Genomic DNA, 55,140 nt, shown 5'->3' with positions numbered 1-55,140 from the left:
GCCGAACGACGCGCAGCCTCTACTTTTGCGTTACCAGGCGAGCGGCTATCGTTTGACTCCGCACATGGTGCTCGTCGTGAGCAATACGCTGCAATATTCGTTCGGCCAGGGTATAGCCTATTTCTCGCGCCGGCGTACTGGCCCAGATAATCGGCAGGTCGTCGAGGGCGTTCTCCGCCACATCAGCAAACGCCGCCAGCGACACCTGCTGCTCGAAATAACGATCGACACCGCTCTCGCCACTCTGTCGTCCGGCTCTCAGTAGGCCAAACCACGCCCCCATCGCAATGGTTTCGTTGTAACAAACGACAGCGCTAATGGTCGGATTGTATCGCAACAGCGCGGTAATGCTTTCTGCTGCCTGTTTCTGACTGGAAGCGCATTCCACGACCCACTCGCTGTGAAACGGTAGACCGTATTTTAACAACGTCGCGCAATAGCCGCCCACGCGCTCCGCACGGGTTAAAGATGCGCTTTGTCCTCCCAGCCAGGCGATGCGCTGATGGCCCTGACGAATAAGGTACTCCGTCAGGAGCTGCGCCGCCTGCATGTTGTCAGGCCGAACGGTATCCGCATCATCAAGATAGCTGGCGCGTGACGCAAACACGACCGGAATTCCTTGTGCGTCGGCCTGCGCTCTCAGCGCTTCGCTACTGCCCGCCGCACCGGCGATCACCATGCCATCCACGCCCTGATTAAGCAGCATGGTAAAACGCTGATTTAGCTGTTCGCCATCTTTCCCCCCATGCAGGAGAAAAACCATACGGCCTTGCGCTTCCAGCGCTTCCGTTAACCCGGCGGTCAATTCGGCATAAAAGGGTGCCGATAAATCACGCACGATCAAACCGATAACGCCGCTTTGCCCGCCACGCAGCGCGGACGCCTGGCGGTTACGCACAAAACCCAGTTGTTCAATTGCCGCGTTTACGCGCTCGCCGGTCGCGGCCGATATTCGCCCCTTGCCGCTCAGCACTAAGGAAACGGTGCTCACCGACACGCCAGCCGCCAGCGCAACATCGTGGATAGTGATTTTTTTGGCGATAGCCATGTCAACAAATCGCTCCAGAATCTGACAGATAAAACGTTTTACCTATCTGTTATCTTTATACGCGTTATTATCGGTCAGTAATGTGATTAATGCCGCACTAAAATTTGATAAAACGTTTTATCTTTTCGCCATCATAACCTGACACCGGCCTTTATTAACAAGGAGTCGTTAGATGACGACGAAAACCACGCCAAAAATAACGCTATGGGAATTTTTCCAGCAACTGGGCAAAACGTTTATGTTGCCCGTCGCCTTGCTCTCGTTCTGCGGCATTATGCTCGGTATCGGCAGCTCGCTCAGTAGCCACGACGTAATCACCCTGCTCCCCGTGCTGGGTAATCCCTTGCTACAGGCTATCTTCACCTGGATGAGTAAAGTAGGTTCTTTTGCCTTTAGCTTCCTGCCGGTGATGTTTTGTATCGCGATTCCGCTCGGTCTGGCGCGGGAAAACAAAGGCGTCGCCGCATTTGCCGGGTTCGTCGGTTATGCGGTCATGAACCTTGCAGTCAACTTCTGGCTCACGGCAAAAGGCATTCTGCCGACCACCGATGCGGCGGTGCTGAAAGCCAATAACGTACAAAATATTCTGGGCATCCCCTCTATCGATACCGGCATCCTCGGCGCCGTTATCGCTGGTATTATTGTCTGGATGCTGCATGAACGGTTTCATACCATTCGTTTGCCGGATGCGCTGGCCTTTTTCGGCGGTACGCGTTTTGTACCTATCGTTTCCGCCGTTGTGATGGGGCTTGTCGGCCTGGTTATCCCGCTCGTCTGGCCGGTTTTTGCGATGGGAATTAGTGGACTGGGTCATATCATCAATAGCGCCGGCGACTTTGGACCGATGATTTTCGGCACCGGCGAGCGCCTGCTGTTGCCTTTTGGTCTGCACCATATTCTGGTAGCGCTGATTCGCTTCACCGAGGCGGGCGGTACGCAAGAGGTATGCGGGCATACCGTGAGCGGCGCATTGACTATTTTCCAGGCCCAACTCAGTTGCCCAACGACGCACGGCTTCTCTGAAAGCGCCACTCGCTTCTTATCGCAAGGCAAAATGCCGGCGTTTCTCGGTGGGTTGCCGGGCGCCGCGCTGGCAATGTACCACTGTGCCCGTCCAGAAAACCGCCCTAAAATTAAAGGATTATTGATTTCCGGTTTAATCGCCTGCGTTGTCGGCGGTACAACGGAACCGCTGGAATTCCTGTTCCTGTTCGTAGCGCCGGTGCTGTACGTTATTCATGCTCTGCTGACCGGGCTGGGTTTTACCATCATGGCTATTCTCGGCGTCACTATCGGCAATACGGATGGCAATATTATTGACTTTGTGGTGTTTGGCATCCTGCATGGTCTGTCAACAAAATGGTATCTGGTGCCGGTAGTGGCGGCGATTTGGTTTGCGGTTTACTACCTCATTTTCCGCTTCGCCATTACACGCTTTAACCTCAAAACACCGGGGCGCGAAGCGGAGATCGCCACCAGCATTGAAAAAGCGATCGCTGGCGCGCCAGGAAAATCCGGCTACAACGTGCCTGCTATCCTGGCGGCATTAGGCGGCACGGAAAACATCGTGAGTCTGGACAACTGCATCACCCGCCTACGTCTGTCCGTGAAAGATATGTCGCTTGTCGATGTCCAGGCATTGAAGGACAATCGTGCGATAGGCGTCGTACAGCTCAATCAGCATAATTTGCAGGTGGTTATCGGCCCGCAGGTTCAGTCGGTAAAAGATGAAATGGTTGGTCTGATGAATACCGTTCAGGCATAAGGAAGAGATATGTTCGATTTTTCACAGGAAGTTGACCGTCGCGGGACATGGTGTACGCAGTGGGATTATGTCGCCGATCGTTTTGGCGAGGCTGATCTGCTCCCCTTTACGATCTCGGATATGGATTTTGCCACCGCGCCGTGTATCCTGGAGGCGCTAAACCAGCGCCTTTCCCACGGTGTGCTGGGCTATAGCCGCTGGAAAAATGAGGCGTTTTTAGGGGCGATTACCCACTGGTTTGCGACACGCCATCAGACCACGATAGATGCCCACTCCCTCGTATACGGCCCCTCCGTTATCTATATGGCGTCCGAGCTTATCCGCCAGTGGTCCAACGAAGGCGATAGCGTGGTAGTTCATACCCCCGCTTACGATGCTTTTTATAAAGCGATTGAAGGCAACCATCGCATCGTCACTCCCGTCCCGCTGGAGAAAGAAGGCAACGCCTGGTATTGCGATATGGCCAAACTGGAGGCGGCGCTGGCGCGTCCGGAAAGCAAAATCCTGCTGCTGTGCAGTCCGCAAAATCCCACCGGTAAAGTGTGGACGCGTGACGAGCTGGAAACGATGTCAACGCTGTGCGAGCGCCATGGCGTACGGGTGATTTCCGATGAAATTCACATGGATATGGTATGGGGAAACCAGCCGCATATTCCCTGGAGCAATGTCGCGCGCGGAGACTGGGCGCTGCTCTCCTCCGGCTCGAAAAGCTTCAACATTCCGGCATTAACCGGCGCTTATGGAATCATTGAAAATAGTGAAAGCCGTGAACGCTACCTGGCCGCCTTAAAAGGGCGCGACGGCCTCTCTTCGCCAGCGGTGCTCTCGCTCACGGCGCATATTGCCGCGTATCAGCACGGCGCGCCGTGGCTGGATGCGTTACGCGCCTCGCTGGCGGCTAATATGCGCTATATCGCGCAGGCGCTGAATAGTGCCTTTCCGACGCTGAACTGGCAAGCGCCGCCATCGACCTATCTGGCCTGGATTGATCTCCGTCCGCTCGGCATTGACGATCAAAAATTACAGCACACGCTCATTCATCAGGAGAAAGTCGCCATTATGCCCGGCGATACCTATGGCGCCGAAGGCCGGGGATTTGTGCGTCTGAATGCCGGATGCCCTCGCCTGAAACTTGAAAAAGGCGTCAATGGATTAATTAACGCTATCCGCACCGTTCGCTGATACTGTCTACAAGCGGTGGGCTGACCCTTTATCCTAAGATGCGATAACAGAGACAACCCCCGTGAGCTGACTGGGGGCGCGTTAAAGAGAATGATACAAAATTTCTCCCGCGCTCTCGCGAAGTTGCAACGTAATGACTCCGTTTTTGCAAAATTTCCAGAGGATTATCAATCTGTAGTATAATGGTGCGCACTTTTATTAAAAATTGAGTGCGCCCATGATTGATATTACGCTTCCTTTGACTGACATCCACCGCCACCTTGATGGCAACATTCGCGCCCAAACAATTCTGGATCTTGGTCGGCAGTTCAACATCGCCCTTCCCGCCCAAACGCTGGAAACGTTGATTCCGCATGTCCAGGTCACCTCAACCGAACCCGATTTAGTGAGCTTTCTCACGAAGCTCGATTGGGGGGTAAAAGTCCTGGCATCGCTTGACGCCTGCCGCCGTGTGGCCTTTGAAAATATTGAAGATGCCGCACGTAACGGCCTGCATTACGTCGAGCTTCGCTTTTCGCCCGGCTATATGGCGATGGCGCATCAGTTACCGATCGCAGGCGTGGTTGAAGCCGTTATCGACGGCGTACGCGACGGCTGTAACACGTTTGGCGTCGAGGCGCGACTCATTGGCATTATGAGCCGTACCTTCGGCGAGGCGGCATGTTTACAGGAGCTTGATGCGCTGCTGGCGCACAGAGAGAAAATCACCGCGCTGGATTTAGCCGGTGATGAGCTGGGCTTTCCCGGCAGTCTGTTTTTGTCGCACTTTAATCGGGCGCGCGATGCGGGCTGGCATATTACCGTTCACGCTGGCGAAGCCGCAGGGCCGGAAAGTATCTGGCAGGCGATTCGCGAACTGGGGGCCGAACGTATCGGACATGGCGTAAAAGCTGTCGAAGATCGCGCGTTAATGGATTTTCTTGCACAGCAGCGTATCGGTATTGAATCCTGTCTGACCTCGAATATTCAGACCAGTACCGTCGCATCGCTGGCAGACCATCCGCTCAAAACCTTCCTTGAGCATGGCGTTCTCGCCAGTCTTAATACGGACGATCCGGCTGTTCAGGGCGTAGATATTATCCATGAATATCACGTCGCCGCGCCAGCGGCAGGATTGAGCCGCGAACAGATTCGCCAGGCGCAGATTAACGGTCTGGAAATCGCCTTTCTGAGCGATGGCGAAAAACGTGCGCTGCGCGAAAAAGTGGCCGCGGCGTAAAATTGCTTTATTGATGCTAACGCCCTCTCTCCGCCTGCGGTTTAATGCTATCACAGGCGGAGAAATGCGACATCTCAGGCAAGACACAGCGTCGCGCGATGTTTTGCCGATTCCATGCCCAGTTCAATCAACTCCATAATTTGAATCGCCTGGCTTGCCGGCACGGGATTTTCACCGTTACCGTTTAACGCATCGCGGATGGCGGCATAATATGCCGGATAGTTACCCGGCAACGTAAGCCAGTTCTCTTCTTTGCGCGTCTCTCCCTCAACCAGGGTCAATACGCCGTCACGCATGTCGTATCCCCAGTCTTCCTGCGGTAAACGCTCGCCGTTTTTTAACCGTTCTTCCTGGGGATCGAGGCCATATTTAACATAGCTACCGCGCGAACCATGAACGATGTATCGCGCGGATTCCGCCGCGGCCAGCATCGTACCGTGCAAAATCACGCGGCGCTGGGGGTAGGATAAAATCGCGTGGAAATAATCTGTAGATTGCGCGCCCGGACGCAGCTGCGCTAAATCCACCGTCATGCTGACCGGCAGGCCAAAAAGTTGAATGGCCTGATCCAACAAGTGCGGCGCCAGATCGTACCAGATACCACTTCCCGGCCCGCCTTGCTCGCGCCAGCGGTCGCGCACCTGGGGACGGAAGCGATCAAAGTGGGATTCAAACAAGGACACCTCGCCGAGCACGCCATCCGCCAGCAAGGCCTTCAGCGTCAAAAAATCGCTGTCCCAGCGTCGGTTGTGGAAGACGGAAAGTACCCGGCCAGTACTCCGCGCAAGCGCATCCAATTCTCGCGCCTGTGACAGTGTCACGGTAAAGGGTTTATCAACCACCACATGCTTACCGGCTTCCAGCGCAGCTTTCGCCAGCGGGAAATGGGTATCGTTGGGCGTCGGGATCACGATCAGGTCGATATGCGGATCGTTAAATAAGTGTCGGGGCTCAGAGACCACGGAGACCGCCGGCCAGTCTGCTTTCACTTTTGTTTCATCGCTGCTGGATACCGTCGCAAGCTCTAGCCCTGGCGTTCCCATAATTAAGGGCGCATGAAAGGTTTTACTGGCGTAGCCATAACCGATTAACCCAACGCGGATTTTGTCATTCATCTCACTGCCTCCGGTTTTAGATATCGCTATTCCACACCATCGTGCGATTAGCCGCAATAGCGTCCTGACCATCAACGTAGCATCAAATGATTAACTTGTTACAGAACAGAGGCTGAAATCGTTTCCCTCCCTCTTGCCGACCGCTCGCCAGGAAAGTAACATTTACCCCCTGTGTTTATGGATAAATCAAAGCAAATGTCGTCAATAATGAATCGTCTTATTGAATTAACTGGGTGGATAGTTCTCGTTATCTCAGTCATTCTTTTAGGTATTGCCAACCATATTGACAATTACCAACCACCAGAGCCCACGGCTTCCGTCCAGAAGAAGTAAGCGTCAGATAATGTAAAGGCATTTTCGCGTGGTACGGTAAGCGGCGCCCCGGGGGGTGCAAAGAAAAGTCAAAAACCGGCAAAAAAAACGAAATATGTCCTATCTGGTCTGACGTTTATTGCCTGTTGTAGGAAAGCGCGTTAACCTTTCGCCCCAGGCGCCATGTGGCGCCTGACTCTTTACCGGTAAGAATATTCCCTTTTTACCTGCACCCCTGACCTCTCACTGGTGCGGTTTTGTTTATTTTTTATCAGTGACTACTCCGTTGGCATTATATTTAATATGGATCAACTTTATATGACTGTTCAGGATTATCTATTAAAATTCCGCAAAATTAGTTCGCTCGAAAGTCTGGAAAAACTGTTCGACCACCTTAACTATACCCTTACTGATGACATGGACATTGTTAATATGTATCGCGCTGCAGATCACCGCCGTGCCGAACTGGTTTCCGGAGGACGCCTGTTTGATGTAGGTCAGGTTCCGCAATCCGTCTGGCGCTATGTGCAATAAAGAAAGTAGCGTTTAACATCAAAAACCTTATAATATTTGCCCCAAAATGAGCGGCATGACCGTTAATGCGCGTAACCCCGGAGAAGATATGACTACAACACCGCCACAACGAATTGGAGGCTGGCTTCTTGGCCCGTTAGCCTGGCTGTTAGTCGCGTTGTTGAGCACCTCGCTGGCGTTATTACTCTACGTTATGGCGCTTGCCACACCGCAAACGTTCAAGACGCTTAGCGGACAGGAAACCGGTAATTTACTGCTATGGGGCATTTCATTTATTACCGCTATCGCCATGTGGTACTATACCCTGTGGTTGACGATCGCATTCTTCAAGCGCAGACGCTGCGTGCCGAAGCATTACATTATCTGGCTGCTGGTGTCGGTGTTACTGGCGGTTAAAGCATTTGCCTTTTCGCCCGTCTCAGATGCCTTTGCCGTGCGTCAGTTACTCTTCCCACTGTTGGCGACGGCGCTCATTGTGCCTTATCTCAAACGTTCAGCGCGCGTCAAAACAACGTTTGTTAATCCGTAATAACCCTACAGTTAACCTGTTGTCGCCTGTGGTAGTTTGACAGATAATAGGCGGCTTTTTTATTTCAGGCCGAAACATGACTGATTACCTGCTGCTCTTTGTCGGAACTGTACTGGTCAATAACTTTGTACTGGTCAAATTCCTGGGCCTTTGTCCCTTTATGGGCGTATCCAAAAAACTGGAAACCGCCATGGGGATGGGCCTCGCGACGACCTTTGTCATGACGCTGGCGTCGATATGCGCCTGGCTTATCGACACCTGGATACTTATTCCGCTGGATCTGATTTATCTGCGGACGCTGGCCTTTATCCTCGTCATTGCTGTGGTCGTGCAATTTACCGAAATGGTTGTACGGAAAACCAGCCCGGCGTTATACCGCTTGTTAGGCATCTTCTTACCACTGATTACCACTAACTGTGCGGTTCTGGGCGTAGCGTTACTGAATATTAATCTCGGTCATCACTTCCTTCAGTCGGCGCTGTACGGATTTTCCGCCGCCGTCGGTTTTTCATTAGTGATGGTTCTGTTCGCCGCCATCCGCGAACGCCTTGCCGTGGCGGATGTGCCCGCCCCTTTTCGTGGTAACGCGATAGCATTGATTACCGCAGGATTAATGTCTTTGGCCTTTATGGGCTTTAGTGGTTTGGTGAAGTTGTAATGAATACTATCTGGATTGCCGTTGGCGCCCTGACCCTTCTGGGCCTGGTGTTCGGCGCCATTCTGGGTTATGCCTCCCGCCGATTCGCGGTTGAAGATGATCCGGTTGTTGAAAAAATCGATGCGATTTTGCCGCAGAGCCAGTGTGGTCAGTGCGGCTATCCCGGCTGCCGCCCCTACGCCGAAGCCGTGGGCCTCCAGGGCGAGAAAATCAATCGTTGCGCGCCCGGCGGCGAAGCCGTCATGCTGAAAATGGCAGAGCTGCTAAACGTAGAGCCGCAACCATGCGATGGTGAAGAACAGCAGGTCGCGCCAGTACGTATGCTGGCAGTTATTGATGAAAATAACTGCATTGGCTGCACAAAATGCATTCAGGCCTGCCCGGTTGACGCCATCGTTGGCGCAACGCGCGCCATGCACACGGTCATGAGCGATCTCTGTACTGGCTGTAATCTGTGCGTCGATCCGTGTCCGACGCACTGCATCGAATTACGTCCGGTGAATGAGACGCCCGACAGTTGGAAATGGGATTTGAACACCATTCCCGTTCGCATCATTCCCGTGGAACAACATGCTTAAACTATTTTCCGCTTTCAGAAAAGATAAAATCTGGGATTTCGACGGTGGTATTCATCCGCCCGAAATGAAGACCCAGTCAAACGGCACGCCGCTGCGCCAGGTGCCTTTAGCGCCGTGCTTCGTTATCCCTTTAAAACAGCACATTGGCGCTGAGGGCGAGCTGTGCGTTAGCGTCGGCGATCGCGTGCTACGCGGCCAGGCGCTTACCCGTGGACGTGGGAGAATGCTGCCGGTACACGCGCCCACCTCCGGGACGGTTATCGCTATTGCCCCCCACTCGACGGCACATCCTTCGGCGCTGGCGGAGTTAAGCGTCATCATTGATGCCGACGGCGAGGACCGCTGGATTGAACGCGAGGGCTGGTCTGATTACCGCGCCCACAGCCGTGAAACGCTCATTGAACGCATTCATCAGTATGGCGTTGCCGGGCTTGGCGGCGCAGGCTTTCCCACCGGCGTTAAATTGCAGGGCGGCGGCGATAAAATCACCACGCTTATTATCAATGCCGCAGAGTGCGAACCTTACATTACGGCGGACGATCGTCTGATGCAGGACTGCGCCGCGCAGATTGTGGAAGGTATTCGCATCCTGGCGCATATTCTGCAACCGCGTGAGGTATTAATCGGCATTGAAGATAACAAACCGCAGGCTATTTCCATGCTGCGCGCCGTACTGGCTGACGCCCACGATATTTCGTTACGTGTGATCCCAACCAAATACCCTTCCGGCGGCGCAAAACAGCTCACCCAAATACTGACGGGAAAACAGGTTCCCCACGGCGGGCGCTCCTCTGATATTGGCGTGCTGATGCAAAACGTCGGTACGGCTTATGCCGTTAAACGCGCCGTGGTTGACGGCGAACCGATCACAGAACGCGTTGTCACCTTAACGGGTGAAGCGGTAAGCCGTCCGGGTAACGTCTGGGCGCGGCTCGGCACTCCCGTTCGTCATTTGCTTAACGATGCCGGGTTCTGCCCTTCCGCTGACCAGATGGTCATCATGGGCGGCCCGTTGATGGGATTCACCCTTCCCTGGCTTGACGTACCGGTCGTAAAAATCACCAACTGCTTGCTGGCGCCATCCGTGACTGAAATGGGAGCGCCTCAGGAAGAGAAAAGCTGTATTCGTTGCAGTGCTTGCGCTGACGCTTGCCCTGCCGACCTTTTACCGCAGCAGCTTTATTGGTTCAGCAAAGGGCAGCAGCATGACAAGGCTACCGCTCACCATATTGCTGATTGTATAGAATGCGGCGCCTGCGCCTGGGTCTGCCCGAGTAATATTCCGCTCGTCCAATATTTCCGTCAGGAAAAAGCGGAGATTAATGCGATCAGGCTTGAAGAAAAACGCGCCGCCGAAGCCAAAGCACGTTTTGAGGCTCGTCAGGCAAGACTGGAGCGCGAAAAAGCCGCCCGCCTTGCACGTCACAAGAGCGCAGCGGTACAACCAGCGGCAAAAGATCAGGATGCCATTGCCGCTGCGCTGGCGCGGGTAAAAGAGAAACAGGCGCAGGCCACGCAACCGGTGGTTATTCAGGCGGGTAGTCTGCCAGACAATAGCGCCGTCATCGCGGCCCGTGAAGCGCGTAAAGCGCAAGCGCGCGCTAAACAAGCCACTCATCCGATGGCTGACAGCGCGATACCCGGCGACGACCCGCGTAAAGCTGCAGTGGAGGCAGCCATCGCCCGCGCCAAAGCCCGTAAGCAGGCCGGAAGCGAACCTGCCGAACCGGTCGACCCGCGTAAAGCCGCGGTGGAAGCGGCCATCGCCCGCGCCAAAGCCCGCAAGCAGGAGCAGCAGGCCGGAAGCGAACCTGCCGAAGCGGTCGACCCGCGCAAAGCCGCGGTGGAAGCGGCTATCGCCCGCGCCAAAGCCCGTAAGCAGGAGCAGCAGGCCGGAAGCGAACCTGCCGAACCTGCCGAACCGGCCGAACCGCGCAAAGCCGCGGTGGAAGCGGCTATCGCCCGCGCCAAAGCCCGTAAGCAGGAGCAGCAGGCCGGAAGCGAACCTGCCGAACCTGCCGAACCGGCCGAACCGCGCAAAGCCGCGGTGGAAGCGGCTATCGCCCGCGCCAAAGCCCGTAAGCAGGAGCAGCAGGCCGGAAGCGAACCAGCCGAACCGGTCGACCCGCGCAAAGCCGCGGTTGCTGCGGCGATCGCCCGCGTTCAGGCAAAAAAAGCAGCACAGCAGCAGGTTGTTAACGAGGATTAAATGGTATTCAGAATCGCAAGCTCGCCTTATACCCATAACCAGCGCCAGACATCGCGAATCATGTTGCTGGTATTAGTCGCCGCTCTGCCGGGTATTGCCGCGCAGACGTGGTTTTTTGGTTGGGGAACGCTTTTCCAGATCGTTCTGGCTGCTATCACGGCGCTCGTCGCGGAAGCCATTGTCCTCAGGCTACGCAAACAATCGGTCGCCAGTCACCTGCAGGATTATTCCGCGTTATTGACGGGGCTTTTGCTGGCGGTCAGCATCCCTCCGCTCGCGCCCTGGTGGATGGTCGTGCTGGGAACCGGATTCGCCATTATTATCGCCAAACAGTTATATGGCGGGCTGGGACAAAACCCCTTTAATCCGGCCATGATCGGCTACGTGGTGCTATTAATTTCCTTTCCGGTGCAAATGACAAGCTGGTTGCCGCCTTATGAAATAGCCGCAACAACGCCCGATATGCTGGACACGTTGCGGATGATTTTTACCGGGCATACCGCCAGCGGCGGCGATATGACGCTGCTACGTATCGGTATTGACGGTATCAGCCAGGCGACGCCGCTGGATACGTTTAAAACGTCCTTGCGCGCCGGGCACTCCGTTGAGCAAATCATGCAGTACCCGATATACAGCGGCGCGCTGGCTGGCGTGGGCTGGCAGTGGGTTAACCTCGCCTGGCTTGTCGGCGGCGTATTCCTGCTGTGGCAAAAAGCTATCCGCTGGCATATCCCGGTCAGTTTTCTGCTGACGCTGGCGCTATGCGCCGCGTTAGGTTGGTTTTTCTCGCCCGCTACGCTGGCCTCGCCGCAGCTTCATCTGCTGTCAGGCGCCACCATGCTGGGCGCATTTTTTATCTTGACGGATCCGGTTACCGCCTCCACGACCAACCGTGGACGTTTAATTTTCGGCGCGCTGGCTGGGGTATTAGTGTGGCTGATTCGTAGCTTCGGCGGCTATCCGGACGGCGTTGCTTTTGCTGTCCTGTTGGCGAATATCACGGTTCCTCTGATCGACTACTACACGCGCCCCCGCGTCTATGGACATCGCAAAGGATAAACCATGCTGAAAACGATTCGTAAACACGGTATTACGCTGGCGCTTTTTGCCGCAGGCTCTACGGGATTGACCGCGGTGATTAATCAGATGACAAAATCAACCATCTACGAACAAGCGCTGCAACAACAACATGCCCTGTTCGATCAGGTATTGCCGCCAGATCGTTACAATAATAATCTGCAAGAGAGCTGTTATCTGGTCGATGCGCCCGCCCTCGGCAAAGGCACACACCGTGTTTTTATCGCTCGCAAGGATGATAAACCCGTAGCGGCCATCATTGAGGCCACCGCGCCAGATGGCTATTCCGGCGCTATCCAGCTTATTGTTGGCGCAGATTTCAACGGTACCGTCCTGGGGACGCGCGTAACGGAACATCATGAGACGCCAGGGTTAGGTGATAAAATTGAGCGCCGTTTGTCTGACTGGATTACCCACTTTAGCGGTAAAACCATCAGCGGTGAAAATGATACGCACTGGGCGGTGAAAAAAGATGGCGGTGATTTTGATCAATTTACCGGGGCGACAATAACGCCGCGCGCCGTGGTGAATGCGGTTAAACGCGCCGGGCTGTACGCCGAATCACTGCCCGCTCAGCTCCCCCATTTAACCGCCTGTGGAGAATAACCATGAGCGAAATAAAAGACATTGTTGTTCAGGGGTTATGGAAAAATAACTCTGCTCTGGTGCAGCTACTTGGCCTGTGCCCTTTACTGGCGGTGACGTCTACGGCAACCAACGCTCTGGGGCTGGGTCTGGCCACAACGCTGGTATTAACGCTGACCAACCTTACGGTGTCCGCACTACGTCGCTGGACGCCGGCAGAAATCCGTATCCCGATTTACGTTATGATCATTGCCTCGGTGGTAAGCGCAGTACAGATGCTGATCAATGCGTATGCGTTCGGTTTGTATCAGTCTTTAGGGATTTTTATTCCGCTGATTGTAACGAACTGCATTGTTGTCGGTCGCGCCGAAGCGTTTGCCGCGAAAAAAGGACCGTGGCTTTCCGCGTTGGACGGTTTTTCCATCGGCATGGGCGCGACAGGCGCGATGTTCGTGCTGGGCTCGCTGCGTGAGATCCTCGGGAATGGTACGCTTTTCGATGGCGCGGATAGCCTGCTGGGAGGCTGGGCAAAAGTATTACGGGTCGAGATATTTCACACCGACTCGCCTTTCCTGCTGGCGATGCTGCCGCCAGGCGCGTTTATCGGCCTGGGACTCATGCTGGCGGTAAAATATCTTATTGATGAAAAAATGAAGAAACGCCGCGCCGAAACCGCGCCTTCCGCTGTTCCGGCAGGTGAAACAGGGAAAGTCTGATGAACAAAGCAAAAAGGCTGGAAATTCTGACGCGCCTGCGCGACAGCAATCCGCACCCCACAACGGAACTCAATTTCACGTCGCCGTTTGAATTACTGATTGCCGTGTTGCTTTCCGCACAGGCAACCGACGTCAGCGTGAACAAGGCGACCGCCAAACTTTACCCGGTCGCCAATACGCCAGCCGCGATGCTGGAACTGGGCGTAGAGGGCGTGAAATCCTATATCAAAACCATCGGTTTGTTTAACAGTAAAGCGGAAAACGTGATTAAGACCTGCCGTATTTTACTGGACAAGCATAATGGCGAAGTGCCGGAGGATCGGGCGGCGCTGGAAGCGCTTCCCGGCGTGGGGCGTAAAACCGCTAACGTGGTGCTAAATACCGCCTTCGGCTGGCCGACCATCGCCGTTGATACACATATATTTCGTGTATGCAACCGAACGCAGTTCGCGCCGGGTAAAAATGTCGAGCAGGTAGAAGAGAAGTTACTGAAAGTGGTGCCAAATGAGTTCAAAGTGGACTGCCATCACTGGTTAATTTTGCATGGCCGCTATACCTGTATCGCCCGAAAACCCCGCTGCGGCTCCTGCCTCATTGAAGATCTTTGCGAATACAAAGAAAAAGTCGATATTTAATATGGTCGGAGTGCGTCCGTCACGCCAGCGCGCTCCTACCTTCTGCCTGGATCTATTTTAGCCATCAATCATTCCAGTCTCTGTCCTTTTTCTGATGTAATGTGCTTTCGTTTTCCCTCCACGTCAGGTTAATCATTTTTTTAATCGCAAAAATTTCTATCTATCCGTGATCAGGATCACTTTGATAACTTCATGTAAAATTTAATGACATCTAAGGTTACATTTACAACCAGATAGACTGACGCCCCGTTTTCACTACAAAATATTACTCTGTCATTTTTTCAGATAATGGCCTATATCACTGCTTTTCACCTTAAATAGCAGAAGATATCGCCTTTCACCCAAACTAATGGCCTTTTTGCAGTGTAAAAATCTGCCATTCTTCAAATGAAGAAATTTAACGCTGGATAACATTTCTGACATCGGACGATTCAACCAGAAGAGTTATATGTAACAGATTATTACAAAGGTCTTGTCTGGAGAGGAAAGATAGTGAACATTACCTGCCGTTTCCCCTCCAATATAACAATCGGACGGATGAGTCTGACTCATCACGCGCCAGACAATCCCTGTTAATACGGGGCGTAAAAAAGAGGTAAAAGTGTCTACTGCAAACAATAAACCAACTGAAAGCGTCAGTTTGAACGCTTTCAAACAACCGAAGGCGTTCTATCTCATCTTCTCGATAGAGTTATGGGAGCGTTTTGGTTATTACGGCCTGCAAGGCATTATGGCCGTCTACCTGGTAAAACAACTGGGTATGTCAGAAGCGGATTCCATCACCCTTTTCTCTTCCTTCAGTGCGCTGGTGTACGGCCTGGTCGCCATTGGCGGTTGGTTAGGTGATAAAATTCTGGGCACCAAACGCGTTATTATGCTGGGTGCCGTGGTGCTGGCTATCGGTTATGCGCTGGTCGCATGGTCTGGTCATGACGCTGGCATCGTCTATATGGGCATGGCGGCTATCGCTGTGGGTAACGGTCTGTTTAAAGCTAACCCGTCTTCCCTGCTGTCTACCTGTTACGCGAAGGACGATCCGCGTCTCGACGGCGCATTTACGATGTATTATATGTCCGTCAACATCGGCTCCTTCTTCTCTATGCTGGCGACGCCGTGGCTGGCGGCGCGTTATGGCTGGAGCACCGCGTTTGCGCTTAGCGTCGTCGGTATGCTGATAACCGTCGTTAACTTTGCTTTCTGCCAGCGCTGGGTGAAAAGCTACGGTTCCAAACCCGACTTTGAACCGATCAACTTCCGTAATCTGCTGCTGACAATCGTGGGTATTGTCGTTCTGATTGCGGTCGCCACCTGGCTGCTGCACAACCAGGACATCGCGCGTATGGTGCTGGGCGTAATCGCTCTTGGCATCGTCATTATCTTCGGTAAAGAAGCGTTTTCCATGCACGGCGCGGCTCGCCGTAAAATGATCGTCGCCTTTATTTTGATGCTGCAGGCGATTATCTTCTTCGTACTGTACAGCCAGATGCCGACGTCGCTGAACTTCTTTGCCATTCGTAACGTCGAGCACTCTATTCTCGGTATCGCGTTCGAACCGGAACAGTATCAGGCGCTGAACCCATTCTGGATCATTATCGGCAGCCCGATTCTGGCCGCTATCTATAACAGGATGGGCGATACGCTGCCAATGCCGATGAAATTCGCCATTGGTATGGTGCTGTGCTCCGGCGCGTTCCTGATTCTGCCGCTGGGCACCAAATTTGCGAACGATGCCGGCATCGTATCCGTAAACTGGCTGATCGCGAGCTACGGCCTGCAAAGTATCGGTGAGCTGATGATCTCCGGTCTGGGACTGGCAATGGTCGCACAGTTGGTTCCGCAGCGTCTGATGGGCTTCATCATGGGTAGCTGGTTCCTGACAACGGCAGGCGCTAACATCATCGGCGGTTATGTCGCCAACCTGATGGCTGTGCCGAGCGACGTGACTGACCCACTGATGTCCCTGGAAGTCTATGGTCGCGTATTTATGCAGATTGGCATAGCAACCGCCGTTATCGCCGTCCTGATGCTGCTGACAGCACCTAAGCTGAACCGTATGACCCAGGACGATGATAACGCTGAAAAAGGCTCTAAAGCCGCTACAGTTTAATTTTCCGGGAAACAACATTCAGGCCGCTAACTGTGCGTTAGCGGCTTTTTTTTTGCTCGTCCCCGCACTACCATACTTTAAACCTCAGCAAAAAGGAGTTACCGATGAAACTGTTCTACAAACCGGGTGCCTGCTCTCTTGCTTCCCACATTACCCTGCGCGAAATTGGCAAAGACTTTACGCTTGATGGCGTCGATCTCGCAAAAAAACGCCTGGAAAATGGTGATGATTACCTGGCAGTCAACCCTAAAGGACAGGTTCCGGCTCTGCTGCTGGATGACGGCACACTGTTGACTGAAGGCGTCGCCATTATGCAGTACCTCGCAGACAGCGTTCCCGACCGCCAGCTTCTGGCGCCGGTAAGTAGCCTTGCTCGCTATCATACGCTGGAATGGCTCAACTATATTGCAACGGAACTGCATAAAGGCTTTACCCCGCTGTTCCGCCCTGACACGCCGGAAACACTTAAACCCGCCGTTCGCGCCGGTCTGGAAAAGAAATTGCAGTATGTGGATGAGTCGCTTTCAGACGACCAGTGGATTTGCGGCCAGCGTTTTACCATTGCAGACGCTTATCTGTTTACCGTATTGCGTTGGGCCTATGGCGTAAAACTGAATATGGACGGGTTAACGCATATTGAAAGTTATATGCAGCGTGTCGCAAAAAGACCGACCGTTGCGGCAGCGCTTAAAGCGGAAGGACTGAATTAATGTCATGTTGCCGGATAGCTCGCTGTACCGCCATCCGGCCTCTTTTTAGCAGCAATAATTACAGCCGCGTTGCGCTGAAGTAATGTTCAGGGTTAGCGATCCTGTCCTGGGCCGCCACGACCTGCAGTTCGTACTCCTGCATCGTTTTGGTGGCGATCATAATCTCATAGACTGCCGCCGTAACGTGCTCCAGCGCCTGCTGCAACGTCGCGTCCTGCAAAAGTTTGACCAGCAATAAACCACTGGTGACATCGCCAACGCCAACCGGCTGACGTGAACCGAAATCCACCAGCGGACGGCTAATATGCCAGGCTTCCTGCGCTGTCACCAGCAGCATTTCAAAGCGTTCTGAACTGTAACCGGCGCGGGCGAGATGTTTTACCAGTACAATTTCTGGCCCCTGAGCAATCAGTTCTCGCGCCGCCTGCACGGCGTCATTCACATTATTCACGCTATGTTTGCTGAGAATTTCCAGTTCAATCAGGTTAGGCGCGATCATATCGCTGGCGGGTAGCGCATAACGCACATGGAACTCTGCGACGCCAGGCGCCACAATACAGCCCTTTTCCGGATGCCCCATCACGGGGTCGCAGAAATATTTTGCCTGCGGATTTGCTGCTTTAACCTGGCGCACAATACCGAGAATGTGTTCTCCCTGCTCGGCAGATCCCAGGTAACCGCTAAGTACGGCGTCGCAGTGCGCTAACTGGCCAATGTCCGCAATCCCCTGGACAATCTCAGTCAGATGGCTGGGCGGCATGACACAGCCGGTCCATTTACCATATTGCGTGTGGTTAGAAAACTGAACGGTATTCAGCGGCCAAACATTCGCGCCAAGACGGCGCATGGGAAATTCGGCGGCGCTGTTGCCCGCATGTCCGAAAACAACATGGGACTGGATAGCGAGGATATTCTTCATTTTTTTACCTGAACATCAAAAATAAGGGAGTGATTTCTCACTCCCTGTTACTTAATGCCTTATTTCCAGCAAATCAGACAATAGTTCTTTTTGCCGCGACGTAATAAGGTATAGCGGCCAAACAGACGGTCCTCATCGTTAAAGATGTATTCAGGATCGGATTGTTTCTCACCATTGATAGTGACAGCGTTGGAGGCGATAGTCTTACGCGCCTGACCACGCGACGGCTGGAGTTCGGCGTCTACCAACGCCTGCATCAGGTCGGCGCCTTTTTCCATTTCAACCATCGGTACGCCGTCCTGCGCCAACTGCTCAAAGTCAGCTTCGCTCAGCGCGCTCAGTGAACCGCTGAACAGGCATTCAGTGATCCGTTTCGCCGCAACCAGCCCCTCTTCACCATGAACCAGGCGCGTCACCTGCTCGGCCAGCACATACTGCGCGCGCGGCGCTTTACCGCTGTTTTTATCTTCTTCTTCCAGGGCATTAATCTCTTCAATGTCCATAAAAGTGAAGAATTTCAGGAAGCGATAAACATCGGCATCTGCGGTGTTAATCCAGAACTGGTAGAATTTGTACGGACTGGTTTTCTTCGGATCCAGCCAGACAGCGCCGCCTTCGGTTTTACCGAATTTCGTGCCGTCAGCTTTGGTGATCAGTGGAACGGTCAAACCAAATACCTGATTCTGGTGCAGACGACGGGTCAGGTCGATACCGGAAGTGATGTTCCCCCACTGGTCAGAACCGCCAATCTGTAAGGCAACGCCGTGCAGTTTATTCAGACAAGCGAAGTCGTACCCCTGTAGCAGGTTATAAGAGAACTCCGTGAAAGAGATACCCTGATCGTCACGGTTCAGACGCTGCTTCACCGCTTCTTTGTTGATCATCTGATTAACGGAAAAATGTTTACCGATATCGCGCAGGAAAGTCAGCACATTCATGCTGCCGAACCAGTCATAGTTATTGGCCGCGATGGCGGAGTTTTCGCCGCAATCAAAGTCCAGGAATGGGGCAACCTGTTTACGAATTTTCGCCACCCACTCCTGAACGGTCTCTTCAGTGTTCAGTTTACGCTCGGCGGCTTTGAAGCTCGGGTCGCCAATCAGACCGGTCGCGCCGCCTACCAGCGCAACAGGTTTGTGCCCTGCCTGCTGGAAGCGTTTCAGGCATAACAATGGAACCAGATGCCCCAAATGCAAGCTGTCAGCGGTAGGATCGAAGCCGCAATAGAGCGCGATCGGGCCTTGCGCCAGTCGCTCTGCCAACGCGTCTTCGTCCGTCACCTGGGCTACCAGCCCCCGCTCTTGCAATTGTTTAATCAAGTTACTGCTTGCCATCAAAATCTCCATGTATAAAACGACTGCACCTTTGCCGGTACACGACTTTTCGCCAGACGCGAAAGAGACATAGCATAAAACGGCGGATTCATCCGCACCAGTGCTTAAAACAAGATTTTTGCATCTTTAGGGCGCAAGACGGTCGATTTTCCATGCGCCGTCGTCGCGTTGGTACAAAAAGCGATCGTGCAGACGATGTTCGCCGCCCTGCCAGAACTCCATCTGTTCGATACTCACGCGAAAACCGCCCCAGAAGCTGGGTAACGGCACTTCGCCCTGTTGAAATTTCTGCTTGAGCTCCAGGAATTTGCTTTCGAGGATACCGCGCGCGGAAATGCGGCTGGATTGTTTAGAGACCCATGCGCCGATCTGGCTGTCGCGCGGACGGCTGTGGAAATACCTCACCACCTCAAGAGTGGAGAGACGCTCGGCTTTGCCTGTCACCATCACCTGGCGTTCAAGCATATGCCAGGGAAATAACAGGCTGATACGCGGATTGTGCTCAATTTGATGCGCCTTGCGGCTTCCCAGGTTGGTATAAAAGACCAGGCCTTTTTCATCATAATGCTTGAGCAATACAATACGCTGGTACGGTTGCCCCTTGTCATCTACGGTCGCCACGACCATTGCCGTCGGATCGGCCAGTCTGGCGTCGCACGCTTGCCCAAGCCAGCGCTCAAATAAGGTTAACGGTTCAGCGGGTAAATCGCGGCGACGCAAGCCGCCTTTCGTGTATTCACGGCGCAGATGCGCGATCTGCTGCAATTGGTCGTTATCAGACATGGCGTTGATCAGAAATAATCAGTGGGTGGCGCTATTGTGCGCCCCCATACTGAAAATCTCAACGCTTCGGATTTTGTAACTGACAGTTATTAAGCACAATTCTGTCTCGTTTATAGACCGTGGCGCTCTCGCCTTGCGACCAGAAAACATAAATCCCGTCGGTATAACGCGCGCCCGAGGCCGAGATTCCTTGCTTCAGGGTCAGCAGCTTATTGTCATAAACAAAACTGACCTCTTCACGCGGGTTATTGACTTTAACGGTAAGCGGCTTCTCATCACACTGGTATTCCAGCGTATCCGTTTGCATACGTTCAACAAATTGTTGATAAACGCTACAGCCGGTCAGCAGCACAGGTAAACACATTATTGCGATCTTTTTCATAGGCATATCCCGAAAGCTCTCCTGCTTCTGGAAGGGCAAACGCCCCTTCCTGACCTTGCCAGTTTACCGATATAGAGTCCGGGAAAAATTCAGTTAACTCTGAGTTATTGGGTTAGCCGGGTAAATAGCGCCTAAAACACTGGCTTCTGTAGCCCCCGTCACGGAAGGTAAATTTCCCGGCAGGCCCGCGAGCGTTCGCCAGGCAAGCCATGCAAAGGCCAGCGCTTCCATATCATCGCCGCTAATCCCCGCCTTATCGGTGGTCGAAACCTCGATACCGGGCAACAGCGCCGCCAGACGGGCCATCACTAACGGATTCCGGCTTCCGCCGCCACAGACCATCAGCCGCTCGCAGCCGCCATTGAGCAGCACCTGTTGGGCGATGGAGACCGCCGTCAGCTCCGCCAGCGTGGCCTGTACATCGCGCGCGTCTGCGCCAAGGAAAGCCGTAAGATGACGCTCTAACCAGCCATAGTTGAAATATTCGCGTCCTGTACTTTTGGGCGCCGACGCAGCAAAGTACGGATCGCGCAACATCTTTTGCAGCAAGGGAAGAATAACCTGACCTTCTTTCGCCCATGCCGCGTCTTTGTCGTAGGGCTGCGCGCATTGTCGCCAAATCCACGCATCCATCAACATATTACCCGGCCCCGTGTCGTACCCGCGCACCGCCTGCCCGGGGAAAAGCAGAGATAAATTGGCGATGCCGCCGATATTCAGGACCATACGTTTTTCCGTCGGATGTCCCAACAGCGCGTGATGGAAAGCGGGCACCAGCGGCGCGCCTTGTCCGCCCAGCGCAATATCCCGCCGCCGAAAATCGCCGACCACTGTAATCCCCGTATGGGCGACGATGTGATTATTATCGCCAATTTGCAGCGTATGCGGGGCCTCGCCGGTCGGCTCATGCCAGACCGTTTGCCCATGACAACCAATGGCGACGATATCCCGCGGCTGCAAACGTTGTTGCGCTAACAGCGCATTAACCGCCTGTGCAAAAAGCCGGCCTAACTGGGTATCCAGCTGGCCGAGTTGCGAGAGCGTAAGCGGCTGTCCCTGGCAAATATCGAGAATGCCTTTTTTCAGATGAACGGGAATGGGCCAGGTGAGACTTGCCTGTTGCGCTACCATTGTTTCATCAATTGCCGCCAGTACAACATCCACGCCATCAAGGCTGGTTCCGGACATAACGCCAATAAAACGGCCCGATTTCATACCTCTTCCTTATTAAGCTGGGTTAAGCCTTAACACTCGGCATAACGTATTTTGCAATGCTATGCCCGCGTCACGTTTTTTGCCGTGCCGTCCACGGATATCAATGACCTATCTTTTCTTGCTTCCCACTTCGTTTAAGATTAGTTAATTAACTTCTGATTATGATTTTTACATTCTTTTGGCAGAAGATATGACCTTAACTGCATAAATGCCATATAATTTAGCTATAGGGATGCTGAAATAGCGTTTCGTGAAGAACAGGAGATGGGTAAATGATTAAACGTGTACTGGCCGTTTCACTGATGGGGTTATCCTTAGCGGGGTGTGTTAACAATGATAGCCTTTCGGGTGATGTTTATACCGCATCCGAGGCTAAACAAGTTCAGAATGTAACGTACGGTACTATCGTTAACGTTCGTCCGGTTCAAATTCAGGGCGGTGATGATTCTAACGTGATTGGCGCTATCGGCGGCGCGGTGTTGGGCGGATTCCTCGGCAACACTATCGGCGGCGGTACGGGTCGTTCACTGGCGACCGCGGCAGGCGCGGTGGCTGGCGGCGTAGCGGGCCAGGGCGTCCAGAGCGCAATGAATAAAACCCAGGGTGTGGAACTGGAAATTCGTAAAGACGATGGCAACACCATTATGGTTGTGCAGAAACAAGGAAATACGCGTTTCTCGGCAGGTCAGCGTGTCGTGCTGGCCAGCAATGGCAGCCAGGTTACTGTCTCTCCACGCTAAACCAGGCTTTACGTGTGGTCACATGGCCACACGTATGCCCCTGCACCTCAATCGTGAGAGTGCAATTCCATAATGTTGTGTTCAAGTTTGGCGATAAGTTTAATCAGAAGCTCAATCTCCTCTGAAGAAATCCCAGCCAAAATTTCACCGCGCGTTTTATGAATGACCGCTTCCATCTCAGCGATCAGCGGCTCCGCTTTTTCGGTCAGTTTAATGCGCTTAGCGCGACGATCGCTGGCGCAGGTTTGCCGCGAAATTAGCCCCTTATCTTCAAGTTGATCCAACGTGCGTACCAGCGATGGCTGCTCAATGCCTATCGCTTTAGCCAATTGAATCTGCGACTGGTCAGGCGGCAATTGATGAATATTGTGCAACGTGACCCAATGTGTCTGCGTCAATTCCAGAGGCTTGAGGCGATGGTCAATCAGAGCACGCCAAATGCGCACCAACCGTGCCAGATCAGAACCTAGTGGCGATTCCAATTTCATCTCCTTATAATTAGCTTGCTAAGTTATTATGCTGATTTTAGAATAGTGTGCAGTATTTGTATTCTCAAAACAAATGTATTGCTAAATTTGCTTACCAATAGACATTTTTTCAGACATAGTGCGCACCTGGCACCTGTAGCTTCAGTTTTGGCTAAAACTAAAGCATCGATGTCTGACGCAAAGGAACATTGCTTGTGAAGTGTATACTCAACGCCACAGGATTGCCCTTACAAGATCTCATGTTGGGAGCATCTGTTTACTTTCCGCCATTCTTTAAAGCCTTTGCGCTTGGGTTCGTTATCTGGTTGTTTATTCACCGACTCCTGCGTGACCGGATATACTCTGATGAAATCTGGCATCCCCTGTTAATGGATCTCTCCCTCTTTACGCTTTGCGTATGTCTGGGCCTCGTTTTACTGATCGCGTGGTAAATATGTCGTTAAAAACAATAAAATATTTTTCTACTCTCATTGTCGCCGTTGTCGCCGTTCTGGCCGCGTGGTGGTTATGGAATTACTATATGCAGTCACCGTGGACGCGCGATGGTAAAATCCGCGCGGAACAGGTCAGCGTAACGCCGCAGGTTTCTGGCAGCATTATCCAACTCAATATCAAAGATAATCAGTTCGTCAACGCCGGGGACGTTCTCTTTGTCATTGATAAAACGCCCTTCCATATTGCAGAACTTAACGCGCAGGCGCAGTTGGCCAAAGCGCAGTCCGATCTGGCAAAAGCGAATAATGAAGCCGATCGACGTCGACATTTATCGCGTAACTACATCTCTGCTGAAGATCTGGATAGCGCCAATCTGAATGTTAAAGCGATGCAGGCCAGCGTAGATGTCGCACTGGCGACGTTAAAACAGGCGCAGTGGCAGCTTAGCCAGACGGAAGTAAAAGCGCCGGTATCCGGCTGGGTGACCAACCTTTCCACACGTACCGGTGATTATGCCAGTACCGGTAAGCCGCTTTTCGCCCTGGTAGATAGCCATTCATTTTATGTAATGGGATATTTCGAAGAAACCAAACTACGCCATATCCGCGAAGGTGAGCCTGCATTAATAACACTGTATAGTGGCAATATTAAGTTACAGGGTCACGTTGGCAGCATCGGGCGCGCTATTTACGACCAAAGCGTGGAAAGCGACTCCGGTTTAGTGCCCGATATCAAACCCAACGTACCGTGGGTACGTCTGGCACAACGCGTACCGGTACGTATCGAATTTGACGCTTTGCCGCAGGATATCACGCTCGTCTCCGGCACTACCTGCAGCGTAGCCATTGGACAGCGGTAATGAAACTCTCCCTGCCGGCACTGCGAAATACGCCCTGGTTTAAAGCGACCTCCGGCCAGTGGCGTTACGCGTTGCGCAATACCATTGCTATGTGTCTCGCGCTGACATTCGCTTATTATCTCAATCTGGATGAGCCCTACTGGGCGATGACTTCGGCCGCAGTGGTGAGCTTTCCGACCGTAGGCGGCGTAATCAGTAAAAGTCTGGGGCGTATTGCCGGGAGTTTACTCGGCGCGACCGCCGCGCTGATTATTGCCGGCCATACGCTGAATGAACCCTGGTTGTTCTTGTTTAGCATGGCCGCCTGGATCGGTTTTTGTACCTGGGCCTGCGCGCATTTTACCAATAACGCCGCTTATGCTTTCCAGTTGTCCGGCTACACGGCGGCGATCATCGCGTTCCCGATGGTTAATATTGTAGAAATCACGCAGTTGTGGGATATCGCCCAAACGCGCGTATGTGAAGTTATCGTCGGCATCCTCTGTGGCGGCATGATGATGATGATCCTGCCCAGCACATCGGATGGCACTGCCCTGCTCACCGCGTTGAAAAACATGCATGCGCGCTTGCTGGAACATGCCAGTCTACTGTGGCAGCCGGAGACTACCGACGCTATCCGCTCCGCGCATGAGGGCGTCATTGGGCAAATCCTGACCATGAACCTGCTGCGTATTCAGGCCTTCTGGAGTCACTACCGTTTTCGCCGCCAGAATGCATTGCTAAATGCATTGTTACACCAGCAATTACGGCTAACCAGCGTGATCTCCAGTCTGCGTAGAATGCTTTTAAACTGGCCGACGCCGCCGGAAAACAGCCGCGAAGTCATTGAACAACTCTTAGCTGCACTGGCGAAACCGCGCGCGGACAGCTACACCGTGGCGCGGATTATTGCGCCGCTACGCCCGCAGGATGAACAGGATTATCGTCACCTCGCGTTCTGGCAGCGATTACGCTATTTTTGCCAGCTATATCTGCGCAGCAGCCGTCAGTTATATCTGATCGAAAGCGGCGCGCCGGTGGATCAAATCCATATCCGCCGCACTCCCGGCCTTGCGCGGCATACGGATAACGCAGAGGCCATCTGGAGCGGCGTACGTACCTTTTGCACGCTCACGGTAATTGGTGCCTGGAGTATTGGCGCGCAATGGGAATCAGGGCCCGGCGCATTAACCCTGGCGGCGATCAGTTGCGTTCTCTACTCCATCGTCGCCACGCCGTTTAAGTCGCTCACCTTATTGATGCGTACTTTAGTGCTGCTGTCCTTATTCAGCTTCGTGGTGAAATTTGGCCTGATGGTGCAAATCACCGATCTGTGGCAATTCTTACTTTTCCTTTTTCCGCTGTTCGTCACGATGCAACTGCTTAAACTGCAGATGCCTAAGCTGGCGGGACTGTGGGGGCAGCTTATCGTTTTTATGGGCTCATTCATCGCCGTGACCAACCCGCCGGTGTACGACTTCGCCGACTTCCTTAACGATAATACCGCCAAGATCGTCGGCGTCGCGATTTCCTGGCTGGCGTTTGCGATTTTGCGCCCCGGTTCCGATGCCGTAAAAAGCCGCCGCCATATCCGCGCGCTACGCCGGGATTTCGTCGATCAGCTTAGCCGTCACCCTTCCCATAGCGAAAGCGAGTTTGAATCGCTGACCTATCATCACGTCAGTCAGCTCAGCAATAGCCAGGATGCGCTGGCGCGCCGGTGGTTATTACGTTGGGGAGTGGTACTGCTGAACTGCTCGCATGTGGTGTGGCAGCTGCGCGCCTGGGAGTCGCGTTCCGATCCGCTTTCCCGGGTGCGGGATATTTGTATATCCCTGCTGCGCGATGTGATGAGCGAGCGCGGCGTGCAGCAACGCCCGCTTGCCGTCACGCTACAGGAACTACAGCGTATCTGCGACACGCTCGCACATCATCATCAACCCGCCGCGCATGAGCTGGCGGCGATTATCTGGCGTTTACACTGTTCGCTGTCGCAGTTGGAACAGGCTCCAGCGCAGGGAACGCTGTCTCCGGGTTATTTGATGACGCCGCAGGCGTAACGCGTTCCGCCGCCGCCGAGCGGTTTCGGCTGATCGGACATGTTATCGCCGCCCACATGGATCATGAGCGCTTTATCTTTCACTTCATCAAGAGACTTCAGACGCGGCGCAGTAACCGGTTCGGTGGCGATACCATCATTATTAACGACTAACACCGGGAGATCGCCCAGATGCCCCTGGCCTTCCGGTCCTTCATGCTTGCCGGTATTTTGTGGGTCCAGATGACCACCAGCGGCTTCTGCGGCAACCGCTTTGCCGTCTTTAATCGCGGGCTGGCAGCTATCTTTGGCATGAATGTGAAAACCATGCTCGCCCGGCGGTAACGCTTTAAGGTGTGGGGTAAATTTTAAGCCGCCTTCGGTTTCATCGATGACGACGGTGCCGATAGACTGTCCTACGCCTTGCGCCGTCACCAGATTCATCTCTACTTTCTCGCTGGCGGCCTGCGCACCCGCACAGGCCAACAGCGTCACCATCGCTAAACTTAATCGCTTCATAAAACCTCCGTTACATGTGGTCGCCTGTTAAGTGTAAACCACTGGCGAAAACATGAACGGAAAGTCAACGAGTTGGCGATTACGGCACGTCATAACCCAGTGCCGCCTTGCGGATTCGGAACCACTGTTGACGCGACAATGACAGCGTTTCCGCTTCTAGTGCGGCGCGTACGCGTTCGATTTTACCCGAGCCAATAATCGGCAGCGGCTGCGATGGCAAACGTAAAATCCAGGCATAGACCACCTGTTCAATAGAACTGGCGTTGAGTTCTTGCGCGATAACGGAAAGTTCCTGGCGCAACGGCTGATAAGCCTCATCATTAAACAGCCGACCGCCGCCAAGACATGACCAGGCCATCGGACGAATACGCAGTTGCTGTAATTGATCTAATGTGCCGTCCAGCAACAAAGGCTGGTGAACCGGCGAGATCTCCACCTGGTTGGTCGCCAGGGTGAACGGCAGGCGCGATTGCAGCAACGTAAATTGCGCTGGCGTAAAATTAGAAACGCCAAAATGGCGCACTTTGCCGCTTTGGTGCAGATGTTGAAACGCCTCGGCGACGTCATCCGCATCCATTAACGGATCGGGACGGTGAATTAACAACATATCCAGATAATCTGTCGCCAGATTTTTTAATGACTGTTCGGCGCTCAGAATAATATGGCGGCGATCGGTAATATAATGACCGAGCCTATTTTCCGCTCTGGCGGTGGTCGCAATACCGCATTTGGTAACGATTTGCAGTTTTTCCCGCAAATGCGGCGCCAGCGTTAGCGCCTCGCCAAACGCCGCTTCGCACTGATATCCGCCATAAATGTCCGCATGATCAACGGTAGTGACGCCCAAATCCAGATGCTCTTCGATAAAACTCACTAACTGACGCGCGGACATATTCCAGTCCATCAAACGCCAGTAACCCATGACAAAACGCGAAAACTCCGGGCCTTGTGGAGCGATGGTGACACGCTGAACCATAACAGATTCCTCATAGAGAATAATGAGGTTGAGTATACGCAATTCCGCGTTTAAAAGAGTGAAGGTTGTTGAGGATCTTCCGATGGGAGAGGCTTATTTGCGCGTATTTTACGCAAGTAACGCTGGCGACAAAGCCGCAGTACATTTTGTTTCTCAGCATCGCTCATTTTTTGCCAGTTAAACCGTTCGTCGCGGCTGCGCATACAACCCCGACAAAAGCCACGCTCATCAGACTGGCAGATACCGCGACATGGGCTTGCTACAGGAAAAAACTCCAACTGCTCGGCCACATCCCCTCCTCAACGTTTGACGCTTATGACTATTGAAGACGCTAACTGACATTATGGCAACTCTGCTTGCAGTAGACCGACTGGTCTACTATACTGCCTGCTATGAATAAGCAAACCGAACACGATACCCGCGAACATCTGCTGGCCACCGGCGAGCAGCTTTGTATGCAACGGGGTTTTACCGGCATGGGGCTTAGCGAGTTGCTCAAAACCGCCCAGGTGCCTAAAGGGTCGTTTTATCACTACTTTCGCTCGAAAGAAGCCTTCGGCGTCGCCATGCTTGAGCGACATTACGCCTGCTATCATCAGCGTCTTACGGCGCACTTCACCTCCGCTCCCGGTAATCATCGCGATCGTCTTCTCGCCTGGTATCAGGAAACGTTAAAGCAGTTTTGCCAGCAAGGCGCCATCAGCGGTTGCCTGACGGTGAAACTGTCAGCGGAGGTCTGCGATCTGTCGGAGGATATGCGCTCTACGATGGATAAAGGGGCGCAGGAGATCATGGCACTGCTTGCACGCGCGCTGGAGGATGGCCGTAATAGCCACTGTTTACATTTCACCGGCCAGCCGTTGCCACAGGCGCAGGTACTTTATGCCCTGTGGCTGGGCGCCAATTTGCAGGCCAAAATATCCCGTAGCGCCGCGCCGCTGGAAAATGCGTTGGCGCATGTTAAGACCATTATTGCAACGCCTGAGCAGTAACAGGCGTTTTTATTTCCTTTATTACAAGACGACCGGTCTACTTATATCAGGAGCCACTATGTCATCAGCAAAACTGTTTACCCCCCTCAAGGTGGGTGCCATCACGGCAACAAATCGCGTATTTATGGCGCCTTTGACGCGTTTGCGGAGTATTGAACCGGGCGACATTCCTACGCCGTTAATGGCGGAATATTACCGTCAACGCGCCAGCGCCGGATTGATCATCAGCGAAGCCACACAAATCTCCGCACAGGCGAAAGGCTATGCCGGCGCACCGGGATTACACAGCGATGAGCAGATCGCCGCCTGGAAAAAAATCACTCAGGGAGTTCATGCTCAGGGCGGCCATATAGCGGTGCAACTGTGGCATACGGGCCGTATTTCACACGCCAGCCTGCAACCAGGCGGACAAGCGCCCGTCGCGCCATCCGCTATCAATGCGGGAACCCGCACCTCTTTGCGTGATGAAAACGGCCAGGCCATCCGCGTAGAGACTTCCACGCCGCGCGCGCTGGATACTCATGAGATCCCCGGGATCGTCAACGATTTCCGCCAGGCTATCGCCAATGCCCGAGAGGCAGGCTTCGATCTGGTCGAGCTGCACTCCGCGCACGGTTATCTGCTGCACCAGTTCCTCTCACCGTCTTCTAATCACCGTACCGATCAGTACGGCGGCAGCGTAGAGAATCGCGCCCGTCTGGTGCTGGAGGTGGTTGATGCTGGCATTAAAGAATGGGGCGCGGACCGTATCGGCATTCGCCTTTCTCCTGTCGGCACTTTCCAGAATGTCGATAACGGCCCGAATGAAGAAGCTGACGCCCTTTATCTGATTGATGCGTTAGGCAAACGCGGCATTGCTTATCTGCATATGTCTGAACCAGACTGGGCGGGCGGCGAACCGTACAGCGACGCGTTCCGTGAAAAAGTGCGCGCATATTTCCACGGTCCCATCATCGGCGCTGGCGCCTATACGCCAGAAAAAGCGGAAGATCTGATCGAAAAAGGGCTGATTGACGCCGTGGCGTTTGGTCGCGATTACATCGCTAACCCGGATCTGGTGGCGCGTCTGCAATGTAAAGCGAAACTCAATCCACAGCGTCCCGAAAGTTTTTATGGCGGCGGCGCGGAAGGCTACACGGACTACCCTACTCTGTAATTTCATTGATAGCGGCCTCACATCGCCGCTATACTTTGAATATCTTGACTATTTTAAGGACAACGAAAATGCGTTTATTGCATACTATGCTGCGCGTCGGCGATTTGCAGCGTTCCATCGCTTTTTACACTAACGTTCTGGGCATGAAATTGCTGCGTACCAGTGAGAATCCGGAATACAAATACTCGCTGGCCTTTGTGGGATATGGTCCGGAAACGGAAGAAGCGGTCATCGAACTCACCTATAACTGGGGCGTTGAGAGCTACGACATGGGCAATGCGTACGGGCATATCGCGCTGAGCGTTGACAATGCCGCTGAAGCCTGTGAACGTATTCGTCAGAACGGCGGCAACGTGACCCGTGAAGCGGGGCCGGTAAAAGGCGGTTCGACCATCATCGCCTTCGTTGAAGATCCGGATGGCTATAAAATCGAATTGATTGAAGCTAAAGACGCAGGCCGCGGTCTGGGTAACTGATCCCCTGCCGGGCGCAGGTCACTGTGCCCGTTGTTTTACTGCATCCCGGCGTAAAATTTGCCATAATACGCGCTGCATTTTTTCGTATTAAGAGACTCAGATGTCCGATAACGCTCAACTTTCCGGTCTGTGCGACCGTTTTCGTGGTTTTTATCCTGTCGTCATCGACGTTGAAACTGCAGGATTTAACGCTAAAACCGATGCGCTGCTCGAAATCGCCGCCATCACGCTGAAAATGGATGAACAAGGCTGGCTGATGCCGGACATGACGCTGCATTTCCATGTGGAACCGTTCGCTGGAGCCAACTTACAGCCGGAAGCGCTCGCGTTTAACGGTATCGATCCCTCTAACCCGCTACGCGGCGCGGTGAGTGAATATGAGGCCCTACACGCTATTTTCAAAATGGTGCGTAAAGGTATCAAAGAAAGTGGTTGTAGCCGCGCCATTATGGTCGCGCATAACGCCACTTTTGATCACAGTTTTATGATGGCCGCCGCAGAGCGCGCCTCGCTGAAACGTAACCCGTTTCATCCGTTCGTCACCTTTGATACTGCGGCATTGAGCGGACTGGCGCTGGGACAAACGGTGTTGTCAAAAGCGTGCCTGGCGGCAGGTATGGAGTTTGACGGCGAAAAGGCCCATTCCGCTTTGTATGATACCGAGCGGACAGCGGTGCTGTTTTGTGAAATCGTCAATCGCTGGAAGCGCCTGGGCGGCTGGCCATTACCTTTGCCGACGGACAAATAACGAGGCTAACAACGCCGCTCTTGCTCACGATGACGGTAAAAAAAGCGACCTTTACAGGTCGCTTTCCCCTTTCACAGATTACTCTGCGTCCGGCTCCTGAGTTTTATATTTTGCCGCAGTTTCTTTAATAAGCTGCTGCAACTCGCCACGCTGATACATTTCAATCACAATATCACACCCGCCGACCAGCTCGCCATCCACCCACAGTTGTGGAAATGTCGGCCAGTTGGCGTATTTCGGTAATTCAGCACGAATATCCGGGTTTTGCAGGATATCAACATAGGCAAAACGTTCCCCGCAGGCTGAAAGCGCCTGAACGGCCTGCGCAGAGAAACCACAGCTTGGCAATTTCGGTGAACCTTTCATATACAGGAGAATCGGGTTTTCAGCGATCTGGCGCTGAATTTTTTCGATAGTGGTGCTCATTGTCTCGCTTCCTTAAACTACTTTTACGACCGAAGCCTGTCATTGTAACGGGTCAGGCTGGCAACGGAAAATAACATTTTCATCATGCCTTATTATTTTACCGTCTGCGGGAATAAGTTGTATACAAAATATCTTTTAAGCGGGTTACCGCACAGTGATTTGTAGATAACGCGTTCGTGTTTAGCATTAATTGCTATTTTTTTTACATCTGTTAACGAAACACAGCTTCAGAAACCAAAAGCAATTACCAATCTGTGCTTTTGTAGATTAGAATTATCAGGTTTTGTAAATCATACGCAGGCATGATCGCCTGCCTTTAACAGAGGATTGCTCAGTGGCGCGGATAAACAAAATCTCGATCACGCTCTGTGCTTTACTTTTTACTACTCTCCCTTTTACGCCAATGGCCCATGCTTCCAGGCAAGCCAAAGCGACGCCTGCTGTTTCTCATGTCACGAAAACGGCAGATAAAAAGAAAAGCACAACGCCCAAAAAGATCAGTAAAACCAGCAAAAAAAACGTAAAAAAAACCTCAAAAACCAGCCGTTCTTCTTCCGCTTCTACGCCAAAACGTACCATCGCCTCCACAAAATCTCGTCATACGACGCATCGCCGGAACAGAACCGCGCCCACGACAATCGCCGCCCTCAACGTAACGGAAAAATGCACGACGCGTAAAGGCCGTAAGCCGCACTGCGTGAAGGGGAAAAGAACATTGCCGGTCTCTATTGCCGATGCGCATCGTGCAAAAGTACAAAAAGCGACGAAAACCGCGATGTCCAAACTCATGAATCAGATTGGTAAACCGTATCACTGGGGAGGCGCGTCGCCGCGCACCGGTTTTGATTGCAGCGGTCTGGTTTATTATGCCTATAAAGATTTAGTGAAGATCCGTATCCCCCGAACGGCGAATGAGATGTATCACCTGCGTGACGCGGCGCCCATTGAGCGTAGCGAGTTGAAAAACGGCGATCTGGTGTTCTTCCGTACGCAGGGGCGCGGCACCGCCGATCACGTTGGCGTCTATGTCGGCAACGGTAAGTTTATCCAGTCTCCGCGCAGCGGCCAGGAAATTAAGATCACCTCACTGAACGAAGAGTACTGGCAACGACATTATGTGGGCGCCCGCCGGGTGATGACACCTAAAACAATTCGCTAATATTTTATCCTGTCGTTTAACGACAGGATAACTTCTTCTTTTGCGCCACCTCTCAATTTGCTACCCTATCCTTACGCGCACCAGGGTTATTGTGCGTGCGCAATATTAATAATAAGGAGAGAAGCAATGTCGTTCGAATTACCTGCATTACCGTATGCCAAAGATGCTCTGGCGCCGCATATTTCTGCTGAGACGCTGGAATATCACTATGGCAAACATCATCAGACTTACGTGACCAATCTTAACAATTTGATCAAAGGCACGGCGTTTGAAGGCAAATCGCTGGAAGAGATCGTGCGCGCCTCCGAAGGCGGTATCTTTAATAACGCCGCTCAGGTGTGGAACCACACCTTCTACTGGAACTGCCTGGCGCCAAACGCTGGCGGCGAACCGACCGGGAAACTGGCTGATGCTATTGCGGCATCTTTTGGCAGCTTCGCGGAATTTAAAGCGCAGTTCACCGATGCCGCTATCAAAAACTTTGGTTCCGGATGGACATGGCTGGTAAAAAGCGCTGATGGCAAACTGGCTATCGTTTCTACCTCAAATGCCGGTACGCCGCTGACCACAGATGCGACGCCGTTGCTGACGGTTGATGTGTGGGAACACGCGTATTACATCGACTACCGCAACGCCCGTCCAAACTATCTGGAGCATTTCTGGGCGCTGGTTAACTGGGAATTTGTTGCGAAAAATCTCGCCGCATAAGTCTGAGTACGCAGAAGGTACGCCTTCTGCGTTTTAGAGAGGATAAAATAGAGGAGACGCCCACCCTCAGAAGAGAGGAAATCAGTGCAGAGCGGCCGTTAATCCACCTGCGACAATCACGCCCAGAACAATCAGCGTAGTAATCAACGAAAATTTCAGGTCGGTACTCATCAAGTTTTCTCCTTTTTATTCCCACACAAAAAGTGATATAGCGCATTTTTGCACATTCCCGCACAAAAATCTCTCATGTTTTATATTGATAACTGTTTTTAACGCTTCCCCTTTTCCTCAAGATCAGACAAAATTCCAGGCTTACTGAATTAGCGTAACGGCCATTGACCCCTTCCTGACGTTCCGTGTCGTTTTTCCGGCGTGCCGCAACCCTGATGTTGCGATTAGGGTGTGTGTAGGCAAACGTTTACCTGGCGTTTCTCAGGAGCTTAGCGAGGGTCTGGAGTGAAATGTAATGGCAACAATTAAAGATGTAGCGAAACGAGCAAACGTTTCCACTACAACTGTATCACACGTAATCAACAAAACGCGTTTTGTCGCTGAAGAAACGCGTAACGCGGTCTGGGCGGCAATTAAAGAGCTGCACTACTCTCCCAGCGCCGTCGCGCGTAGCCTGAAGGTTAACCATACCAAGTCGATAGGCTTACTGGCGACCAGCAGCGAAGCGGCCTATTTTGCCGAAATTATCGAGGCAGTTGAAAAAAACTGTTTCCAGAAAGGCTATACGCTGATTTTAGGCAACGCCTGGAATAACCTGGAAAAACAGCGCGCCTACCTGTCCATGATGGCGCAAAAGCGCGTGGATGGCCTGCTGGTGATGTGTTCTGAGTATCCAGAACCTCTGCTTTCCATGCTGGAAGAGTATCGCCATATTCCGATGGTGGTGATGGACTGGGGTGAGGCGAAGGCCGATTTTACCGACACGGTGATTGATAACGCCTTTGCAGGCGGCTATATGGCGGGTCGTTATCTGGTTGAGCGCGGCCACCGGGATATCGGCGTTATTCCCGGCCCGCTGGAGCGCAACACCGGCGCGGGCCGGCTGGCAGGCTTTATGAAAGCCATGGAGGAGGCGCTGATCAACGTGCCGGACAACTGGATTGTTCAGGGCGACTTCGAGCCGGAATCCGGTTACCACGCGATGCAGCAAATTTTATCGCAGTCACATCGCCCTACCGCCGTTTTCTGCGGCGGCGATATTATGGCGATGGGCGCGCTTTGCGCGGCTGACGAAATGGGGCTTCGCGTACCGCAGGACGTTTCGGTGATCGGTTATGACAATGTGCGTAACGCCCGTTTCTTTACCCCGGCGCTGACGACGATTCACCAGCCCAAAGACTCTTTAGGTGAAACCGCATTTAATATGCTATTGGATCGCATCGTCAATAAGCGTGAAGAGTCACAGTCTATTGAAGTTCATCCACGCCTGGTTGAGCGTCGCTCGGTCGCTGACGGCCCGTTCCGCGACTATCGGCGTTAATCCCCGCTGTCGGGAGCCTCTTCTGGCTCCCGCAGCCACTCCCGATTCAACGTTTCGCTATCGCCCAAATAGTCCAGCAGCCATGCCAGCGCGGGCGAGGCTTCGTTTTGCTGCCACGTCACGCAACAGGCCGCATCGGGAAACGGATTCTCTAACGTCAGCGCCACCCATTTTCCGCTGTCTATCCACTGGCGGGCAAAATGCGTCGGCACCATTCCCACGCATAGTCCTGCCGACAGGCAGGTTGCCGATGACTCCCAGTCCGGTACGACGACCCTTTTTTGGTTATCCAGCAGCCAGGTAATCCGTTTTGGTAAGGTTCGCGAAGTGTCTTCCCTGACCAGCGACGGCCAGTTGCGCAGGGTATCATCGCTTAACGGCCCAGGCATCGACGCCAGCGGGTGATCGCTTGCCACTACGCAGCTCCAGCTCAGGGTCCCCATATCCCGAAAAGCGTAACGCCCCCCTACCGGAATCGCCTGCGTCGCCCCAATCGCCAGTTCGACACGCCCGTCGGAGAGCGCGTCCCAGACGCCGTTAAACACCTCCTGAAAAACCAGCAGTTCCACATCGTCAAAATGGCGATAGAAATCGACGATCATCTGCCGGGTACGTTCTGGTCTGACGATATTGTCCACCGCAATAGCTAACTGCCCACGCCAGCCATTAGCAATTTGCTGACACTGCTGGCGAGTGATCTGCATTTTTTTGATAACAGAACGCCCTTCTTTTAAAAACCAGACGCCAGCAGGCGTCAGTTCAACATCACGGTGACGTCGTACAAAAAGCGGTACGGCCAGCCACTCCTCTAGCTGACGAACGGTATAACTGACTGCTGAAGGCACACGGTGCAGTTCCTGCGCCGCCGCGCTAAAACTGCCATTGCGCGCCACGGCGTCAACCACTTCAAGCGAGTATTCCGACCACATAATTTGCCTACAAAAATTTTGAATTCACTGGACAAATATTAACGTTTCACAACCGTAATTTCACTCCCTACACTCTGCGACAATGTCTGTCTGATAAGAAAGAGAAACAAATATGCAACCTGGAAAAGGTTTTTTAGTCTGGTTAGCCGGCCTTAGCGTGCTGGGATTTCTGGCTACGGACATGTACCTGCCCGCGTTTGCCGCCATACAGGCGGATTTACAAACGCCTGCCGCCGCTGTCAGCGCCAGCCTCAGCCTGTTTTTAGCTGGCTTTGCCGTCGCGCAACTCCTCTGGGGACCGCTATCGGATCGTTATGGCCGTAAACCGATTTTACTGCTGGGGTTATCTATCTTTGCACTCGGAAGTCTGGGGATGCTGTGGGTAGAAAGCGCGGCAGCACTGCTGACGCTGCGCTTCGTGCAGGCCGTCGGCGTTTGCGCGGCAACGGTAATCTGGCAAGCGCTGGTGACCGATTATTATCCTTCGCAAAAAATTAACCGTATCTTCGCCACGATCATGCCACTGGTGGGATTATCCCCGGCGCTTGCGCCCTTACTGGGAAGCTGGATACTGACGCATTTCTCATGGCAGGCGATTTTCGCCACCCTGTTCGTGATTACGTTGTTGCTGATGTTGCCGGCGCTGCGCTTAAAACCATCGGTAAAAGCGCGTACCGAGGGACAGGATAAACTCACTTTCGCGACGTTGTTACGCTCTAAAACCTATCGCGGTAATGTGCTGATTTATGCCGCCTGTTCCGCCAGCTTTTTTGCGTGGCTAACAGGGTCGCCGTTTATTCTCAGCGCGATGGGTTACAGCCCGGCAGTGATTGGCCTGAGCTATGTTCCGCAAACCATCGCTTTTCTGATTGGCGGATATGGTTGCCGCGCGGCGCTACAAAAATGGCAGGGCTACCAATTGCTTCCGTGGCTGTTAGGGCTGTATGCGCTGAGCGTTATCGCCACCTGGGGAGCGGGCCTTCTGAATAATGCCTCACTGGTGGAGATCCTGATTCCTTTCTGCGTAATGGCGATTGCTAATGGCGCCATCTACCCTATCGTCGTCGCGCAAGCGTTACGCCCTTTCCCTCAAGCCACGGGACGTGCTGCGGCGCTACAAAATACGCTGCAACTGGGGTTATGTTTCCTGGCAAGTCTGGTAGTTTCATGGCTCATCAGCACGCCGCTGCTGACCACTACCAGCGTAATGCTCTCTACCGTTGTTCTGGCGGCGTTAGGTTACAAAATGCAGTCTCATGCAGATTGCGCTGAGACCTGATTTCCCCATGCCAATGTCGCCCACGACAAGTCCCACTAAAGACTTGTTAACCGCCGGTAATTAGCACGCTAACAATTTTCGGTTGAATCATCAAAAATTGCGGCCTATACTGATTCACGGTTGTTTATATTACGATAATTATTAGGCATTAACGGGAACCGGAGCGTTCCCGATTCACCATGGATGGCCTTTTCGGCAAGGGTTTCTCCCTTCCTCTGTTCTACGTCGGATAACTGGCTCACGGAATTGCCCGTGGGATTTCTCACAAAGCCAAAAAAGCGTCTACGCTGTTTTAAGGTTCTGATCACCGTCCAGTGATGGAGAAGCTATGAGTTCATCGTGTATAGAAGAAGTCAGCGTACCGGATGATAACTGGTACCGAATCGCCAACGAATTGTTAAGTCGTGCGGATATTACAATTAATGGTTCCGCCCCGTCTGACATTCGTGTTAAGAATCCCGATTTTTTTAAACGCGTCCTCCAGGAAGGATCGTTGGGGTTAGGTGAGAGTTACATGGATGGCTGGTGGGAATGCGAGCGTCTGGATATTTTCTTCAGCAAAGTCTTACGTGCAGGTCTTGAAAATCAACTCCCCCACCATGTTAAAGATACGCTCCGTATCCTCGGCGCGCGTCTGATTAATCTACAAAGTAAAAAACGCGCCTGGATTGTCGGCAAGGAACATTACGATCTTGGTAATGACCTTTTTTCCCGTATGCTCGATCCCTATATGCAATATTCTTGCGCCTACTGGAAAGATGCCGATACGCTGGAAGCGGCACAGCAAGCCAAGCTGAAATTAATTTGCGAAAAGCTACAGCTACAACCGGGGATGCGTGTGCTGGATATCGGCTGCGGCTGGGGCGGCCTGTCGCAATATATGGCGACCCATTATGGCGTTAGCGTGGTGGGCGTAACGATCTCCGCTGAACAACAAAAAATGGCGCAGACGCGTTGCGACGGTCTGGATGTCTCCATTCTCCTGGAAGATTATCGCGACCTTAACGATCAGTTTGACCGAATCGTCTCCGTCGGCATGTTCGAACATGTCGGGCCAAAAAACTACAACACCTATTTTGAAGTTGTTGACAGGAATTTAAAACCGGATGGTCTTTTCCTGCTCCATACTATTGGTTCTAAAAAAACCGATCATAATGTCGATCCGTGGATCAATAAGTATATTTTCCCCAACGGTTGCTTGCCGTCTGTTCGTCAAATCGCCGAGGCCAGCGAATCACACTTTGTAATGGAAGACTGGCATAACTTTGGTGCCGACTATGACACGACTCTGATGGCGTGGCACGAGCGCTTTATCAATGCCTGGCCAGAGATTGCGGGCAATTATAACGAGCGCTTTAAACGTATGTTCAGCTATTATCTCAATGCCTGCGCGGGTGCGTTTCGCGCGCGTGATATCCAGCTTTGGCAGGTAGTATTCACGCGTGGCGTTGAAAACGGTCTGCGCGTTCCTCGCTAATCATCTCCCCCGCATTTCATGCGGGGGAATCTTATTTTCCGTTAGCTAATGTCGGCCTGATTTCTGACCGCATTTTCTCGTGCAGCCAGTACGCGTTCTACGGTATCGACAACCGCTTGCGTTTGCGGATCGATCTCGATATTCACACGCTCACCCAGTTTTTTTCTGCCAAGCGTAGTACGTTCCAGCGTTTCCGGAATAAGATGCACGCAGAAGCGCGTTGGCGTTACCTCGCCGACGGTCAAACTGATGCCGTCAACGCCGATAAAGCCTTTGTACAGGATATACTTCATCAGGGACGCATCCTGCACTTTAAACCACACCTGATGGTTATTTTCGGAGGTCAGGATTTTCGCGATCTCCGCCGTCGTAATAATATGCCCCGACATCAGATGACCACCGATTTCATCGCTGAATTTGGCGGCGCGCTCTACGTTGACCTCATCACCTACCCTCAACGTGCCCAGATTGGTGATGCGCAACGTTTCTTTCATCAGATCAAAACTTATCTGATTGCCGTTTATTTCAGTCACCGTCAAACAGCATCCGTTATGCGCTACCGACGCCCCCGTCTCCAGCCCCTCCAGCATGTAGTCCGGTAACGTCACCACATGGGTGCGAAAGTTGGGTTTTTCATCAATCGATACCAGTTTCGCGGTACCCTGTACGATCCCCGTAAACATATCTTCAACTCCTGAAATAAATAAAAGCAGAACTGTTCAGCACAATAGCAGGTGGAAAAACAGCTTGCCAGCAATGCGCCGTTAACAACTGTTTTTTCACTGGAGAAATAGTAATACCCCGCTACAATAGACTGAAATTTCCCCTGCTATTTCTTTTGGCTGCCACTACGGCGGCTTTTTAGTCTTTCATATAACAACAAAATAAAAGGTGAATACGTGCAGAAGTATACCAGTGAAGCGCGTCAGTTATTAGCGTTAGCGATACCGGTGATCCTTGCGCAAGTGGCACAGACCGCAATGGGATTCGTCGATACCGTCATGGCGGGAGGCTATAGCGCTACGGACATGGCTGCCGTCGCTATCGGCACCTCTATCTGGCTTCCCGCCATTTTGTTTGGTCACGGCTTACTGCTGGCCTTGACGCCGGTGATTGCGCAACTCAATGGCTCCGGCCGTCGCGAGCGTATCGCGCATCAGGTTCGACAAGGATTCTGGCTGGCGGGCTTTGTCTCCGTGCTGGTGATGATCGTCCTGTGGAATGCCGGATACATTATCCGCTCCATGCATAATATTGATCCGGCGCTGGCCGATAAAGCCGTGGGTTACCTTCGCGCGCTGCTGTGGGGCGCGCCAGGATACCTTTTCTTTCAGGTAGCGCGAAACCAGTGCGAAGGTCTGGCCAAAACCAAACCGGGTATGGTGATGGGATTTTTGGGCCTGCTGGTGAATATTCCGGTGAACTATATTTTTATCTATGGCCATTTTGGTATGCCGGAGCTCGGCGGTATCGGCTGCGGCATTGCGACTGCGGCGGTCTATTGGGTGATGTTTATCGCCATGCTTTCTTACATTAAACACGCGCGTTCAATGCGTGATATTCGTAATGAAACAGGCTTTGGCAAACCCGATAGCGTCGTCATGAAGCGCCTGATTCAACTGGGGTTGCCGATTGCGCTGGCGCTGTTCTTTGAAGTAACGTTGTTTGCGGTCGTCGCGCTGCTGGTTTCGCCATTAGGTATTGTGGATGTCGCGGGTCATCAGATTGCGCTTAACTTTAGCTCGCTGATGTTCGTACTGCCGATGTCGCTGGCTGCGGCGGTAACGATTCGAGTGGGATATCGTCTGGGCCAGGGCTCGACGCTGGATGCGCAAACCGCAGCGCGTACCGGTTTAGGCGTCGGCATTTGTATGGCTGTGGTTACCGCGATCTTTACCGTTACTCTGCGTAAGCATATTGCTTTGCTCTACAATGACAACCCTGAGGTCGTGGCGCTTGCTGCGCAATTAATGCTGCTCGCTGCGGTTTATCAGATTTCCGACTCTATACAGGTTATCGGCAGCGGTATTCTGCGCGGTTATAAAGATACGCGTTCCATCTTTTTTATCACCTTTACCGCCTACTGGGTGTTAGGCTTACCCAGCGGTTATATCCTGGCGTTAACGGATCTGGTGGTTGATCGTATGGGACCGGCGGGGTTCTGGATGGGGTTCATCATCGGCCTGACCTCGGCGGCGGTGTTAATGATGTTACGGATGCGCTATCTGCAACGTCAGCCGTCCGCCATCATTTTGCAACGCGCTGCGCGATAATACGACGATAGCCGTCGCATGGCGGCTATTTTCTCGACATGTTGCATATTTCCACCGCAATCAGGTGATTTCAGGAAGAAAATTGCGATTTCCCTCTTGCCTCATTGCGGTTGTGACGCTAATATTCGTCCCCGTTGTCACCTACAACGTTGCGTTCATAGCTCAGTTGGTTAGAGCACCACCTTGACATGGTGGGGGTCGTTGGTTCGAGTCCAATTGAACGCACCATCATTTTAATGCGTCTGTAGCTCAGTTGGTTAGAGCACCACCTTGACATGGTGGGGGTCGATGGTTCGAGTCCATTCAGACGCACCAATCTATTATCTTGTTTAATTTTATAATACGCTATCTGGTGCTTGTACCAGGCTAAAAGCGATTATTTTCAGTCTCTCACCCTTATCGTCAAACAAATCAACGCGCTGCTCTATACTGTATTACCCCTCTTAACCTTCGCAGTGGCTTGAAGAAGCATACCAAAGGCATTTATGGTGTTTCGGTAGAATGCGCATAATCTATCTTCATCACCATACGCAACAAGGCTGCAACGGGTTCAAATAACGTTTCAGGAATTTTATCTCCGCGTTCCACTTCAAAAAATAATGAGCGAGCCAGCTCAACATTTTCAACAACGGGAATGCAGTTGCGTTCAGCGATGTTAACGATATAGTTAGCTTGAGCATCACTGCCTTTTTCCAGAACGCGTGGTATTGGCATATCGGTGGGATGATAGCCAAGACAAACCGCAATATGCGTTGGATTACGAACTACCGCAACAGATTGTTTAACAGATTGAGCTAAACTCCCACTTTGTATTTCACTCTGCATTTCCCGACGTCGTGTCTTCATTTGAGGGTCGCCCTCCAGATCTTTATGCTCCTGTTTTACGTCATCTTTACTCATTTTTAGATCTTTTCTAATCTTATAATATTGGAAAGAATAGTCCAGTATGCCAACGACGATATAAAAAGCCATCACCCCTACCCATAACCATTTTATTAAAGAAGAAACCACAAGCAGGCCACAGGCTAACCCACAGTACGGTAGCGCCCGAAAAGTACTGGCATAATAATAAAAGAAAAAGGCAAAGATAAGAGATAAGATGATAACTTTTAAGCTGGATTTACATAATTCTATTACGCTATGTAAAGAGAATATCTGCTTAAAATTACTTACCGGATTTATATGCTCGCTTTTAAAACCAATGGCTTTGCTGGCAATAACCACCCCCACCTGAAGAAACACGCTACCCACAGTAGCAACTATTACCCCAGCGCCCAGAAACAGCAGTGCAGAAGTCAATGAATCTATTAAAGCATGACTCAATTGCGTTAATGCATAAGTAAATGGTTTATTTACTAATTGTAATGCGAAAGTTATTGACTCAATCAGTATCAAAATCATCTTTTCAGTAAAGAAATGAAAATATAAATAAAGCACAATCAACTGAAATAATGATGTTATTTCAATACTTTTGACAACCTGCCCTTCCTTACGACCATCACGTAATTTCTTTTCTGTAGGCTGTTCTGTTTTCTCGCTCATACAGCTGGAAACCAGTCTTTTAGATAAATATAAAATTTATCGCTTTCAACCAAATAGTGATGAAGAGCATAAGGGAATGAGATCAGGAGCGTTAGTAGAACCAATATACTTTTGAGCGGCATTGAGAAGAAAAAAACATTCAATTGTTGTGCCGACCGATTTAAAAGACCTAAAGCCAGATCGGCTAATACCATACATATTATGGCAGGAAGAGAGAAACTGATACATAATTGATAAAGCGTCCTCCACTCTGCCTGGATATATTTTAAAAATTGCTGATCAAATAATAAAGTACGCCCTGGAGGTAAATATTGGTATGACTCATACAGAATATTTAATATAAACTCCATGCCACCGCTTATAAAAAAAATAACACACAAAAACTGGCTGAAAAGCAAGCCAAAAAGTGAGGTTTCAGCTTCCATTGTAAAATTGAATATCGTACCCATTGTCGCGCCACGTAAAGTATCAAGCAGAAACCCGGCCATATCAACAGCCCAAAAGGGAACCGCCGCACAAAACCCAATTAAAAAGCCAATAATTACCTCTCCGGTGACTAACCCTAACCAGCTGTAATCTTTACCAATATGCATAATAATCTTCTGCTGATATATGATTGGTAATATGGGAAAGGTAAGAGACATTAGCACGCCATTACGTAAAAGCGCGGACCCTAAACTGCCACTTTTTAATAGGGGGAGTAATAAAGAGAGGCCCAATGGACGAATAAAAGCCACAGCCAATACAATAAGCCATTCATTCAACTGTTGTGTCATTCAACCATGTTCTCCAATTCGTAACATTATCTGTCGGGTATAATTCAACAGGATACCGCTAAGCCATGGGTAGCTGACCATTAAGGTTATTGCAATTGCCAATAATTTAATCATGAACTGTAGCGTTTGGTCCTGTATTTGAGTCAAGGCCTGAACAAGGCTTACGATGACACCAACTACCGATGCCACCAGCACCACCGGCATAGACGTAAAAAGGACGATCCATAAAAGTTGCGTTACAAATTGCGTCAATTCAGAATCATTCATGAAAAGCTCTGTACCAATTGCGCCAGTGTCAGATCCCAACCGCCTGCCAGTAAAAATATTAGCAGCTTAAACGGTAATGAAATGGTCATCGGCGACACCATCATCATCCCCATAGCCAGCAGTATATTTGAAATAAGCAGGTCAATAGCCAGAAAGGGAAGATAAATAAGTAATCCAATCCGAAATGCCTGCGTTAACTGACTCACCGTAAATGCCGGAATTAATATGAGCAAAGAATCAGGTTTTATCTTTTGTTTTATGTCTTCAGGCCAGGTTCGTTTTATCAAATTCCGAAAATAATTGGCCTCCTTTTCTTCAGAGTTTTTTTGCAAAAACTGTCGATAAGGCGCTAACGCTTTACTGTCCCACTCAGACATCCAGAATGGAGCACCAGCGACCTGAACCGGATGCCAGCGCTCTTTTACAGCTAATAGCGTCGGCCCCATAATGAATAAGGAAAGTACAAGCGCGAGGCCATACAGTGCGATATTTGGGGGAACTTGTTGAATACCCAGAGCATTTCGTAAAATCGAAAATACCACCGCCAGTTTAAGGAAAGAGGTTCCCATGACGATAATGAGAGGCAGTATTGAAAGCAGAAACAATATACCAATCAGTTGCAAAGGCGAATCGGGTAAAGACATACTGTATCTCTCATGACACGACCTGGAGCTCTATTATATTGTTCGCATATTATTTTTCTTATCAGGTTTACGCTGTATTTTTGGACAGATACCAACGTGTAATTCGCACCATAAATTCATTCCCACAGGCAATCAACTCACCTTGCCCAATAATACGGTCATTTATTCTTATCGTCACCTCTGGCGCAAAACATCCACCTACAGGCAAAACGTCCCCCGTTTTAAGTTGTCGTAATTGTCCAATTTCCAGACTCGCACGTCCGATCTCAAAGAGCACCCGTTGCGGTATCTGCTCAAGTTCGACTGAAGACGTTCCGTCACTCTTTGACATTGGGCTCCCTGATGCAAGTAGCGTTTCGATATCCTGGACTAATTCTTCAAATTTCATCGTGTTATCCTCTGTCAGCAACACCCTCGCGTAGATACCCCCAGGTAGTTGAATAGCAAAAAAACCGAGTCTGATGTCGCCAAAGCAATGAATCCGAACGCCCATGCCAATTTCGATAGACTCAAGTTCAATTAATGTAAGCTGGCACCAGCCTAAATATACAGGGACTACTACAGGAGGGGCAGGATAAATCTGTTGACGCTCAGCAGAAAGTTCTCCGACTATATTGCGCAAAAAACCTGTTGGCCATGTAAAAATAATGCTATGGAACTCATGTTCTTCAACTATCCATTTAATATGCAACGCTAGCTGATGTGGTATATTACTGCAGGATGTCGGCGGTTCGTTCTGACAGAGGGTGGCATCACTGGCTTGCAATAACGGCGCCAGCCCCCATTCAGCTATTCCGTATAGCAATTCAGGATCGATAGCCGATCGATTAGCGGTGCCAATTAACCCTTCACACCAGCGCTGCCAGCATTGTTCTGCAATCCACACCCTACCCAGCTCATTATGATAATTTATGGTAAATAACGTCCCTTGCTGTACTGGATATTGCTGCATACGCAATGTCAGCTCACCAATGGTAGCGCCTTCCGTTGGAAGTATCTCCATCCACGGACGCTCTTCATTCGCTATTCTTAACATAGAATATCTCCAGGGAGATTATATACCCCATATGCAGCAACTGAGACTCCAGCCACTGCTTTAGCGCTTTCATCGAACGGTAAATTTCATGATGAGGAACATTGATTTTTAGCTGGATTAGCCCCCCTGATTCACATACTTCACACTCTACACCATCAAGATAACCGCCACTAACACGATAACGCTGCGTGAAAACCACGTTCTTATTCAATACTGCAGGAGGATTATTCTCACCAATGGGTAATGCCTGGTACATGAGTTGTTCAAAGTCCATACGTTCCGCCTCCGCCTCGTTATCATCCTGATAAGACTGGCATGGCAACCCAAGACTTCCCTCAACTTTGGTAATACGCATCGCTTAATACCATAGTAATTTTTTCTTTCTTTTTCATAAGCGCATTAAAGTTCTCCTGTAATTCGCTTCGCCGTAAAACAAGCTGCTGATACTGATTCTCTAACTGCTGCCGTTGCGTCAAAAAGCTCTGCACCTGAGTGAATAGCCCAGCCATTTGTTGTTTCTTATCCAACAATAAATGACAAGATAACGTACCTTGCCAGCCCATTAATTCTTTTAGTCTGGTAGTCACTGCTAAAGCGCGCGTCTGGCAAATCTGCTGTTCAGTAATAATCGCCTGTTGCTGCTGATCAAGTACGGTAAGTTTGCCGCGTAATTGCTTTTCACGCCGCGCGATTATCTCCAGCAAAGTTTCCATGATCACTCGGTGAGTATTTGGTGTAATTTTTCTATGAGTAGCTCGGGTCCGCATACTTCATCCTTACTTTGTCGCAAAAATGTGCAAATATCCGGATAGGTATCAATAGCTTTATCGGTATCAGTATCAACCCCTCGCTGGTATTCCCCAATGCGTATTAACAGTTCAACCTCCTGGTAAAGCGCCAGGTGCCGCCGTAATATAGCCGCCAGTTGACGATGCTCATGGCTGGTAACGACTGGAAAAACGCGGCTGAGCGTTGCCAGCACGTCAATGGCAGGATAATGCCCCCTCTCTGCAAGCCGTCGGGATAGCACAATATGTCCATCAAGCAGTGAACGGACTTCATCCGCCAACGGCTCATTCATATCATCGCCTTCCACCAGTACCGTATAAAATGCGGTAATACTGCCTTTTTCCCCCATTCCTGTACGTTCTAAAAGTCGTGGCAATGCACTAAATACGCCTGGCGGGTATTCTCCAGAAACTGCGGTCTCTCCGGCGGCCAGAGCGATTTCCCGTGCGGCCCTGGCATAACGCGTCAGTGAGTCGGCAAGCAAGACGACTCGCTTTCCATTATCGCGAAAAAATTCTGCTATCGTGGTGGCCACAAACAGCGCCCTCACGCGCTCTAAGGCGGGTCTGTCAGAGGTTGCGACAACAATGACACAACGTTTTCGGGTCTCTTCAGACAGTGTAAAATCGATGAACTCGCGGACTTCTCGTCCACGTTCACCAATTAACACCAGAACATTACTGTCTGCGCCTGGAGCATTACACAGCATCGCCAGAAGCGTGCTTTTCCCCACGCCAGGAGCAGAAAAAATACCCACTCGTTGCCCTTCACCACAGGTCGCAACGCTATCAATAGCGCGAATCCCCGTCATTAATGGTTGAGTGATAGGCTGTCGAACCATTGCGGGAGGAGGCATTGCATCATAGTCTTTCCAGCAGATTTCAGGCAGTTCGCGGCCATCAAGGGGACGACCAAAGCCATCAATGACTCGCCCTAATAACGCTTCGCCCACGGGGACCTGATGGCGTCGCCTTAAGGCTATCACTTGCTGCCCGCAGTGAAGTCCGATAGTACTCGTAAAAGGAGATAGCAAAGCTTTGCTGCCATTAATCCCCACAACTTCAGCAAGTACTTCTCCAGGCTTTATACAGCACAACTCTCCCATAAATACCCCAGGCAACCACGCATTTAACAACGTTGCGCTGACATCCTGAATTCGGCCCCATCGCCAGTAACCATCGGGGGGCGGATATTTCAGCCTCAGACGTTGCATCAATTCATTCTTCATTGTCCGCCAACTCCTCTTCGCTAAGGTCAATACTTTCTACCACTTGTACAAAGCTCTCCTCTCCTAATTCCTGCCATGACAAAATCGGTACGTCGAACAAGGTGGCTTCTGTAATTTTTCGCAAGAAACGTCGGGTGTCGACAGAAGTGACAATGAATAATTTGGTTGGCTGCTTCAGCGCCTGCTCGATAAGTTGCAGAATCTGCGACTTATGACGAGACGACAGCGCAGTATAGGTCCCCATTGCCGTCTGGCGAATGGATTCACGTATAAGGTTCTCAATACCTTCGCCGATCCGCAAAATCGGCAGCGGTTTTCCTTCCGGATTAAGACGACGCAGAATATGACGGCGAAGCGCGATACGGACGTATTCTGTCAACATCAGGACATCTTTTTCACGTGGCGCCCAGTCAATTAATGTACCGAAAATAAGACGTAAATCTCTAATAGAAACCCACTCTGATACAAGCCGCTGCAAAGTTTCAGCGATTTTATTAATGGGCAACTGGCGCTGAAGCTCTTTCACCAGCTCAGAGTAGTTTTTTTCCATCGCATTCATTAGATAACGCGTTTCCTGAACACCAATAAACTCTCCCATATGCCGAAGCAGCACACATTTTAGTAAGGCAGAGATACGTTGGCTGCCCGCGAAAACGTCCAGTCCAAAACCTTGCGCCTTATGGGCCATGTCTTTTGAAAGCCAACAGATCTGCCCCATCCCGTTCGGTAACGTCTGGCTGTCACCCACCACACTAGCGTCCGCGCCTATCAATAAATAATCTGCCTGGACGGGAATAGATAAACTAAATACGGGTTCCTGATATAGCAGTACCGTCAATTTTTCGGTGGGTTCAGGCAAAACCTCAATATTCACCTCAGGGAGAGGGACGCCGGTGTCCTCAAATAATAACCATCTCATGGCGTCAATATCACGAATCAGGTCGGCAGAATGTAACGTTGGGGTAAGACGTAAGATTAGAGGACATGCGCCGGGAACCATACTATCTTTTTCCGACGCTTCGACGCCATTTGCGGAAACCACAGATTTTTTACGGCGAATGAGGATAATGGGCAATGCTAACAACGCTGAAAAGAAAGCGAGAGTGATAAAAGGAAAGCCAGGAATTAAAGCGAGGAGCATTAAAACAACAGAGGTTAATATGAGCGACTGAGGTTGTCTGGCAATTTGAGAACTCAACTCTGTCGCCAGGTTCTGGCGTTTCTCACCCGGAACACGGGTGACAATAATTCCCGCGCTAAGGGAAATCAGCAGCGATGGAATTTGCCCACATAAACCATCTCCGATTGACAGTACGCTATAAGTGTGAACAGCCTCACTCATCGACATATCATATTGTACGATAGCGATGATGATACCGCCGATAATGTTCACCAGAACAACAATAATACCGGCAATCGTATCGCCTTTAACAAATTTCATCGCACCATCCATCGCACCGAGAAAGCGGCTTTCCTGCTGGACGTGCTGTCTTAATGTACGGGCATGGTCTGCATCGATAACTCCGGCACGCAAATCGCCATCGATACTCATTTGTTTGCCTGGCATCCCATCAAGCGAGAAACGTGCGCTGACTTCCGCCACCCTCTCGATGCCTTTTGTAATGACAATAAACTGCACGATAGTAATGATGGTAAATACGACCAACCCAACGGTGAGATTTCCTCCTACGACAAACCTACCGAAAGCATCCACAATATTACCGGCATTATGTTGTAACAGTACCAGCCGTGATGTGCTGATTGTGAGTGACAAACGATATAATGTGGTAATAAGTAATAAAGACGGAAATACCGATAAATCGAGAGGGTCACTAAGATAAATAGCAATTAAGAGCAGGATCACTGAAAACATAAGGTTGATAGTAATCAGGACATCAACCATCCAGGTCGGCAAAGGTAACAGCATCATCACAATAGCGATTAATAATACCGTCGCCAGAACCATATCCTGCCGACCCGCGCATACACTGAGCCACTGTTGCGCCCTGATTCCCCCACCTAACCATGAACGCATTGCGACTCCAGAAATTTTATTTGTCGATGATGTAATCGTAACCAGAGCTCGGCGGAACTGGACAGAGGAGGAGAACAACTCATTGCAAGCCCATCGCGCAACAAAAATAATCGTTGAGGAATACCCTGGAACACTGCAGATTTCCAGTTAGTCAACGCTTTAAAAAGCAGATCTTCGTCTAAGAAAGTTTGCTTGAGTATCTGACATAAGTGAATACGACCATTATGATAGTTTAGATAGGTTTCATATTGTCCATGCCGCCAGAACATATTGGTTGCTAAAGGCTGTTCAGCTAATCCTGCTAATTGAATAAAAAGCTGAATATTACGTTCAGTAATGAGATCCCAATCCATCCTGCCGCCTCATGATGAGCCAGAACACCAATTTACCTAAATATTGAAAGCCAGGTATCAGAATAAAACCTGATTTACCTTTACTTCACGAAGCGTTTCGAGAATTTGTTCACGTTGATCTTCGTCGTTAAAACAGTTATCGGGTATCAGCATAAACTGCGCATCAAGTTGTTGGAGTAACCGATTAAACATCTTCGATGAAGAAACTATAGCGGTAAGTCTATCAAGCAACCAATCACTGAAAAGCCAGCGCTCACAAATGATATCGAGTAGTAGCGGCAGTAATGTATTAGGCGGCAACTGGCAAATCCACTCCTCACGCTGACACTCTTTTTCAAGGCCAAGGAATAACAGCAAACGACGCAAACGTACTAATGCCGCGGCCAAACGACTTTGCTCCGAGGGTTCGATGCATATGCTAAGTTCAAAGGCTATTGCTCTTAGCAAAATACGAACCCGTTCACAGCGATCCGGCCACTCTGCCACGCGTCTGAACCACTGCGATAAGGGCATTTCATCGTTGTCTATCGCCTGTTGCATAAAACGCTTCAGCGAGGACAGCGTAGCGGTATCCACTTCGCCAAGTTCCAGTAAACTAAAAACGGCAAGTTCCCATCCCTCCTCCGCTGTGAGCGTATCCAGTTGCGATTGCAAATCGCGTTTTTTCTTTTTTGACAACCCGTCGGCAGTAAGCGCCATTGCGAGAGCGATAATTTTATACGCATTTTGTAAATCAGGATCACTATTTTCTTCGGTAAGCGAACGCAACGTTGCCCCATTATCCTCCTGTATTTGTTTTATCAAACGCAGCAAAGCCTGCTGTCTGCGCTCCAGTTTCTCCGCATCAGAGAATTTATAATTTTCACGCAGTTTACCACTCAGCGCCATTCCTATTTCTTCCATCGTCTCATAGAGCGCTGCCCCCGTCGTTTCCTGTAACTCCTGGAGAGCTAATATTGAAGGTGAAATAACCTCTTGTTTCTCTATAACCTGGCCAGAGGTAAATGTTGTAGGAGGCGTCATTTTTATCTCATTAATTTTAATATCCATCGCTACCTCTTTTATCTTCACCATTACATAACCATTTCAGTAACGCGTTGAAATGACGAGAAAGTGAAAACTCAACGGCATATCGTGTTGAGGAAAGTTCAACCTGATCGGGAGAGAAACCAGACTCGACAATCAGCGTAAACCGCTTGCCAAAAGTTTCATGCATCAATGCCTCTTTTTCAGGATGAATACGCAAATAAAGCGCTCCATCTTCCGCCATAGCCGTGGCCTGGCGTGCCAGACGATGGCACATAACACTGTCTACCGACTGTTGGTCGAACCAGGCCAACAGAACCTGTTCTATACTATTTTTAATATGATGCGCTGCTTGATCGACCAATGAACGAAATTGATTTTCATCTTCTTGTAAATGTTTTACATGCTGTTCCAGCCATTCCACTTCCATTTTTTCCAGCGTATTTTTACGCAACCACGCTATTTCTTGTTGCTGCTCAACTTTCTGTTCACGTTGATAACGATAGGCGTCTCGGATGATTTTTTCAGCCTTACGGTGAGCGGAGCTCACAATAGCATGTGAAACTCTCTTAGCTTGTTGCTCTTGTGCAAATAAAGTTAATTGTAATGTTATCCACTGTGACTCAATAATATTTCGAGCGGGTAGCTTATGGTTAATTTCCGTCAGAGGAAGTGAAGTGAAACTCATAGCAAATGCTCCATGAAGATAATCTCGGTAAGAGAAGTCTTCGGCCAAAGTATACGCTGCGGAGGGGGTAATAATACTAATAGCGCATGTAAAACCACATCGTCATGCGCTTCACGATTAAGAATGGCGGTACCGATCTGCAATGCAGTTTGTTGCATCACTTGCGGAGGAAGTAATTTGCCATCTCTTTGCCCCAACCAACCATATAGCTGCCAGATCTCATCCTCGCTAAACCACTGTAGAAGCAATTGCCGATACTCTGGTAGCATAAAATAGTCACTACACCTGAGTTTGAATAATCCCAGCCCAAAGGCAAATGCCGATATACGCGGCGCAAGACGAACCTGCCGTTTTTGCCTGTCATTTAAACAGGCTGGAATAACATAACTTCCCCTTAGTCTATTCAACGATCTGTCAAGAAGACGATCCAACTCTGGCCGCTCTCCATAACGCCAGCGGTTTGAAAGATGAAAGCCCAGCTTATCCATCCATTCCGGTACAGCGTAACGGGCAGGTTGCCAGAGATAACGATAAAGTTGCAACACCTCGGGATCAGGTCGGTTCAAAAACGGCGTCTCAGGCAAAAATAGCCGATCAGGATACCCACTCCCAATAACAACCCTGTCAACGATAACATCAACTGATAAGGGTATTTCATCAACCACGTCACCACCTTCCCTTTATTGGCGTGGATAAAGTCCATAATCCAGAACGTTTTTCTCGCTGGTACGTCAGGTACCATTCTAAATTCAGCAGGCTGCATCAAGATACTAATCTTACTGTATTGCAACCCAGGGATTGACATCTCTATTAAATCTTTAATTTTTACCCGAAAGGCCTCCATATTGACCTGAGGTGAATATTTTATAAATACGGCAACTGAGCTAGGAGAAGTGTTACTTCCCTCATCATAAGTCGGTAGCGCAATGGTCACTTTTGCATTAATCACGCCCTCCATCTGACTCAGCATTCCTTCAATTCTTTGTTCTTTTAAGAAATTAATCTTCTGCTGTTCTTCCTGGGGGGATACCACTAACTGATTAGCTGGAAACATCTTATCCACCGTTGTAAACTGACGATGCGGATAACCGTTAAGTCTAAGTAGCTCAACCGCATTAATAAACTGCGACTGCTCGACACGTAAGGTAACACCATCCTCTTCCTGTTTTTTTTCCGCATCGATATGATGCTGCATAAGTAATGCCAGCATTTGATTCGCCTCATATTCTGGCAATGAGCGATAAAGATCCACATCACATGCCGTAAGAAAGAACGCGAGGGCAGTAAGAAATACTATACGATGAACCTTCATGTCATGCTATCCAGCTTATTAAGCGCTTGCGCTGCTGCGCTTGATATCCTGGCAAGATAATCCACGCCTACCGTTAACTGCATATAATCCATTTGTCTGGCCAACATAACCTGCGGTAGTAAAGCACTGGCATTACTGGTGGATGCACCATCTGTCAGCAATTGTTTAAAAAGATTAATTTGCTCCTGGCTCGGTTCTGCAGATGACTTTACATAAGATTGAGTGCTTACAGGCACTACGCTCATATCAGAAATATTCAATTTTCAAACCCCTCTTTGGGCGCAGGAAATAACAGGCGCAGCGCCATAGCCTCTGGTAAATCAATATCCGATAAAATTTTCGCGGCTTTTAGCGGCTCATTTAATCCCGCCAACAATAATGCCAAACATACCAACTGTAATTTTCTATCCGGAACAATAACCGTTAGCGCTGGTAACATCGTATGTACCTGGGAAATAAGGCTATGGTTAACGCCCGCAAACATAATTTCCAGCAGCAACCGTCGAACATCGTCGCTTATAACTTCAGATTTTAGCAATGATTCCACTAAGCATATCCTTGATCATTTTGATCAGTGAACTTTCGTAATTAATAAATGTAGAATACTGCTGTAAGGCAAATTGCGCTTTAATCATCGATTCTGGGTTGAGCAAATCATTACCATTCATTTTGTCATTAATGGCCTGACCTGCCTGGTGCGCCATGTGGGAGAGCATATCCACTAATTGTGCAATATCCATAATGCTTTTCCTTAAAATAAATACATCGTAAGGATACTGGCAACATAACAAAATTTAGAAAGCAATGAACATCCGGTATATACCTGAAAACGATTACTCCGGCGCACTTTGTTTTGGTGTTACCTGAGCCAGCAAACGATAAAATGGGCTGCTGACCTGCATACCGGTCATTGCCATCCCATCTATACCAAAGCGAGTAAAACTCATTAGCCCGTAGGCAATATCATTAAGGCGCTCTAATAAATGAGGCTGTAGTCCCAAACTACCACTCCAGTATGAATGCGTCATTACCGTCGCGGTTAAGACTAATCTACCTCCCAGGGAGACAGCTTTAGCAATCGCCATACTTTTGCGTTGATTGGCGAAACAATTAGCAATATAAAAAACGGCATTGCCTATACTGTCGTGAGCCATAGGCAAATGATGTTTATGATGGTAGATAAGACACGCGACATCCGCGATGGCAATAGCAAGGCCAATTCCCGCCAGGGCTAAGAGCGGTGCGCCTCCACCACTTAGCACTGTTAATGCTATTCCAGCGGAACAGCATAAAATCTGTCCGCCCAAAATGACCGTTTGCCAACTAAAAATTTCTTTTGGAAAACACTTTATCACTCGTTTCGCAAGTCCGGCCAATAACCGCTCTTTTCCTTGTTGAGGTCCTATTCTACCACTCTCCATATTGGTTTCCGGATGTGGCAATGAGGGACATGGAGGTGATTCCTCAGGCGCGCAAACAGGACGTTGCCCCCCTACCTGAGCATTTGGGCTAACAGGTTTCATGGTTCTCCCCGAGATGTATGACCAGAACTGTCCATTAATGCAGGTGTAGTAGCAGATTGACAGAGCGCTGCCATTTTTTCCGCCAATAACACACTGGGATCGGCATGAAGTTCATCAACAGAATTTTCCTGATCGTCGCCAGAGGGGCGGGCAAGGCAATAATCCAGTACCGCACCTATCGCCGTCAGGCTAACGGAGGTAATTACACTCCCCATGTCCAAAGAGGCCGCTATATTTTCAGCGGCGGGCAGTGGAAACTGTAGGGGTAAAACCAACATAGAAATAGCGATTCCTGAACGTATTAATAAAGAAAGACAATTAGCAAGGGTGTTAGCGCAGTTAAGACTTGCCCCACATTTTAAGGCCAGCGCACTGACCACAAGAGCAACGCTATCACTGGCGGTTTGTAACGGCTCCTTTTGCTGACATATCAATTGATAATTATGATACGCACAGCAAGCATCCCCAATAGCAATCACGAGCGCCGCCCCCGCAAGAATAGCAATGGGTAATCCTGCCCCGCCAGAAATTACCGCTGCAGCAACCGATAACCCAAACACGACTGTCGCACCCAGCGCACGAATAGTGTATTGCATAAAATGTATAGTATAATCCCTCTGCTGCCTTATTTGTTCAGGCGTAAGCAGCACAGGGGCTGCGGGGGTGCCAGGGGCTGGAATTTCAGGGGGAGGAAACGATGCCGCCTTCGCTTGTATACCGGAAGGAGGACTATTACCATCGACGATATTACTTGCCGCTGACGGAATATGAATTTTCATATTTCGTTCTGTTATTTAAGCAATAAGAGTGTCGAACATTATTTGCGCATTCTGGCGAATCTCACTCCATGAGGCATCCGCATAACTCATCTTGATTGCGGTTTGAAAAGCCTCTCTCGCCAACCCGGGTTCCCCCATCATTTTGAGACAGACGCCCGTTTGGTAAACCGGTTCTGGATGGCTGGCATCCAGCATCAAGGCATGTCCATAGAAATTAATGGCCGTCGTGTATTCTTTAAGCATCATCCAGGTGCCAGCCAATGCAATATGGGCACGCCAACTCCATGGCTGGGCCATCACCAGCCAGCTAAAATCGATTACGGCGCGCGCATAATCCCCCTCCTGCCATGAGGCGTAACCACTGGCATAAACGGTTTCCGG

64 protein-coding genes and 2 tRNA genes (1 of these 66 cut by a window edge) are annotated in these 55,140 nt (G+C 50.8%); 31 read left to right on the top strand and 35 right to left on the bottom strand.

The genetic code is table 11. From position 1 onward, the window contains the following. Positions 1 to 19 precede the first annotated feature (19 nt). A complete protein-coding gene (locus ACLD4K_RS00875) occupies positions 20 to 1,048 on the bottom strand; it encodes a Mal regulon transcriptional regulator MalI (RefSeq protein WP_000951918.1) in 1,029 nt (342 codons plus the stop codon). Positions 1,049 to 1,220: 172 nt separating this feature from the next. Between ACLD4K_RS00875 and malX the strand changes: the two genes are divergently transcribed. The 3 genes from malX to add all read left to right on the top strand — a co-directional run bounded on the left by malX (position 1,221) and on the right by add (position 5,214). Beyond that, positions 1,221 to 2,813, top strand: coding sequence for a maltose/glucose-specific PTS transporter subunit IIBC (gene malX / locus ACLD4K_RS00870; protein WP_000208903.1), 1,593 nt, complete (start codon positions 1,221 to 1,223; stop codon positions 2,811 to 2,813). Between the two features lie 9 nt (positions 2,814 to 2,822). After that, positions 2,823 to 3,995 (top strand): MalY/PatB family protein, encoded by a 1,173-nt coding sequence (locus ACLD4K_RS00865; protein ID WP_411011226.1) that lies wholly within the window; start codon positions 2,823 to 2,825, stop codon positions 3,993 to 3,995. Positions 3,996 to 4,212: 217 nt separating this feature from the next. Beyond that, a complete protein-coding gene (add, locus tag ACLD4K_RS00860) occupies positions 4,213 to 5,214 on the top strand; it encodes an adenosine deaminase (RefSeq protein ID WP_000565565.1) in 1,002 nt (333 codons plus the stop codon). A gap of 74 nt (positions 5,215 to 5,288) precedes the next feature. On the opposite strand, the gene ACLD4K_RS00855 is transcribed toward add, so the two are convergent. After that, positions 5,289 to 6,329, bottom strand: a complete 1,041-nt coding sequence (locus tag ACLD4K_RS00855) for an oxidoreductase (protein WP_411011225.1) — start codon at positions 6,327 to 6,329, stop codon at positions 5,289 to 5,291. 207 nt (positions 6,330 to 6,536) lie between these two features. Between ACLD4K_RS00855 and blr the strand changes: the two genes are divergently transcribed. The 12 genes from blr to gstA all read left to right on the top strand — a co-directional run bounded on the left by blr (position 6,537) and on the right by gstA (position 16,979). Further along, the gene (gene blr / locus ACLD4K_RS00850; protein ID WP_001708800.1) at positions 6,537 to 6,662 is read left to right on the top strand and encodes a division septum protein Blr; all 126 of its coding nucleotides are present in this window, start codon (positions 6,537 to 6,539) and stop codon (positions 6,660 to 6,662) included. Between the two features lie 297 nt (positions 6,663 to 6,959). Next, on the top strand, positions 6,960 to 7,175 hold the full coding sequence (ydgT, locus tag ACLD4K_RS00845; protein ID WP_000217946.1) for a transcription modulator YdgT: 216 nt from the start codon (positions 6,960 to 6,962) through the stop codon (positions 7,173 to 7,175). 88 nt (positions 7,176 to 7,263) lie between these two features. Further along, positions 7,264 to 7,704: a DUF2569 domain-containing protein gene (locus tag ACLD4K_RS00840; RefSeq protein ID WP_079944747.1), complete on the top strand. Its 441-nt coding sequence runs from the start codon at positions 7,264 to 7,266 to the stop codon at positions 7,702 to 7,704. Positions 7,705 to 7,780: 76 nt separating this feature from the next. Next, positions 7,781 to 8,362, top strand: coding sequence for an electron transport complex subunit RsxA (gene rsxA, locus ACLD4K_RS00835; protein WP_000133179.1), 582 nt, complete (start codon positions 7,781 to 7,783; stop codon positions 8,360 to 8,362). Then, positions 8,362 to 8,940: an electron transport complex subunit RsxB gene (gene rsxB, locus ACLD4K_RS00830; protein ID WP_183059162.1), complete on the top strand. Its 579-nt coding sequence runs from the start codon at positions 8,362 to 8,364 to the stop codon at positions 8,938 to 8,940. Before rsxA ends, rsxB begins: the two co-directional genes overlap by 1 nt. After that, a complete protein-coding gene (gene rsxC / locus ACLD4K_RS00825; RefSeq protein WP_411011224.1) occupies positions 8,933 to 11,149 on the top strand; it encodes an electron transport complex subunit RsxC in 2,217 nt (738 codons plus the stop codon). The genes rsxB and rsxC overlap by 8 nt, the downstream gene beginning before the upstream one ends. Further along, complete coding sequence (rsxD, locus tag ACLD4K_RS00820; RefSeq protein WP_411011223.1) at positions 11,150 to 12,208, top strand: electron transport complex subunit RsxD; 1,059 nt, start codon at positions 11,150 to 11,152, stop codon at positions 12,206 to 12,208. 3 nt (positions 12,209 to 12,211) lie between these two features. Continuing rightward, positions 12,212 to 12,832 (top strand): electron transport complex subunit RsxG, encoded by a 621-nt coding sequence (gene rsxG, locus ACLD4K_RS00815; protein ID WP_106508507.1) that lies wholly within the window; start codon positions 12,212 to 12,214, stop codon positions 12,830 to 12,832. 2 nt (positions 12,833 to 12,834) lie between these two features. Continuing rightward, positions 12,835 to 13,527, top strand: a complete 693-nt coding sequence (locus tag ACLD4K_RS00810) for an electron transport complex subunit E (protein ID WP_001289628.1) — start codon at positions 12,835 to 12,837, stop codon at positions 13,525 to 13,527. Further along, positions 13,527 to 14,162, top strand: coding sequence for an endonuclease III (gene nth, locus ACLD4K_RS00805; protein ID WP_001030325.1), 636 nt, complete (start codon positions 13,527 to 13,529; stop codon positions 14,160 to 14,162). Before ACLD4K_RS00810 ends, nth begins: the two co-directional genes overlap by 1 nt. 601 nt (positions 14,163 to 14,763) lie before the next feature. Continuing rightward, positions 14,764 to 16,269, top strand: coding sequence for a dipeptide/tripeptide permease DtpA (gene dtpA, locus ACLD4K_RS00800; protein ID WP_411011222.1), 1,506 nt, complete (start codon positions 14,764 to 14,766; stop codon positions 16,267 to 16,269). 104 nt (positions 16,270 to 16,373) lie between these two features. After that, complete coding sequence (gstA, locus tag ACLD4K_RS00795) at positions 16,374 to 16,979, top strand: glutathione transferase GstA (RefSeq protein WP_000765727.1); 606 nt, start codon at positions 16,374 to 16,376, stop codon at positions 16,977 to 16,979. 58 nt (positions 16,980 to 17,037) lie between these two features. On the opposite strand, the gene pdxY is transcribed toward gstA, so the two are convergent. The 5 genes from pdxY to anmK all read right to left on the bottom strand — a co-directional run bounded on the left by pdxY (position 17,038) and on the right by anmK (position 21,612). After that, positions 17,038 to 17,898 (bottom strand): pyridoxal kinase PdxY, encoded by an 861-nt coding sequence (pdxY, locus tag ACLD4K_RS00790; RefSeq protein ID WP_411011221.1) that lies wholly within the window; start codon positions 17,896 to 17,898, stop codon positions 17,038 to 17,040. A 59-nt stretch (positions 17,899 to 17,957) separates the two neighbouring features. Then, complete coding sequence (gene tyrS / locus ACLD4K_RS00785; RefSeq protein ID WP_000168626.1) at positions 17,958 to 19,232, bottom strand: tyrosine--tRNA ligase; 1,275 nt, start codon at positions 19,230 to 19,232, stop codon at positions 17,958 to 17,960. A gap of 126 nt (positions 19,233 to 19,358) precedes the next feature. Then, a complete protein-coding gene (gene pdxH / locus ACLD4K_RS00780; protein ID WP_001282334.1) occupies positions 19,359 to 20,015 on the bottom strand; it encodes a pyridoxamine 5'-phosphate oxidase in 657 nt (218 codons plus the stop codon). Positions 20,016 to 20,073: 58 nt separating this feature from the next. Next, a complete protein-coding gene (mliC, locus tag ACLD4K_RS00775; protein ID WP_001132086.1) occupies positions 20,074 to 20,403 on the bottom strand; it encodes a C-type lysozyme inhibitor in 330 nt (109 codons plus the stop codon). Between the two features lie 87 nt (positions 20,404 to 20,490). Beyond that, positions 20,491 to 21,612 carry an anhydro-N-acetylmuramic acid kinase gene (gene anmK / locus ACLD4K_RS00770; RefSeq protein ID WP_411011220.1) on the bottom strand — a complete coding sequence of 374 codons (1,122 nt, stop codon included), beginning with the start codon at positions 21,610 to 21,612 and terminating at the stop codon, positions 20,491 to 20,493. Between the two features lie 272 nt (positions 21,613 to 21,884). Between anmK and slyB the strand changes: the two genes are divergently transcribed. Beyond that, a complete protein-coding gene (slyB, locus tag ACLD4K_RS00765) occupies positions 21,885 to 22,352 on the top strand; it encodes an outer membrane lipoprotein SlyB (RefSeq protein ID WP_000597179.1) in 468 nt (155 codons plus the stop codon). Positions 22,353 to 22,399: 47 nt separating this feature from the next. On the opposite strand, the gene slyA is transcribed toward slyB, so the two are convergent. Continuing rightward, the gene (slyA, locus tag ACLD4K_RS00760) at positions 22,400 to 22,840 is read right to left on the bottom strand and encodes a transcriptional regulator SlyA (RefSeq protein ID WP_000764551.1); all 441 of its coding nucleotides are present in this window, start codon (positions 22,838 to 22,840) and stop codon (positions 22,400 to 22,402) included. A gap of 194 nt (positions 22,841 to 23,034) precedes the next feature. Between slyA and ACLD4K_RS00755 the strand changes: the two genes are divergently transcribed. From ACLD4K_RS00755 to ACLD4K_RS00745, 3 genes are read left to right on the top strand one after another with little or no spacing between them, the layout of a single operon-like run. After that, positions 23,035 to 23,271, top strand: a complete 237-nt coding sequence (locus ACLD4K_RS00755; RefSeq protein WP_000649755.1) for a DUF1656 domain-containing protein — start codon at positions 23,035 to 23,037, stop codon at positions 23,269 to 23,271. 2 nt (positions 23,272 to 23,273) lie between these two features. Continuing rightward, positions 23,274 to 24,134, top strand: a complete 861-nt coding sequence (locus ACLD4K_RS00750; protein ID WP_024798049.1) for an HlyD family secretion protein — start codon at positions 23,274 to 23,276, stop codon at positions 24,132 to 24,134. Further along, complete coding sequence (locus ACLD4K_RS00745; RefSeq protein WP_411011219.1) at positions 24,134 to 26,173, top strand: FUSC family protein; 2,040 nt, start codon at positions 24,134 to 24,136, stop codon at positions 26,171 to 26,173. The genes ACLD4K_RS00750 and ACLD4K_RS00745 overlap by 1 nt, the downstream gene beginning before the upstream one ends. Here the strand turns inward: ACLD4K_RS00745 and sodC2 are convergent. The 3 genes from sodC2 to ACLD4K_RS00730 all read right to left on the bottom strand — a co-directional run bounded on the left by sodC2 (position 26,149) and on the right by ACLD4K_RS00730 (position 27,936). Further along, positions 26,149 to 26,670, bottom strand: coding sequence for a superoxide dismutase [Cu-Zn] SodC2 (gene sodC2, locus ACLD4K_RS00740; RefSeq protein WP_183073936.1), 522 nt, complete (start codon positions 26,668 to 26,670; stop codon positions 26,149 to 26,151). The genes ACLD4K_RS00745 and sodC2 overlap by 25 nt on opposite strands. Positions 26,671 to 26,749: 79 nt before the next feature. Beyond that, on the bottom strand, positions 26,750 to 27,646 hold the full coding sequence (locus ACLD4K_RS00735) for an aldo/keto reductase family oxidoreductase (protein ID WP_000250721.1): 897 nt from the start codon (positions 27,644 to 27,646) through the stop codon (positions 26,750 to 26,752). Between the two features lie 50 nt (positions 27,647 to 27,696). After that, positions 27,697 to 27,936 carry a DUF1289 domain-containing protein gene (locus tag ACLD4K_RS00730; protein ID WP_001638075.1) on the bottom strand — a complete coding sequence of 80 codons (240 nt, stop codon included), beginning with the start codon at positions 27,934 to 27,936 and terminating at the stop codon, positions 27,697 to 27,699. Between the two features lie 102 nt (positions 27,937 to 28,038). Here ACLD4K_RS00730 and ACLD4K_RS00725 point away from each other — a divergent pair, with 102 nt between their 5' ends. From ACLD4K_RS00725 to rnt, 4 genes are all read left to right on the top strand, one after another. Continuing rightward, complete coding sequence (locus ACLD4K_RS00725) at positions 28,039 to 28,638, top strand: TetR/AcrR family transcriptional regulator (protein ID WP_317187105.1); 600 nt, start codon at positions 28,039 to 28,041, stop codon at positions 28,636 to 28,638. Positions 28,639 to 28,696: 58 nt separating this feature from the next. Continuing rightward, a complete protein-coding gene (locus ACLD4K_RS00720) occupies positions 28,697 to 29,794 on the top strand; it encodes an alkene reductase (RefSeq protein ID WP_411011218.1) in 1,098 nt (365 codons plus the stop codon). Between the two features lie 68 nt (positions 29,795 to 29,862). After that, the gene (gene gloA / locus ACLD4K_RS00715) at positions 29,863 to 30,270 is read left to right on the top strand and encodes a lactoylglutathione lyase (RefSeq protein WP_001237787.1); all 408 of its coding nucleotides are present in this window, start codon (positions 29,863 to 29,865) and stop codon (positions 30,268 to 30,270) included. Between the two features lie 100 nt (positions 30,271 to 30,370). After that, positions 30,371 to 31,018 carry a ribonuclease T gene (gene rnt / locus ACLD4K_RS00710; protein WP_001282270.1) on the top strand — a complete coding sequence of 216 codons (648 nt, stop codon included), beginning with the start codon at positions 30,371 to 30,373 and terminating at the stop codon, positions 31,016 to 31,018. A gap of 78 nt (positions 31,019 to 31,096) precedes the next feature. On the opposite strand, the gene grxD is transcribed toward rnt, so the two are convergent. Then, positions 31,097 to 31,444 carry a monothiol glutaredoxin 4 gene (gene grxD / locus ACLD4K_RS00705; protein WP_000108176.1) on the bottom strand — a complete coding sequence of 116 codons (348 nt, stop codon included), beginning with the start codon at positions 31,442 to 31,444 and terminating at the stop codon, positions 31,097 to 31,099. Positions 31,445 to 31,778: 334 nt separating this feature from the next. On the opposite strand from grxD, the gene ACLD4K_RS00700 reads away from it, so the two are divergent. Then, positions 31,779 to 32,603 (top strand): C40 family peptidase, encoded by an 825-nt coding sequence (locus tag ACLD4K_RS00700; protein WP_220659768.1) that lies wholly within the window; start codon positions 31,779 to 31,781, stop codon positions 32,601 to 32,603. Positions 32,604 to 32,729: 126 nt separating this feature from the next. Next, positions 32,730 to 33,311 carry a superoxide dismutase [Fe] gene (gene sodB / locus ACLD4K_RS00695; RefSeq protein WP_000007294.1) on the top strand — a complete coding sequence of 194 codons (582 nt, stop codon included), beginning with the start codon at positions 32,730 to 32,732 and terminating at the stop codon, positions 33,309 to 33,311. A gap of 81 nt (positions 33,312 to 33,392) precedes the next feature. Here sodB and ACLD4K_RS00690 read toward each other — a convergent pair whose 3' ends face one another. Continuing rightward, entirely contained in the window at positions 33,393 to 33,482 is a 90-nt protein-coding gene (locus ACLD4K_RS00690; RefSeq protein ID WP_000102277.1) for a YnhF family membrane protein, read from the bottom strand. Positions 33,483 to 33,777: 295 nt separating this feature from the next. Here ACLD4K_RS00690 and purR point away from each other — a divergent pair, with 295 nt between their 5' ends. Next, positions 33,778 to 34,803, top strand: coding sequence for an HTH-type transcriptional repressor PurR (gene purR, locus ACLD4K_RS00685; RefSeq protein WP_000190992.1), 1,026 nt, complete (start codon positions 33,778 to 33,780; stop codon positions 34,801 to 34,803). Here purR and punR read toward each other — a convergent pair. Beyond that, positions 34,800 to 35,732 (bottom strand): DNA-binding transcriptional activator PunR, encoded by a 933-nt coding sequence (gene punR / locus ACLD4K_RS00680; protein ID WP_000269523.1) that lies wholly within the window; start codon positions 35,730 to 35,732, stop codon positions 34,800 to 34,802. The genes purR and punR overlap by 4 nt on opposite strands. A gap of 112 nt (positions 35,733 to 35,844) precedes the next feature. On the opposite strand from punR, the gene punC reads away from it, so the two are divergent. After that, complete coding sequence (gene punC, locus ACLD4K_RS00675) at positions 35,845 to 37,011, top strand: purine nucleoside transporter PunC (RefSeq protein ID WP_183057958.1); 1,167 nt, start codon at positions 35,845 to 35,847, stop codon at positions 37,009 to 37,011. A 328-nt stretch (positions 37,012 to 37,339) separates the two neighbouring features. Further along, positions 37,340 to 38,488, top strand: coding sequence for a cyclopropane fatty acyl phospholipid synthase (gene cfa / locus ACLD4K_RS00670; RefSeq protein ID WP_411011217.1), 1,149 nt, complete (start codon positions 37,340 to 37,342; stop codon positions 38,486 to 38,488). Between the two features lie 41 nt (positions 38,489 to 38,529). Here the strand turns inward: cfa and ACLD4K_RS00665 are convergent, their stop codons facing one another. Beyond that, entirely contained in the window at positions 38,530 to 39,171 is a 642-nt protein-coding gene (locus ACLD4K_RS00665) for a riboflavin synthase subunit alpha (protein WP_411011216.1), read from the bottom strand. Between the two features lie 216 nt (positions 39,172 to 39,387). Here ACLD4K_RS00665 and mdtK point away from each other — a divergent pair, with 216 nt between their 5' ends. From mdtK to ACLD4K_RS00650, 3 genes are all read left to right on the top strand, one after another. Beyond that, a complete protein-coding gene (gene mdtK / locus ACLD4K_RS00660; RefSeq protein WP_411011215.1) occupies positions 39,388 to 40,761 on the top strand; it encodes a multidrug efflux MATE transporter MdtK in 1,374 nt (457 codons plus the stop codon). Positions 40,762 to 40,912: 151 nt separating this feature from the next. Beyond that, positions 40,913 to 40,989 (top strand) — tRNA-Val (locus ACLD4K_RS00655). A 10-nt stretch (positions 40,990 to 40,999) separates the two neighbouring features. Next, positions 41,000 to 41,076: transfer RNA gene (locus ACLD4K_RS00650), tRNA-Val, on the top strand. 168 nt (positions 41,077 to 41,244) lie between these two features. Here the strand turns inward: ACLD4K_RS00650 and ssaU are convergent. The 20 genes from ssaU to sscB form a co-directional block, all read right to left on the bottom strand. Then, on the bottom strand, positions 41,245 to 42,303 hold the full coding sequence (ssaU, locus tag ACLD4K_RS00645; RefSeq protein WP_076726504.1) for an SPI-2 type III secretion system apparatus protein SsaU: 1,059 nt from the start codon (positions 42,301 to 42,303) through the stop codon (positions 41,245 to 41,247). Beyond that, entirely contained in the window at positions 42,300 to 43,079 is a 780-nt protein-coding gene (gene ssaT / locus ACLD4K_RS00640; protein WP_411011214.1) for an SPI-2 type III secretion system apparatus protein SsaT, read from the bottom strand. The genes ssaU and ssaT overlap by 4 nt, the downstream gene beginning before the upstream one ends. Beyond that, on the bottom strand, positions 43,080 to 43,346 hold the full coding sequence (gene ssas, locus ACLD4K_RS00635; protein WP_000999982.1) for an SPI-2 type III secretion system apparatus protein SsaS: 267 nt from the start codon (positions 43,344 to 43,346) through the stop codon (positions 43,080 to 43,082). Continuing rightward, positions 43,343 to 43,990, bottom strand: coding sequence for an SPI-2 type III secretion system export apparatus protein SsaR (gene ssaR / locus ACLD4K_RS00630; RefSeq protein ID WP_183059061.1), 648 nt, complete (start codon positions 43,988 to 43,990; stop codon positions 43,343 to 43,345). Before ssaR ends, ssas begins: the two co-directional genes overlap by 4 nt. Before the next feature lie 67 nt (positions 43,991 to 44,057). After that, on the bottom strand, positions 44,058 to 45,026 hold the full coding sequence (ssaQ, locus tag ACLD4K_RS00625; RefSeq protein WP_411011213.1) for an SPI-2 type III secretion system cytoplasmic ring protein SsaQ: 969 nt from the start codon (positions 45,024 to 45,026) through the stop codon (positions 44,058 to 44,060). Further along, positions 45,007 to 45,381 carry an SPI-2 type III secretion system apparatus protein SsaP gene (gene ssaP, locus ACLD4K_RS00620; protein ID WP_094947572.1) on the bottom strand — a complete coding sequence of 125 codons (375 nt, stop codon included), beginning with the start codon at positions 45,379 to 45,381 and terminating at the stop codon, positions 45,007 to 45,009. The genes ssaQ and ssaP overlap by 20 nt, the downstream gene beginning before the upstream one ends. Further along, positions 45,362 to 45,739, bottom strand: coding sequence for an SPI-2 type III secretion system apparatus protein SsaO (ssaO, locus tag ACLD4K_RS00615; RefSeq protein ID WP_411011212.1), 378 nt, complete (start codon positions 45,737 to 45,739; stop codon positions 45,362 to 45,364). Before ssaO ends, ssaP begins: the two co-directional genes overlap by 20 nt. A 2-nt stretch (positions 45,740 to 45,741) precedes the next feature. Beyond that, entirely contained in the window at positions 45,742 to 47,043 is a 1,302-nt protein-coding gene (ssaN, locus tag ACLD4K_RS00610; RefSeq protein WP_411011211.1) for a SctN family type III secretion system ATPase SsaN, read from the bottom strand. Further along, complete coding sequence (gene ssaV / locus ACLD4K_RS00605) at positions 47,033 to 49,078, bottom strand: SPI-2 type III secretion system apparatus protein SsaV (RefSeq protein ID WP_183059066.1); 2,046 nt, start codon at positions 49,076 to 49,078, stop codon at positions 47,033 to 47,035. The genes ssaN and ssaV overlap by 11 nt, the downstream gene beginning before the upstream one ends. Continuing rightward, entirely contained in the window at positions 49,063 to 49,431 is a 369-nt protein-coding gene (gene ssaM, locus ACLD4K_RS00600; RefSeq protein WP_076726496.1) for an SPI-2 type III secretion system apparatus protein SsaM, read from the bottom strand. Before ssaM ends, ssaV begins: the two co-directional genes overlap by 16 nt. Positions 49,432 to 49,488: 57 nt before the next feature. Further along, positions 49,489 to 50,505: an SPI-2 type III secretion system apparatus protein SsaL gene (gene ssaL, locus ACLD4K_RS00595; protein ID WP_411011210.1), complete on the bottom strand. Its 1,017-nt coding sequence runs from the start codon at positions 50,503 to 50,505 to the stop codon at positions 49,489 to 49,491. Beyond that, the gene (ssaK, locus tag ACLD4K_RS00590) at positions 50,471 to 51,145 is read right to left on the bottom strand and encodes an SPI-2 type III secretion system apparatus protein SsaK (RefSeq protein WP_411011209.1); all 675 of its coding nucleotides are present in this window, start codon (positions 51,143 to 51,145) and stop codon (positions 50,471 to 50,473) included. Before ssaK ends, ssaL begins: the two co-directional genes overlap by 35 nt. Then, positions 51,142 to 51,690 carry a type III secretion system domain-containing protein gene (locus tag ACLD4K_RS00585; protein ID WP_411011251.1) on the bottom strand — a complete coding sequence of 183 codons (549 nt, stop codon included), beginning with the start codon at positions 51,688 to 51,690 and terminating at the stop codon, positions 51,142 to 51,144. Before ACLD4K_RS00585 ends, ssaK begins: the two co-directional genes overlap by 4 nt. Before the next feature lie 17 nt (positions 51,691 to 51,707). Then, the gene (gene ssaJ, locus ACLD4K_RS00580) at positions 51,708 to 52,457 is read right to left on the bottom strand and encodes an SPI-2 type III secretion system apparatus lipoprotein SsaJ (RefSeq protein ID WP_411011208.1); all 750 of its coding nucleotides are present in this window, start codon (positions 52,455 to 52,457) and stop codon (positions 51,708 to 51,710) included. After that, the gene (sctI, locus tag ACLD4K_RS00575) at positions 52,454 to 52,702 is read right to left on the bottom strand and encodes a type III secretion system inner rod subunit SctI (protein WP_411011250.1); all 249 of its coding nucleotides are present in this window, start codon (positions 52,700 to 52,702) and stop codon (positions 52,454 to 52,456) included. Before sctI ends, ssaJ begins: the two co-directional genes overlap by 4 nt. A gap of 11 nt (positions 52,703 to 52,713) precedes the next feature. Next, positions 52,714 to 53,004: an EscG/YscG/SsaH family type III secretion system needle protein co-chaperone gene (locus ACLD4K_RS00570; RefSeq protein WP_058331528.1), complete on the bottom strand. Its 291-nt coding sequence runs from the start codon at positions 53,002 to 53,004 to the stop codon at positions 52,714 to 52,716. Beyond that, positions 52,982 to 53,197 carry a type III secretion system needle filament protein SsaG gene (gene ssaG / locus ACLD4K_RS00565; protein ID WP_000350226.1) on the bottom strand — a complete coding sequence of 72 codons (216 nt, stop codon included), beginning with the start codon at positions 53,195 to 53,197 and terminating at the stop codon, positions 52,982 to 52,984. Before ssaG ends, ACLD4K_RS00570 begins: the two co-directional genes overlap by 23 nt. A gap of 93 nt (positions 53,198 to 53,290) precedes the next feature. Beyond that, a complete protein-coding gene (gene sseG, locus ACLD4K_RS00560; RefSeq protein WP_411011207.1) occupies positions 53,291 to 53,980 on the bottom strand; it encodes a pathogenicity island 2 effector protein SseG in 690 nt (229 codons plus the stop codon). Further along, positions 53,977 to 54,759 (bottom strand): type III secretion systems effector SseF, encoded by a 783-nt coding sequence (sseF, locus tag ACLD4K_RS00555; protein WP_411011206.1) that lies wholly within the window; start codon positions 54,757 to 54,759, stop codon positions 53,977 to 53,979. The genes sseG and sseF overlap by 4 nt, the downstream gene beginning before the upstream one ends. 15 nt (positions 54,760 to 54,774) lie before the next feature. Beyond that, on the bottom strand, positions 54,775 to 55,140 hold the 3' portion of the coding sequence (sscB, locus tag ACLD4K_RS00550; RefSeq protein WP_058331531.1) for a SycD/LcrH family type III secretion system chaperone SscB. The gene runs 69 nt beyond the window's last position; the window shows 366 of its 435 coding nt (coding positions 70–435); its start codon lies off the right edge, out of view — the gene reads right to left on this strand; it ends in the stop codon at positions 54,775 to 54,777.

The sequence above is a fragment of the Salmonella sp. 741265055_HSA genome, assembly GCF_046569525.1.
GTDB classification, from domain to species: domain Bacteria; phylum Pseudomonadota; class Gammaproteobacteria; order Enterobacterales; family Enterobacteriaceae; genus Salmonella; species Salmonella enterica.
Note: the sequence above shows the minus strand (reverse complement) of the source record. Positions and strands in the feature narration are given on the sequence as shown.

Excerpts from the sequence above, each read along its gene's own strand:
- ssaR (WP_183059061.1), bottom strand. The coding sequence starts at position 43,990 with ATGTCTTTACCCGATTCGCCTTTGCAACTGATTGGTATATTGTTTCTG.
- rsxD (WP_411011223.1), top strand. The coding sequence starts at position 11,150 with ATGGTATTCAGAATCGCAAGCTCGCCTTATACCCATAACCAGCGCCAG.
- ssas (WP_000999982.1), bottom strand. The coding sequence starts at position 43,346 with ATGAATGATTCTGAATTGACGCAATTTGTAACGCAACTTTTATGGATC.
- slyA (WP_000764551.1), bottom strand. The coding sequence starts at position 22,840 with ATGAAATTGGAATCGCCACTAGGTTCTGATCTGGCACGGTTGGTGCGC.
- rsxC (WP_411011224.1), top strand. The coding sequence starts at position 8,933 with ATGCTTAAACTATTTTCCGCTTTCAGAAAAGATAAAATCTGGGATTTC.
- tyrS (WP_000168626.1), bottom strand. The coding sequence starts at position 19,232 with ATGGCAAGCAGTAACTTGATTAAACAATTGCAAGAGCGGGGGCTGGTA.
- pdxH (WP_001282334.1), bottom strand. The coding sequence starts at position 20,015 with ATGTCTGATAACGACCAATTGCAGCAGATCGCGCATCTGCGCCGTGAA.
- ssaV (WP_183059066.1), bottom strand. The coding sequence starts at position 49,078 with ATGCGTTCATGGTTAGGTGGGGGAATCAGGGCGCAACAGTGGCTCAGT.
- ssaO (WP_411011212.1), bottom strand. The coding sequence starts at position 45,739 with ATGGAAACTTTGCTGGAGATAATCGCGCGGCGTGAAAAGCAATTACGC.
- ACLD4K_RS00725 (WP_317187105.1), top strand. The coding sequence starts at position 28,039 with ATGAATAAGCAAACCGAACACGATACCCGCGAACATCTGCTGGCCACC.
- sseF (WP_411011206.1), bottom strand. The coding sequence starts at position 54,759 with ATGAAAATTCATATTCCGTCAGCGGCAAGTAATATCGTCGATGGTAAT.
- malX (WP_000208903.1), top strand. The coding sequence starts at position 1,221 with ATGACGACGAAAACCACGCCAAAAATAACGCTATGGGAATTTTTCCAG.
- blr (WP_001708800.1), top strand. The coding sequence starts at position 6,537 with ATGAATCGTCTTATTGAATTAACTGGGTGGATAGTTCTCGTTATCTCA.
- ACLD4K_RS00750 (WP_024798049.1), top strand. The coding sequence starts at position 23,274 with ATGTCGTTAAAAACAATAAAATATTTTTCTACTCTCATTGTCGCCGTT.
- sodC2 (WP_183073936.1), bottom strand. The coding sequence starts at position 26,670 with ATGAAGCGATTAAGTTTAGCGATGGTGACGCTGTTGGCCTGTGCGGGT.
- ydgT (WP_000217946.1), top strand. The coding sequence starts at position 6,960 with ATGACTGTTCAGGATTATCTATTAAAATTCCGCAAAATTAGTTCGCTC.
- ssaM (WP_076726496.1), bottom strand. The coding sequence starts at position 49,431 with ATGGATTGGGATCTCATTACTGAACGTAATATTCAGCTTTTTATTCAA.
- sodB (WP_000007294.1), top strand. The coding sequence starts at position 32,730 with ATGTCGTTCGAATTACCTGCATTACCGTATGCCAAAGATGCTCTGGCG.
- grxD (WP_000108176.1), bottom strand. The coding sequence starts at position 31,444 with ATGAGCACCACTATCGAAAAAATTCAGCGCCAGATCGCTGAAAACCCG.
- ACLD4K_RS00840 (WP_079944747.1), top strand. The coding sequence starts at position 7,264 with ATGACTACAACACCGCCACAACGAATTGGAGGCTGGCTTCTTGGCCCG.
- ACLD4K_RS00855 (WP_411011225.1), bottom strand. The coding sequence starts at position 6,329 with ATGAATGACAAAATCCGCGTTGGGTTAATCGGTTATGGCTACGCCAGT.
- punC (WP_183057958.1), top strand. The coding sequence starts at position 35,845 with ATGCAACCTGGAAAAGGTTTTTTAGTCTGGTTAGCCGGCCTTAGCGTG.
- ACLD4K_RS00810 (WP_001289628.1), top strand. The coding sequence starts at position 12,835 with ATGAGCGAAATAAAAGACATTGTTGTTCAGGGGTTATGGAAAAATAAC.
- rsxA (WP_000133179.1), top strand. The coding sequence starts at position 7,781 with ATGACTGATTACCTGCTGCTCTTTGTCGGAACTGTACTGGTCAATAAC.
- ssaG (WP_000350226.1), bottom strand. The coding sequence starts at position 53,197 with ATGGATATTGCACAATTAGTGGATATGCTCTCCCACATGGCGCACCAG.
- nth (WP_001030325.1), top strand. The coding sequence starts at position 13,527 with ATGAACAAAGCAAAAAGGCTGGAAATTCTGACGCGCCTGCGCGACAGC.
- mliC (WP_001132086.1), bottom strand. The coding sequence starts at position 20,403 with ATGCCTATGAAAAAGATCGCAATAATGTGTTTACCTGTGCTGCTGACC.
- ssaK (WP_411011209.1), bottom strand. The coding sequence starts at position 51,145 with ATGAGTTTCACTTCACTTCCTCTGACGGAAATTAACCATAAGCTACCC.
- slyB (WP_000597179.1), top strand. The coding sequence starts at position 21,885 with ATGATTAAACGTGTACTGGCCGTTTCACTGATGGGGTTATCCTTAGCG.
- purR (WP_000190992.1), top strand. The coding sequence starts at position 33,778 with ATGGCAACAATTAAAGATGTAGCGAAACGAGCAAACGTTTCCACTACA.
- ACLD4K_RS00735 (WP_000250721.1), bottom strand. The coding sequence starts at position 27,646 with ATGGTTCAGCGTGTCACCATCGCTCCACAAGGCCCGGAGTTTTCGCGT.
- ssaQ (WP_411011213.1), bottom strand. The coding sequence starts at position 45,026 with ATGTTAAGAATAGCGAATGAAGAGCGTCCGTGGATGGAGATACTTCCA.
- rsxB (WP_183059162.1), top strand. The coding sequence starts at position 8,362 with ATGAATACTATCTGGATTGCCGTTGGCGCCCTGACCCTTCTGGGCCTG.
- gstA (WP_000765727.1), top strand. The coding sequence starts at position 16,374 with ATGAAACTGTTCTACAAACCGGGTGCCTGCTCTCTTGCTTCCCACATT.
- ssaT (WP_411011214.1), bottom strand. The coding sequence starts at position 43,079 with ATGACACAACAGTTGAATGAATGGCTTATTGTATTGGCTGTGGCTTTT.
- ssaJ (WP_411011208.1), bottom strand. The coding sequence starts at position 52,457 with ATGAAGGTTCATCGTATAGTATTTCTTACTGCCCTCGCGTTCTTTCTT.
- rsxG (WP_106508507.1), top strand. The coding sequence starts at position 12,212 with ATGCTGAAAACGATTCGTAAACACGGTATTACGCTGGCGCTTTTTGCC.
- ACLD4K_RS00690 (WP_000102277.1), bottom strand. The coding sequence starts at position 33,482 with ATGAGTACCGACCTGAAATTTTCGTTGATTACTACGCTGATTGTTCTG.
- cfa (WP_411011217.1), top strand. The coding sequence starts at position 37,340 with ATGAGTTCATCGTGTATAGAAGAAGTCAGCGTACCGGATGATAACTGG.
- anmK (WP_411011220.1), bottom strand. The coding sequence starts at position 21,612 with ATGAAATCGGGCCGTTTTATTGGCGTTATGTCCGGAACCAGCCTTGAT.
- ACLD4K_RS00665 (WP_411011216.1), bottom strand. The coding sequence starts at position 39,171 with ATGTTTACGGGGATCGTACAGGGTACCGCGAAACTGGTATCGATTGAT.
- ACLD4K_RS00720 (WP_411011218.1), top strand. The coding sequence starts at position 28,697 with ATGTCATCAGCAAAACTGTTTACCCCCCTCAAGGTGGGTGCCATCACG.
- ACLD4K_RS00875 (WP_000951918.1), bottom strand. The coding sequence starts at position 1,048 with ATGGCTATCGCCAAAAAAATCACTATCCACGATGTTGCGCTGGCGGCT.
- gloA (WP_001237787.1), top strand. The coding sequence starts at position 29,863 with ATGCGTTTATTGCATACTATGCTGCGCGTCGGCGATTTGCAGCGTTCC.
- ACLD4K_RS00865 (WP_411011226.1), top strand. The coding sequence starts at position 2,823 with ATGTTCGATTTTTCACAGGAAGTTGACCGTCGCGGGACATGGTGTACG.
- rnt (WP_001282270.1), top strand. The coding sequence starts at position 30,371 with ATGTCCGATAACGCTCAACTTTCCGGTCTGTGCGACCGTTTTCGTGGT.
- ssaP (WP_094947572.1), bottom strand. The coding sequence starts at position 45,381 with ATGCGTATTACCAAAGTTGAGGGAAGTCTTGGGTTGCCATGCCAGTCT.
- pdxY (WP_411011221.1), bottom strand. The coding sequence starts at position 17,898 with ATGAAGAATATCCTCGCTATCCAGTCCCATGTTGTTTTCGGACATGCG.
- ACLD4K_RS00745 (WP_411011219.1), top strand. The coding sequence starts at position 24,134 with ATGAAACTCTCCCTGCCGGCACTGCGAAATACGCCCTGGTTTAAAGCG.
- ssaL (WP_411011210.1), bottom strand. The coding sequence starts at position 50,505 with ATGGTGAAGATAAAAGAGGTAGCGATGGATATTAAAATTAATGAGATA.
- punR (WP_000269523.1), bottom strand. The coding sequence starts at position 35,732 with ATGTGGTCGGAATACTCGCTTGAAGTGGTTGACGCCGTGGCGCGCAAT.
- ssaN (WP_411011211.1), bottom strand. The coding sequence starts at position 47,043 with ATGAAGAATGAATTGATGCAACGTCTGAGGCTGAAATATCCGCCCCCC.
- sctI (WP_411011250.1), bottom strand. The coding sequence starts at position 52,702 with ATGAGCGTAGTGCCTGTAAGCACTCAATCTTATGTAAAGTCATCTGCA.
- ssaU (WP_076726504.1), bottom strand. The coding sequence starts at position 42,303 with ATGAGCGAGAAAACAGAACAGCCTACAGAAAAGAAATTACGTGATGGT.
- add (WP_000565565.1), top strand. The coding sequence starts at position 4,213 with ATGATTGATATTACGCTTCCTTTGACTGACATCCACCGCCACCTTGAT.
- sseG (WP_411011207.1), bottom strand. The coding sequence starts at position 53,980 with ATGAAACCTGTTAGCCCAAATGCTCAGGTAGGGGGGCAACGTCCTGTT.